Origin of the sequence: Bartonella sp. CL63NXGY (genome assembly GCF_042194905.1) — a bacterium.
Classification (GTDB): Bacteria; Pseudomonadota; Alphaproteobacteria; order Rhizobiales; family Rhizobiaceae; genus Bartonella.
Genome location: NZ_JBHINK010000001.1, coordinates 230,687 through 288,357, shown reverse-complemented (window position 1 = coordinate 288,357; position 57,671 = coordinate 230,687). Strand labels below are relative to the sequence as shown.

The window sequence follows — 57,671 nt, the reverse complement described above, 5'->3', positions numbered from 1 at the left end:
CTCGTTTTACTTTTGCAGCAGGATTGATTTCTCAACTTCAAAATATTGGCTTTCAAACCTAAAGCAAATACAAAACGACCCACTCAATCTCCCGTTCTATCCCACCACCACGACAAACCAACTAAGACAGAGCAGAAGTTTGCATTTTAGACATAACACCAACAATAAAAATCTCGCTATTTATCACAATAGAATTGTTTGCAACAATTTCAAAAAAACAGTAGGATTGATTTCTCACCCTAAAAACATAAACTTTCAGACTTAAAAGCAGTACAAAACAGCTAAGCTTTTGCTCCGTTCTATCCCCCCATGACTAATCAGCAAGGGAAGAACGAAAGCCCTATCCTGCATTTTTAGACAGAGCACTCAAAATAAAAAATAAATTCAGATTTTACTGTCAAATATCCTTCATCATAAAAATATAATATATTGATTTACAATCATAATTTTATCATTTTTATGATAACTGATAACCCGATATTCTAAATTTGTCTCATTTAAAATCTGTTTATATTCAATCAATTAACCCCATTTCCCCTTGCATATTGCAAATGGGAAAGCCGAATAGATAAAAACAGTAAAGAAAAGACTAAAAATGCCCCTCATAAACCGCCTCAAATGCCAAAATCCGCAGTAACATTTGGAGTTAGCAAATATAATATGATGGTGTTGCCCCAGCTTATTACTCCATAACCGAAAAGATGGTAGCCCTTAATGGCTCTATCGTTATACCATTCATAGGCGACATCGTAAAATAAGAAGCACTGAGAAATATTTTTTTTAACAAATGCGTAAATATGCAATACAAATATATTCTGTTTTACGTGGAAGACATATAGCTTCATTAAAAAACATCAGAAATAAAAGGATAAGCTTAATCTATCATTTAAAATGATATAACTGTAACTGCTTTTGAAATGCGTAAAATCGAATAAAAAATGACAGTAAAGATGGATGTTGATTTTCCCTTTACAACTTCATATTCTCCTCCAACTAGGCTATTTACTTGTTTTAAGAGATTACTCCCAAACAGATATATGCAATATGCTCATTCCATATATAAAGAAAAAGGTTCCTAACAAGCACCACACCACCTGTATAAAAAGACAATTCAGCATACTTTAAAATGCCACTTTTTCCATACAAACACTGTTACTATATGTAGTTTGATATAAGATTTTGTACTAAGTGAAAAGAGGTTGGACGAATTAGGAGTAGGTGGTAATTTTTTATTTTTATAGCTATTTTTTTTACCATTAAATACGCATTTTGTTAAAATAGATTTTGACACTCTAAAATTGCAAAAAAGTATGAAAATCAGAAAAAATCGAAATTTTGTGGTAAAAATTAAAAAAGGCTTTGGTACAACACCTAAAGCGGAGCAAGACGACCAAGTTTTAAAAAGCCTAATTTTACCCACCCATTGTTAATGAGCAAGGAAAGAACGGGAGCGCCGTCCGCATTTTTAGGCAAAGCACCTAAAATAAAAAATAACGCTTGAAGATTATTGGTTTGCGTGGGAAATAAGCGCTGCAGAGTGTCAAGAAGCTTCATAGACTGAATAAGGACAAGTTCAAATTTTGCTGTCAAATATCCTTCATCATCAAAAGAAAAAGGTCCACTAATACGCACTGCACCACCTGTATGAAAAGTCAATTCACCTTGCTTTAAAAGTCCACTTTTTCCATACAATCGCTGTTGCCAATTTTTTCCTTCATTTTCAAACAGAAGAGAGGCATCATTTAAAATCCATTTCAAATTGCCATCAATTTTAGGAATATCAACAAAAGAAGATTTTAAAAAGGGAGAAGCATCAAAACCGTCAAAAGTTATATGTCCCGATAAATCATTCTTTTCATGTTTAAGATCAAGTCGAAAAAATTCTGCCGTTATTTTTGGGAAAGCTTCTTTTGGCTCTAACGGCTGAATAATCACGTTATGCGTATTTTGCAAAGATGCCTGATCTTCAATATTTTCTTGTGTCGTTTTTTTATCTGTCGTTTGTGCTCTTAATGCTTCTTGAAGCTTTTGATCTTCAGGGGAAGAGGAAAAAGGTGAAATCTCAAGCCCTTCAGCTATAAACTTCAATGTCTTACCCGTTTTCCAATAAGGTTCTGTTTCAATCATCAAATTGCGCCAACTGGATACTATGGAAGTTTTTCCAGAAAAAACAATTAATGCAGGGGAATGAACATTAAACTCGACCAAATGAGGTGCATAAATTGGTGCACCAGCTGTCAAACGCCCCGTCGATAAAGAAACCCCATGTAAAGGCCAAGAAAATTGAAACTTGTCACAAACAACACCGACACGTAAAGGATAACCATCCTTGTGCACATTCTCACATACCGCCACCATATTATGGGAAGATATTTTTGTGAATATATCAGAAACATAGTCTTCTATTTTACGTGAAAAAAAAACCAGAGCGCGCTATAAATAAATACCAAAGCAAGACAAAAGAGCCCACAAATTAAATAACTCAAAGAAAAACTTTTTTGTGATGATGGTATTTGAAAGGATTTAGACAATATTCAAACTTTCTTTATCTCTTAACTTCCTCCCCACCCTAAAAAGGATAAAGATTCCCAACCACGGTCAGTTTATACACAATCCAACTTCTTAATCGACCGGATTTTATATACTAATCACTTCAAGAAGTCCCTATACATCGTTCTAAAGTACAGTATCTCATAAGCTCAACAAACAAGATTTTCTTAAAAAACCCTTTACACCCTTTAACAAAAAACACCTCATGTGTAAAGTTTTACATAGATTTTCTACCTCTGCCCTAAACCATACTGTTTTACAGCACAAAAAAAATGATAATGAATAGTGTTTCTTAACGATAAAACCATTGAGCACCCCCATCTTTACGCTTATTGAGGAGCAAAGCCAGCACCATCATTATATTTGGCTACCCCCACAATTTTGCGATAGCCCTTGGCACTTAAGACAGTTCATAAGAAGCATTTTTAGTCTTTTCTTATACAGTTTTTGCCCACACGCCAGCCCTACTTGTGACAGCAAGCAAGAGGTTTTTATTGAGTCAACATACACAGGTTTGGAATGAGAAAACCTTACGATATTCGGGGTTCTCATTCAATATGCAAAACAGTAAATTATCTATATAAATCAATGCGTTGTCAATAATCACACAAGTACGGGCGGTGTACAAAAAATCTGGTGTAATGCGCTTTCAAACCATTGGCTCAAAGCTCGATCATAGATTAAACGACCTTTCAAATGTGCACAAGCAGGTTGAGCACCTTTTTCAGTCAATTTATGTGCCGAACGCACGACCAAACGCCGCATCATAGCGCGTGTAAACTCAGCATGAAACTGCAAGCCCCATGCATTGTTTCCATAACGAAAAGCTTGTGTAGGATATGTATTCCCTGTTGCCAAAAGCATTGCCTCTTTCGGTAAATCATAAATACCTTCATCATGGAAATGGTAGACCATTTCTGGCCAATTCATCAATTCCTTCCCTTGTGGGGTTGCTTCTAGTGGATACCAGCCGACTTCAACAGTCCCATCACTTCTTGTACCAACGCGCCCCCCTAGATTTCGCGCTAACATTTGTGCTCCAAGACAAATACCCAAAAAAGGCTTATTTTCCTTTAGTGATAACGAAATCCAATCAATTTCCTCACCAATATAAGCTTCGCTGTCATTCACACTCATCGGCCCCCCTAAAATAACAACGCCGGCATAATGCTCTAATGTATCAGGGAGTTTTTGTCCAAAAATAGGACGATAAATATCAAGAACAAAACCTTTTTGTTGTAAAAATTTTCCCAAACGACCAGTATAGGTAGACCGCCGATGAATAACGACAGCAATCCTTGGTTTGTTATTTTTTTGTTTTTTATCAAGACATCTCTGATTTAAAAACATTTTTTAACCAATCACCTCTGCTACCAAGCAAAACTTTATTTTTAAAGCATAAGAGAATAATTTTATTGGAAAAGACTAACGATATTTTTTCTTCTAGGTCAATTGTTTCTTCTGAGAAAACATTCGTATTATCACATTGGTGCAATTTAAAATAAACGAAACTTTTTCCTCGATAAAGATGTTTCTTCTTCTATTTTAACCCCTGGATCATCAACATTTAAATGAATTTGACTGAACATTTTTACATCTTGTTCTTTTATATCTTGTTTCTCCACCTGCGCATTATGCAAAAGAGAATTATCTATAGGTGTTAATTTTTCCAGCTTCTTATCTTCAACATCATCACTTTTTCCCATAACATACTCTTTGTCTTGCTTTTTCGGCACAATATTGTCCGCCTCTAATGTGAGAGAAGGCATACAGGGAGGCGCCTTCCATTCAAAACAGCCCAAACGTCCACTGATTGGAGAAACCGCTGACCAAGAAGAAAAAATGGACCCATCACACATCCATACTGGATCACGTTCAGCACGAAGTGCTAAAGAAAGCCATTGACGCACAGCACCTTGATTGTTTCCCTGTGCCTCTTCAATATCTGCCAACAATAAATAAACACTTTCCCGTGGATGACATTGTAATGCTTTTTGTGCCTTCTCTCTTGCTAATGCTGTTTCACCAGCATCCAAAGCTGCTTTAGCAATAAGGAAAGCCGACTCAAATGCATCTTTATTATAAGAAGCAAGTGTCTTAGCCCTTTTCAATCGCCCAATGGCTCCTTCTTCTCTTTCAAGATAAAGCGTCCCCAAATCAGGATGAGGATTCTTTTGCCAAGCCGCTATAATCATTTTATCCGCTTTACGCGTTTCATTTAACTTATAAAGAATATCAGCAGCAATAACTATTATTGGAACAAAATCAGGCGCCAATTTATGGGCTTTCAAAATAGCTTCACGTGCTTGTACAGGATGTGTATCAAACAAAGAAAGTGCCTGCCCACTTAGTAGTAAAACCTGTATATGCTGCCGCTCTGGAGTCGCGCGAGCAGAACGCGGGAGAGCTTTTTGCGTTCTTTCAAAAACAGTAAGTGCCTTATCCCATTTACCTTCAGCACTTAACCGATCAAGCACCGCCTTATGCGCCCATAAAAGTGCTGGCGATAAGGTCAGTGCCTCTTCGGCATATTGTTGCGCTGCCTCATAAGCTTTACTCTTCATTGCTTCACGAAACAAACCATAAAGTCCAACCAGTTTTGTCGGATCTTCCTTTCTCATCTCCTCATAAAGACCGATGGCGCGAACAGAGTCATTTTGTAAAGACAAGGTTTGCGCCTGTAAGAGTTTTACCAATGGCTCTTGTTTTCCTGCAAGATATTTAGCAACCCGTGCTTCCATTTTTTGCGCAACCATACTATCACCAGCAAAAGTTGCAAGAATCCCCTTTGAAAGAGCTTCGTAACCACGCTTTTGGTGGCGTTTATAAAAATAATTGGAAAGAGCACTCGGTATGGAAAAAAAGAAAGATAATAACCACCATAAAAGCACCAGCGTTATAAAAAACAAAATAAGCACACTTAACACTGTAAGAAATGAAGCAGAAAATCTGAAATGCAAAAATGTGAGAACAAAAATACCATTGTGATTAGCAACCCACGTGAAAGCTAAACCGAGGATACAAACAACAAAAATATAAATAAAAACACGTATCATCTTGGGCCTATTTACATCTTTGTTGCTTTAAAAGATCCTTGTTGCACAGACAATAACAATTGCTGCAACAACTGTTGAATAGCAATATGTCTTTCAAGCTGCTTAACAAAATCCATTGAAACATCTTTTGCACTTTGAGGCAATGATTGCCATTCGCTCAAAGCCTTTTCGTAATCACCAGCTTGAATGGCAACTTCCATGCGTGCCGCAATAGCCTCCAGCGTTGTCCCTTCAACATTTCCAATCGGTCGCGAAACAATGAGCCCTTTTATCCACGCTAAAATTCGGTCAAAAAAACCAGCATCTGACGCAACAAGATTTTGCGTACCAACAATTGCATCGGCAACATGAGCAAAATCAACTGAAAGTTGTGCTGAACTTGGAAGACCCACAGTAGCTGTTTTTTGCAACACATCAAGTCCATTAATTGAAGGCGATAATTGTTGTAATAGCTTTAATTCATTATTATAAGATCCACCACGCTCTACAGCATTTTTTAATGAACTAATTGCAGTAAAGAGCGCGGTATCTATTTCTTTTTTCTTACTATTTTTAACAGCAGTTTCTTCCTGTAGTGCTTCTAACTGTTGTTTTAACGCAGCAAGATCATTTGCATTGCTCTGCCCAACAGACAAAGCCGTCTCTATCTCTTTCGACTTTCTAACAAAAGTTTGTACAATTTCTTCAAGAGCTTTTACTTTTTCCTCTAAAATCGCAAAAGCTTTTTTGCTTTCTTCTTTCGATAGTTCATCATTTTTCGTTGTTTTAAACTGTTGTGATGAAAAAGAAGACAACTCTGTTTTTAACGCATCGATTTCTTGAAAGACCCGCCTCAATTGTTCCTTTGTGTCTTCACCTTGACTTTTTGCGGCTTCAGCAATCTGCAAAGCTTTTTCTCCTCCAGCAGAATTTTCCACAAAAGGAGAAGGAAAAAAACCAGCCCATTGAAGCCCCATAAAAATTCCCAAAGCAATGAATCCTCCCAAAATCCCAGAAAGGGATAAGAAAAGCCAAGTTGTACTAGAGGGACTTTTATCCTGACCTTGCATATTCTGTTTTTCTCGCGCATGAGATTCTACAGAATTGTGGATTTTTTCCTCTGAATCATGGGGAACAGCTTCATGTTCAATAACTGGTTTCTTACGGCGCGTACCAGCATAATGTGGTTTAACTTTTGGTTTTGAAGAATCGACCATCTCTGTCACTTTTCGTGCACACTTTTTTTAATGATAAAATAATAAAATGAAAAAAGTTTTAAAAACGCAGCTTTTCTCAATAATATTTACAAGTATCGCCTTTAATAGACAAGTTTTTAAAAAAACATTTGCATTTTATACTCGAAAATACAGCTTTATTTTTTAATCAACGATATCATAAAATTCAAAGAAATAGAAAAAACAATTCTAAGAGAAATACTTTCCATCTTTTTCTGTTCATGGTACGCACGCAAGAAAGAAGCTTCAATATAAGGTTTTGTTTAAAATGCGTCTGCTGGGAATAGAAACAAGTTGTGATGAAACGGCAGCGGCTGTCATTGAATATAACAATGAATCAAACAGCCGAATTCTTTCCAATGTTGTTTGGAGTCAAATTGATCACCATGCACCTTACGGCGGTGTTGTTCCTGAAATTGCTGCTCGTGCCCATGTTGAAGTTCTTGATCATTTAATTCTGCAAGCACTAACAGAAGCAAATACAAAATTAAAAGATATTGATGGCATTGCAGCCACCAGTGGTCCTGGTTTGATAGGAGGATTGTTGGTAGGTGTTATGAGCGCAAAAGCACTCTCTCTTGCCACTGGCAAACCATTTATTGCGGTAAATCACTTAGAGGGACATGCTTTAACAGCTGTGTTAACGCACAACGTCAGCTTTCCTTATTTATTACTTTTAGTTTCAGGAGGTCATACACAAACAATCATTGTTCATGGAGTAGGCAACTACCAACGTTTAGGAACCACCATTGATGATGCATTAGGAGAAGCCTTTGATAAAACTGCAAAACTTTTAGGTCTTCCCTATCCTGGTGGACCAGCACTTGAAAAAGCAGCTTTATTTGGTGATAAAAATCGCATTCCCCTTCCACGACCTTTAAAAGGTGAAAAACGGTTAGATTTTTCTTTTTCCGGACTAAAAACTGCTGTTCGACAAGCCGCAACAGCCATAGCTCCCCTTACAGAAAATGATATTGCAGACATTGCTGCAAGTTTTCAAGCCGCCGTGACCGATACAGTACATGATCGTATTCACCTAGCCCTACAACACTTTGCCCACCAATATCCTCTCTCTCATGATCAAGAAAAGCGTTCTCCTGCTTTGGTTGTCGCAGGCGGTGTTGCCGCAAACCAAGCCATTCGCTCTACGTTGCAAGACCTTGCCCATCAACATGGTTTTGAATTTATAGCCCCTCCTCTTTCCTTGTGTACCGATAATGCTGCAATGATTGCTTTTGCCGGTGCACAAAAACTCGCACGAGGAGAAACAAGCTCTCTTGACATTGCACCCCGCTCACGCTGGCCATTAGATGAAAAAGCCGCACCCTTGATCGGGATGGGACGCCGTGGAACAAAAGCATAATAAAATTGACGTCCCACACACACCTTAAAGAACGAAGATTTCTACTCAATCCGGTTTATAGATAGCCCGAATTCTCTATCGAGCAGATTCCAACCTGCTTCCCATTCACACAATTCACTTAACCCAAAGCTCGACACGTAAACCTAAATATTCACCACATATTCTGAAAACCTTCATGTTTCAAAAAACTGCCTTATATCATTACATTTCAAATGACGGTATTTTACAGCATAATAAGCTCTACTCTCTCCCACGAAGCATAGATATGAATGCCATTCGTTGACCTCTTCATCTTTGACCATTCATTCGTTTCATTATCATTGTAATCTTAAAGCTTTTTAGAACCAATTTTCTTCATTTTTTCCCAAAAACTCTTATAGTGACCGCATTTCAAACCATAGCTGAAAAGATAAGAAAAGAGCAAAATACCTTTATACAACATGAAATATCAATGGAGCGCGTCTCTCTATTTTGAAACAAGAAAAAACAGATAATAGCCGTTCTTTACCCCATTTTAAAAATCATCGTTGATGGTATTACAAAGATACTTATAAAAATACATAACAGTCTATGAAAAAGGAGAACTCATGGCTTATTGGCTTTTTAAATCTGAACCCCATAAATGGTCATGGGAGATGCAAAAGAAAAAAGGAGTTAATGGCGAACAATGGGATGGTGTACGCAATTATCAAGCCCGTAATAATATGCGCGCTATGAAATATGGCGATAAAGGTTTTTTTTATCATTCAAATAAAGGTTTAGAAATTGTAGGAATTGTAGAAATATGTGCTGAAGCGCACCCTGATTCTACAAGCTCTGATCCACGCTGGGAATGTGTGGACATCCGTGCACTTTGTGACATGCCAACACCTGTTTCATTAAAACAAATTAAAGCCAATCCCAAACTAGCAAATATGGTGCTGGTCAAAGCCAGCCGCTTATCAGTGCAACCCGTAACAGAAGATGAATGGAAAGAAGTCTGTTTGATGGGCAACCTTAAGGAGGAAATGCTTTTATCTTAAAACAATAATTTTTTATTCATTAACTCATATAAAAAGATGCTTCATAGCGCAGAAGAATAAGCTCAACACATCCTTCTGTTGAGGTATTCTTATGCTAAATGCATAAATATGATATTTTTTATCCTGCACTCTTTCTCAATACAGTCTCCTTCCAAATTACACAAAAAGCCTCTTTATGATGCATCTTTTCGGCATTGCTAAAGGCAAAGCTTGCTCAACGATTATAATAAGCACCACCACGAACATAACACACAGCCCCCTTCACACACAAATGCAACAAAAAAACAAAACTGAACGTGGATAAAAACAATAAAAACGATCGTGAAGTTCTCCTAAACAGTGCATATGTGCTAGGTGTTGCACAATTCTCTTCACGCTTAAAAAACGCATCATATTGCGTGTTCATTGTTTTGCATGTTGGACGAGTGCGCCTCATGCCGCAGGATTCTCTCATTCCCAACCTGTTTATATTGAATCAATCAAAAGCTATTTGCTTGCACATTACAAGCGGAGAAAGTCCCATATGGATAAAAACCGTGAAAGAAAGGACTAAAAATTCCTCCTATGAATCGTCTCAAGTGCCAAGGACTATCCGCAACACCCACGAGCTGGCAAAGTGAATGATAGTGCTAGCTTGTTTCTCCATAAAGCGTAAAGATGATGACACTCAATAGCTAAAACACGTTCTAGAACATAAAAAACGCTTCCAACCAATACGTAAAATACTCTGCAGACGGAATACCTTCTTTTCAGCAAGCAACCATTAGAAATTATAAAAGTTTATTTTTTAGAAACGCTCTTTTTTAATTTTTCTCTTTTAATTTTTCTTGCATGAAATCTCATTTTTCATGAAACTATACCAATCAGTGCATCAACATGCCTATAAGGAACAACATGAACCACTATACTCTTTTAATCGTTGAAGATGATGATCTACGCCCCATTTTAGTAGAACAATTGCAAATGCATCAAGAGTTTAAAATTTTCCAAGCAAAAACAGCAGAAGCGGGAATGAAAATAATCCAAGAAGAAAATATTGATCTCACTATTTTGGGACTTCAACTTCCTGATCTTGATGGTTGCAAAGCAGTTAAACAATTACGCTCCCAAGGATTTCGTGCCCCCATTATCATGATAACGAATTATGATACAGACTGCGATAATATTTTAGATCTTGAAACAGGCGCCAATGATTATGTGACAAAACCCTTTCGCTTTGCGGTGTTATTAGCGAGAATTCGAGCACAGTTGCGCCAATATGAACAAAATGAAGACGCAACCTTTCATATTGGTCCCTATACTTTTAAACTAAGACAAAAACTTCTTCTTGATCAATGCAACAATAAAATCTGTCTCACAGAAAAAGAAGCAGCGATCCTTAAATGTCTCTATTATGCCAATGATAAAATTGTCAGCCGTGAAACATTGTTAGAACAAGTTTGGGGATATAATGAAAATATTGTCACCCATACTTTAGAAACCCACATCTATCGTTTGCGACAAAAAATCGAAAACGATCCCTCCAATGCACAAATTCTCATGACAGATCAAAATGGTTACCGTTTAAATCTTTAATTCGAGATTTACTGTTTCAAAAATAATTTTAATATCCTAAATGAAAACAGAAACGAGATGAAAAAAACTTCGCGTATAATTCAAATGCTATTACATAAAACTTACTCTTATCTGTACTCTTATAACAAAATATATAACATTATGAATAAAAAACGAAATATTCAACATGATAACCAGAAACAAAAATGCTTTCAAACCTCACGATATACTTTGTAACTTCTGTTTCACATACTTTTGTTCTTTCTAAAATTTTTAATATGTTCCGCATATAAATAATCGTGATATCTTTTAGCAACATTCTTGATCATAACTATCATCTTTAGATGAGTGCTATTTATGATTATTTTTTTCAGAAAAACCGCTCCACGCAATGCTTTATCTCATATTCACTAGCCTAAATTGAGAGATGTTTTTTATCTTTATAGTTTTCCTCCATTCTTTATGATTTTATCTCCTCTTAAGAGGTTGTATAATTAATGATATAACGCTAAATGTTTATCCTAACGATAAAGCCACTGAGCACCACCATCTTTACCCTTATAAAAGAACAAGCCGGCACCATCACACACTTTGTTAGATTTCAATGTTGCAGAGGAGCCCTTGACACTTGAGAGATGGTTCATAAGAAGCATTTTAATCCTTCCTTGTACAGTTTTTAACCACCATGAACCATATTATGCAAGATCCCTTGGACTCTGCTATTTTTATGCTTACGAAGATACCAGCATTTTTTCTCTTAAAATGTTTCCACTATTCATGAAATATGGTTCAGTATATAGATACTTGAGATTTTTTATTCACATGCCAATTCCACATATAATGTACAAAAGAATATTTTTTAATTGTAAATGCAAAAAATTGAAATAAGAGAATCCTTCTATATTTGCGGTTCTTATGCCAAAGGCAAAATGATTAATTATCTTTATAAATTAAAATATTTCGCACTTGTGGTGATAACGCAGGAATAAAAATACGTCGCGACTGACGACGCTGTACGAGCAAACCCTGATAAACACGTTTTTGTGCCTGACACATTAAGAGTCCACCAAAATAAGGCAAAAGATAGCGTGCAAATGGCTCATAAAAAAATGAGAACAACCGCGAAACATAACCCGTAGAGGGCATATAATGTACAATTTCTTGTATTGGCCCAGAAACAAAATTTGTTTTTTCGAACAAACGAGTAATTTGTTGCCGACTATAGGGTTCGCCATAACCAAAGGGCGTAGTAATATTGCGCGCCCAAAAGCCAGAGCGATTAGGTACAATAACGATCAAGTGGCCATTGGGTGCTAAAACACGCCATATTTCATTCAACGTTTCAAACGAATTTTCTGTATATTCTAATGCATGTACCAATAAAATACAGTCAACTGACGCATCAGGAAGTGGCAAATCTTCTTCAAAAACAAGCGCTGTAGCAACTTGCTCAGCACAAGGCCAAGGCGAAGCACCCTGAGAAGCTGGCATAAAAGCAAAACATTGTTGGGCACGTTCACGCAATGTAGAAAGATAAGGAAGCGCATAACCCAACCCCATAATCCGTTTATCCGTAAGATCAGGCCACCATAAATTCAATTGGTCACACAGCGTCTTTTGCACACGCAGCCCAAGTGCAGAAGCATAAAAATCTTTCAGCGTAACGATATCCAACTCAACATACCATGTAGAAACAAATTTCAAACATTACAGATTTTCATATACCAAACTTATATGGACTTCTGCTCTTTTTCCGCAATAGCGAACATTTTAATATTTCATATTTTAAACTTAAATGATCAAAAAATCAGTACAGCAGGATAATTATTGCCTTACAAGCACTTTAATCATTTTTTGGGAGATGAACTCCATAGAGGTTCTTCATACACTGTTTTTGACATCAATTAAGAAAAAAGCCAACATTGGTTAATTAAAATGAAGCAATCTTTCAAGATAGTTTTTTTCTTCTTCTGAAAGATGCTCTTTACCAAGACGTTTGCGAATTTCATCCAAAATCTGCCGCGTACGCATTTGATCACTTTCTTGTGGTAGTGCCTCACCTTCTTGTTCTTCATCTGTTTTTGAAGAAAGTGGACGTCCTAACGGATCTTTAGGACCAGAATCAGCATTTTGATCATCTCCCGTTTCTTTAAGTGTTTCGCGCATTTTTTTCAAAACATTTTGTGCACCTTGCCTCAAAGATTCCAAAGCATCAGACTGATTTTGTATAGATACCTGATGATTTCCATTATCAAGAGCATTTTCCGCAGAATTCATTTTTTCTTCTGCCCTTTTCAACGCGCCCCCTGTTTCAAATCCTTGTTCTGATAATTCTTTTTCTAATGTTGATAATTCAGACTGCAATTCAGCTTGACGTTTTTTTAAAGATTTTTTTTGTGTTTCTGGCACATCTTCTCCGCGTTTTTGTTCCATCTCTAACTGATGTGTTTCATTGAGAATTTCTTGCTGACGACGCATTAAATCTCCAAGCTGGTCCATCTTTTCTTTCATTTGTGCAGATTGGCTTTTTTCTCCCTCATTTTGATTGCCTTTTTGCACATGCAAATGATCAAGCGTCTGTTCAACTTCCGCCAAGAGTTGTTCAGCTGCTAAAGAAGAGCCCGTTTTAGCCATTTCCTCAATTAAATTTAGTTTTTCTTGTAATGTAGATTCAGAAAGATTAGGACTTTTTGAGCTTTTAGAATTTTTAGAAACTTGACTATCCGGTGCTTTTTCAGCCAAAGCATGAATATACTCATCCATAGCTTGACGTAAATCTGCCATAAGCCGTTCAATTTCTGCCGCTGAAGCACCATAACGCAGTGCATCACGTAAAGCAGCTTGTGCTTGTTTTAACTTTTTTTGCACGGATTCAAGCTGATTATCTTCAATACCCAAAGCAATTTGCCATAAATAATCCACCACATCGCGCAAATCCTCGTCTGTTTGTGCTAAAGAAAGTCTTGTCCACGCACTTTGTAGAACAATAAAATGCGATGCATTTTGCAACCCCTTTTCTGGACGCACAAGCAAAGCAGAAAGCATATCCAATACACGCTCTTTCACAGAAGCATCAAGAGCTAATAGACGACGCAATTCAACCACTGCGCGTGCAACAGGATTCGAAAAAACACGCTGTGGTAATATCATAACAAAAGTTTTGCTACGCCCTTTCTGCCCCGCACCATCTTCTGCCACCAAAGTAATTTTGACTTGCGAACCTGCCCATGGATGCGCTGATATATCTTGCACCATTCGCATTTTCCCCTTTCCACCACGCGGAAGAAGAAGCTCTATTTCCGGAGCATTATAAAGAGAAGAAGCACTTTTATTCTGAGGAAGAAAAGGCTCTATTTCAACAAAAGCCTTTGTCACACCATAATCATCATCCACCACATATCGTAACTCCAACGATCCCGTTAAAATCCTCCCTGGTTTTTCCAGCCAATGAATTGTCGGAAGCTTGTCCTTAATTATCTGCAAATGCCACTGCTGTTTTTTACGACGTGATGATACAAATAAATTTATTGAATGCTTTAAATGTGTTTCAAAATGAACGATTGGATCATTCAAAGCTGTTTGTTCCGTTTTCTCTAAAAACGAAACTTCCCTCCCATCTTCTACAGACTTTGCTTTTACTGTAATACCAGCTCCATTGACAACACGCACAACAACATTACTCCCTTCAGGGATTTCTAGTTGTGTTTTCTCATCTTTTGTCAAATAAATCGGTGCCACACCGGTATAAGCTGGGGGTGTTACCCAAGCATCAATCCGCATGAGTTTTTCATCAACGACAGGACGAAAATCAAAGGCATCAGCCAAACGCCCCCCTTGTGAACCAAAAGAAAAACTAAAAGCGCACACAAAAAGAAGAGCACACAAAGCCCTCAAAGCCAAAGGATCATAATCCGCACTATTAAGAGAGATAAATCCAGTTTTTAAATGGTATAATTGCTTTGCCATTCGGCGTTGATGTTCACGCCAAATAACAGCACTAAAATCTTCATCATTTTCAGAACATAAACGATCTGTCTGAATATTCAAAGGCTGGTGTCTAAGATCATTGACGCGTTCAAGGCGGCAATTTACTTCCCGCATTGTGGGAAACCGAAAACGAATAAGAAAAAACAAACTTGCCCCAGCACAAACAAGTATAACCCCAAGTAAGAGCAAATGTGACCAATAGCCCAAAATGCCAAAAAGTCCCAACCAGCTAAACGAACAAAAGAGACTAAGAACGAGGAAAAATGGCAACAACCGTACCCACATCCGTTCAAATGAAAGGATCCCCCACATCAAAATGCGCACACACAAAAGCTTCATTGCAAAACCTTTGATGTTTTTATTTTTCATAAACAAGCATTTATCCCCTTTTATCGTGGTGCATTAAGATCATAAACCCCATACAAAACAATTTCTAGAAAATAAATTGTTTCATCAAAGTTTAGTAAAAATAAGACCCAAAATATTTAATAATGCTCAATCTAATTTGGGCTCAATCCAATCTGGAATATGATCACAGCCTATCAATTGTGCATAATCAAGGCGTGGACGAATGACTGCATAACGTGTATCCTGAACCAAAACTTCCGGCACCAAAAGTCGACTATTATAAGTGCTTGCCATCACTGCGCCATAAGCCCCTGCTCCTGTTAACATCAAAACATCACCCGCTTTCAACACTGGTAAAGAACGTTCCAAGCCTAAATAATCACCAGTTTCACAAATGGGACCAACAATATCAGCATTAATCAGAGGGGCATCTACTGGTGTTTTTTTCACTGGCATTACATTTTGCCACGCATCATAAAGCGTTGGACGCATGAAGTCATTCATCGCCGCATCAACAATAACAAAATTTCGTCCTTCCCCCTTTTTTAAATACACAACCGATGTCACCAACACACCAGCCTCACCAACAATACTACGCCCAGGTTCTAAGATAATATTGATCCCTAAAGGCGCAATATGTTTCTTTACCAGTGCTGCATACTCAAAAGGAGAAGGTACTGGATGTTGCTCATAACCATAAGAAATACCAAGCCCGCCCCCAATATCGATATGGGTTATCGCATAACCATTATTCCATAATTGACGCACAAAATCTGCAACAATAACAAATGCATCTTCAAACGGTTTTAAATCACAAATTTGACTGCCAATATGGAGATCAACACCACACACATGAAGACCGGGCAATTGGGCTGCTTTTTTATATGCATCACCCGCCAAAGACAGTGGAATACCAAATTTATTCTCAGACTTACCTGTTGTAATTTTCTTGTGAGTCTTAGCATCCACATCAGGATTAATACGTAAAGAAATACGAGCCGTTTTTGAAAGCGCAGCAGCCCGCGCCGATAATTGTTCAAGTTCTGGCTCTGATTCAACGTTAAAACAATAAATATCTTGTGCAAGAGCAAAATCTATTTCTTTCACTGTTTTACCAACACCAGAATAAACAATATTCTGCGCAGGAATACCAACAGCAAGTGCACGCCGTAATTCCCCTTCTGAGACCACATCAGCTCCCGCTCCATTGTTAGCTAAAAGTTGTAAAACCGCTTGATTGGAATTCGCTTTAACCGCATAAGCAATTAAACTCGGCATATCATGAAATGCATTCTGATAATCTTTAAAATGTGCAACGATTGCGCTAGCTGAATAACAATAAAAAGGTGTTTCAACTTTCCGCGCAAGTTCCAAAAGCGAAAGACCTTCAGCGTGGAGCACACCTTGATGATAAGAAAAAAAACGCATAAAAATCCCTATTGTATTAACCGATCAAGAATAAAAGGTTTATCTGTTTTGCCTTGAGGAACAAAAGTTCCTTGTGAAGAATTCACTCCTGTTGAAGGAGGTAACTCTAATGACCCTTTACGCCCACACCCAACGATACCCAAGCCCCCCAAAAGGACAATCATCACCCCCTTTAATATAATTTTCATCTGTCCTCTTTCCTCATCTCGATCTCTTTTTTACCTTTAAAATACAATCACTCAAGCGTTCACGAGACGCTTTTTCCAATACGCAATTTGCCGAAAAACCTCTGAAGGCGCTGTTCCCCCAAAGCTTTTGCGACTTTCAACAGATTTTTCAACGGTCAAAACATCAAAAAGTGTCGCATTGATATCAGGACAAATTGCTTGAAGTTCATCTAATGATAAATCATGGAGGCGACACTGTTTTTTTTCTGCCAATGCCACAGCACACCCTGTGATGTGATGTGCTTCGCGAAAAGGAATCTCTGATTCGCGTACAAGCCAATCAGCAAAATCTGTAGCTGTTGCATACCCTAAATTCGCTGCTTGTTTCATGGCTTTTTTATTCACTTTCAAATCAGCAATCATCCCTGTCATTGCTGCTAGTGATAATTCCAAACTCAAAGCCCCATCAAACACATATTCTTTATCTTCTTGCATATCCTTTGAATAAGCAAGCGGTAATCCTTTCATCACCGTTAACAATCCCATAAGCGCACCATTCAATCGACCTGCTTTCGCTCGTACTAACTCTGCCGCATCAGGATTTCTCTTTTGTGGCATAATAGACGAACCCGTTGAAAAAGCATCTGATAAATGAATAAAACAAAACTGTTCACTTGACCAAAGAATTATTTCTTCTGCTAAACGTGAAAGATGTGTTGCACAAAGAGCGCCAGCGCTTAAAAATTCCAATGCAAAGTCACGATCTGAAACACTATCAATTGAATTGCGTGTAGGTTCGCGAAAGCCTAGCGCTTTTGCTGTCATAAAACGGTCAATTGGAAAGCCTGTCCCCGCTAAAGCAGCCGCTCCTAAAGGCGATTCATTCATTCGCTCAAGAGCATCACGCATCCGCGATAAATCTCGACCAAACATTTCAACATAAGCCATCATATAATGACCCAATGTTACGGGTTGAGCCAATTGTAAATGCGTAAAGCCTGGCATAAAGGTATCAACATGTTGTTCTGCGCGAATAAGTAATTGCTCTATCAATCCTTTTAAAGCTTGTGCTATCTTTTGCGTTGCTTCACGTACCCACAAGCGAAAATCAACAGCAACTTGATCATTGCGTGAACGCGCCGTATGCAAACGCCCAGCTACAGGACCTATCAATTCGCTCAGCCGCGCTTCAATATTCATATGAATATCTTCAAGCTTTCGTGAAAAAACAAATTTACCGTCTTCAATTTCTTGGCGAATAAGTTTCAAACCATGAACAATTTTTTCATAATCTGATTGTGAAATGATTTTCGTTTGCGCTAACATAGCTGCATGAGAAAGAGAACCTTCAATATCTTGTCGATAAAGTTTTTGATCAAAATCAATAGAAGCATTAATTTCTTCCATAATTGCAGCAGGGCCTGCCGCAAACCGACCACCCCACATTTGGTTCTTTAACTTCTCATCTGTCATATTCTGAAAACACCCATCCAAAGGACAAAATTATGATTTTTCAAATTTTCATCAGCAAAAAAAACAATAAAAAAAGGCAACTTTCCCTTGCATTCTTTATCATTGCATTGAGTTTATACGCAACCATAAACTACGATACCAAAAGAGAGTTTTTTCTTTTCAATTTCATTTCAGCAGCACAAGCACAAGAAATAAACATTAATAAAGCACGAGCAGAAAAAATGATGGCGATACGAAAAGCAGCAAAAGGCTTTTTTAGCCACATACGATTTGCTGATACGCCCTCAGATATGAATAAACTCTCTTTCAAGGATATTCTAGGAAAAGAGCACACACTCAGCGAATTTACTGGAAAACCAATGCTGGTCAATCTATGGGCTATTTGGTGTGCACCTTGCCGCACAGAAATGCCTGAACTTGCGCAATTAAAACGTGAATTAGGTGGAGAAAACTTTGATGTCATAGCTATTAATATCGATAAAACTGCTTCTCCTGAAAAAATTCAGCAATTTTTACAGAATATTCATTCAGATAATTTGCTTTACTATCGCGATGAAACAATGGATATTTTCAACAATGTTAGAAAACAGGGGCTCGCTTTAGGACTCCCCATTACATTGCTCATTGATAAAGAGGGATATCTCATTGCTTCTTTCAATGGTGCAGCTCCATGGGCCAATGACGATGCCAAAGCACTTATAAAAGCAGTCATTAAAGAAGCCCTATAACTTTAATAACCGCGTCTTTTTAAACGTTGTATAACAAGATCCAGTGCTGACAAAAAAGCAGAACGGTCTTTACGAGAAAAAGGACGGGGACCACCTATTATACTGCCCTGTCCACGCAAATCTTCCATCAAATTGCGCATCGCCAAAGCCTGACCAATTGAATTTACATCAAAAATACGCCCCGTTGGCGAAAGACAAAAACCCCCAGCTTGCACAACCCGTGCTGCTAAAGGAATATCACTGGTAATAACGATACTTGCCTCATGCACATGTTCTACAATCCAATCATCAGCACCATTGAATTCACCAGCAACGACCACTCTTTCAATGAGTGCTTCATCTGGAAGGGACAAAGAACGATTTGCCACAACAAATGTCTTAAGCTGATAACGATTCATCACACGATAAACTTCATCTTTTACAGGACAAGCATCCGCATCAATCAACAAAGTGATAGCAGGCTTTATTGGGATATTCATACCTTGGCTTTCAAGCAATAATAAGCTCTTTCATTCATCTGAATGTTGCAAATCCTTGCGATAAAACATTATCGCCGCGTTTATTTCTCCTCCCAAAATAAAAATTGCACTCAATATGTAGAGAAAAATAATAGCAACCATAATAGATGCCAACCCTGCATAGGTAGAAATATAATCAAACATCGTTAAATATTGCGCAAAAGCGATAGAAGCCATAAACCATATAAACATTGTCACCACTATTCCTGGTAAAATATCTATAATTTTCCGCCGCCCTGCTGGAAGCCATTTATGAACAATCAAAAGACTGATAAACAAAATAACGATTGCAACTGTATAACGCCATACACGAATAACAGCAATATATTCAGTCATAAAAAAAGAATGATTTTGCATAATTTTGATCAACAAAGGCGCCAGAATCAATAAAAAACTAATCACAACAAGACCAACAGCTCCAAGGATTACAAAAAACAGACTTTGAAAACGACAAAATAACAAACTCCGTCGATCAGTAACACGGTAAGCTTTATTTAAAGCCGTACGCAAAGCCTCTATCCCATTAGAAGCAAAATAAGCCGCTCCAATGACAGAAAGCGTCAGCACACCTCCTCGATGAATAGTTAAAACATTGACAATTTCCTGAGATAAAGGCTCTGCAATAACATCAGGCAATAACTGCACCAGTGCTTTAATTTTTTGCGGTGTATAGGTAAAAGCCCCTAGAAAACGAGCAAACGATGTTCCAAAAATAAAAAAAGGGAAAAATGCTAAAAGCCCCGATAGCGCAACATGGCTTGCAAAAGCACTCCCATTATCACGCCAATAATGACTTACTGCGTCACCCAAAATACGATAGCTATACCAAAAGATATTTTTTAACAAAACTCAATACTTTCTGGTAAAACTCTTCCTCAGTCTATTTCAAGTTTTATAAAAATCATCAAAACTCTGCAAATAAACATTTTGCAATGTTGCAATATAAAGGTCAATAATCAATACGGTCAAGCCCGACTTTATACCAAAACAAAAACAATAACCCACTCTATGAAGTTCTACAACGACCTCATTTTTTTGTTACTTCTACAGATCAGTAACCTCTTCTGTACATCATATGCCCTATAGAGAGCTAAGCAAGATGATCGTGCACACATAAAACCTTTTGAAGTCATGATTATCTGTATCGGAGCAATCGCCCCTCCTTTTTATTGCAATCTATGACTGAATAAAGAAAAAACTTCTTATCGATTTCTAGAAAAAACCAACGAAATTCAACAAAACCCCCTTGCTTTTATTCACCCTTTTTTAGAAACACTCTGACGTCCAAAATCAGGAGCATCAATTTCCTGTCCAGCATCAATAATATTGCGACGTACAGCACGCGTACGTGTAAAAAAGTTAAACAGTGTCTCACCATCTCCTAAATGAATTGCCCGTTCTAAAAAAGCAAGCCCCTCACTAAAACGGCTCAACATTTCTAAAATAGCATCCTTATTATGCAAACAAATATCTCGCCACATAACGGGATCAGAAGATGCTAAACGCGTAAAATCACGAAAACCAGAAGCGGAATAAGCAATCACTTCCGAATTTGTTACTTTTTCTAAATCACTCGCTGTCCCAACAGTATTATACGCAATCAAATGGGGTAAATGTGAAACAATAGCCAAAACAAGATCATGATGCTTAGGTTCCATCTTTTCGACACGCGCACCACAAGCTTCCCAAAACGCTGTTAATTGTGCGACAGCAGCAGCATCGCTATCCGCAAAAGGCGTTAAAATACACCAACGATTCATAAATAAATCAGCAAAACCAGCATCCGGTCCTGAATATTCCGTTCCAGCAATTGGATGCCCTGGAATAAAATGAACCGTTTTTGGCAATAAAGGTGCCATTTCCGCAATAACCAACGCTTTCGTAGAACCAACATCACTCACAATCGCTCCAAGTTTTAAATGATCACGAATAGTTTTTGCCACTTCTGCACTAGCTCCAACAGGAACAGAAAGAATAACCAAATCTGCTCCTTCAACAGCTTTTGCATTATCTGTCGTATAAAAATCCCCAAGCTCCAATTCACGCGCTCTTTTCAGGGTTTCTGGACGACGTGTTGCAATAGAAATCTGAGCCGCAAGATTTTTCTTTTTAATCACTCTTGCTAAAGAAGACCCAATCAGACCGATCCCAATGAGTGCTATTTTTTCAAACTGAATATGGAGCATCTTTCACCTTCAAAGATTCTTTGCAAATGGCAATAAAGACAATTGTAAAATCACAATTTTCTTGTTTGTTTGTTCAAGAGTTATGCGTAAAACATTAAAAAATGACAACTAGGGAATAAAGAATAACGCAGTTTACCAATTATCACCTGCGCAAGCTGACAACAGATCAATTTACCTAGAAAACACATAAAAAATAAATGACGAGAAATCTAACATCACGCTCTAAAACTCCCTCTTAATTACTGATCAAAGCGCATCACCGAAACAAAATAAAATGCACTCTCAATTAGGATAACAACGACTCTACATAAAATCCCATCAGTTTACTTTATCTTACTAATTTACTCACAAAAAAACACATCAAAAGCGTAAGCGGACACTAACTCTTCTCCAATTATCCCGATACGTTCATTAATTTGTACATTAGACCTATATAAAAACGTATTACGCCTCCACCTACAACATCAACATAAGTTTCGCGAATATTGAAAACACCGTAAAACAACGCATACCAAAAGATACCATTTAAAACATTTTTCTCTCCCGATTCCGGATACCATAAATCAAATAAATATGAGAAAAACACGCCCTCTCAATAAAGAAAAAGTTTGGATAACAAAAACACTGAACATCCCTTTAATGGAATCACAACCCTCGCGTAAAATAGAACGCCCTAAATAGAATAGATTTGGATTACAAATTCATGCGTTTGTTTTAAAAAGGCATCTCGCTCCTCAGCCTATCTCACGACAATGTTCGTAAATATTATAACTATAAATCCATTAAGCACGACCCTCTTTACACTTAATAAAACACTATTATTATATTTTCCTACCCCCAATGTTGCAAAAAACCTTGGAATTTTAGAGCATTCATAAGAGGCATTTTTAGTGCTTTCTTGCACAGTTTTTATCCACACGCCCCCACTTATGACGTGTAAAAGACATTGTTCTGATTGATTCAATATAAAAAATAATAAATTATTAATAATAAACAATGGCTAGCTTTGTTTATGAGACACATTCATTGCTAAGATAATCATCTCTGTATCAAACATAAAAGTTTCCCCATAGGTGCTGTCGTTTTCATCATAATCTATTTTGACCTTCTCCTCATCCCACGAAGATTCTTAATTCATACAGATCTGCACACCGTTCATTTTCTTGTCTAAAAGATTCCTCTGGCTCACTATTTTATGTGATTCAATTAATCTATAGTATATTGATTTATAAAAATAATAATTTTTTTCAATTTGAATCATAACTTCGAATACTGTAAAATTCTTCCATCACAAACCCTCTTATCAATTAAAATCTCTTTTCTACACGTCACAAGAAGACATGTGAGCAAAATGATGAAAAACGCTCTCTAATGCTAAAAACTGTAGCAACATTAGAGGCTAGCAAAGTATATAATGAGTGTCGACTTGCACTTTTATTAAGCGTAAAGATAGAGTTGCTCTATGGGTTTTATATTCTTCACAAGGAACTTTACTTCTACACCATTCATAAACACCGCCGCGAAATAGATATGACGCGCATTAAAAAATATTTCTAAGAAAGCGTATGAATCTACCATACAAGTGTCTTCTGTTGTTTGAGATACTCTGTTTTACATGGGGGTGTTACTCCATTAAGACTCTATGAACCAACCTAATATTCACCAAATATCCACACAAAAAAACATCGAATACATAAAATTTGATATGAGCCTCGTATCACTACTCTAAAAAACAGTACTTTACGATACAACAAAATAATAAAACTGTTTCAAAATGGCCTTTTGAAAATAAACTATTTCTTTTGAAGAAAAATTTCTATCAAGCTTTCAAGCTCCTAAAATGCATCCTCAAAAATACAAGTTCCACCAACCTCTACTTGATAGCATAACAGTTTTAATTGCTGAAAATGCCTCTGTGGTATACCAAAAATAAAAAATCATTATATTTCTAGTCTGTTAAGCTGCCATCTGGCGTCGTGCAATAATTGTAAGCCCTAACAAAACTTGACGAATGATAGCTTCGCCCAAAAGTGGATTTTTACGACTGTCTAAAACAGCACTCTGAATTCTTTCCATTGCATAAGAAATTTGTTCTAATTTCCAATATTTTAAAGCTTGTTCAACGATCTTTTTCCGTTGAAAAAAAATGGGAGGACGAGCTTCAGAAACCACCGTAAAAGGCGATTTTCCTTCAACCTCTACCTGATAACGCAATAGCTGTAATTGCTGAAAATGCCTTTGAGCTGTACTCAAAATTAAAAAAAGTGCCCCATGCACTGCTGCATGTCGATTAAAATGCACTTCAAAGCCTGATATATCGCCCAATAAAAGAGCATCAATGACTTCATCTTGAGAAAGAGCACTGACATCGCTTACAACAGCTTTCACATCTTCAAGAGTAACGTGAGCATTTGCAGCGTAAAGACAAAGCTTTTCTAATTCACCTCGTGATACAAGGCGATCCGCCCCTAAACATTCATGCAACCATCTACGTGCATCTAAAGAAAGAGTCTTCTTAAACTGTCCTAAAACCTCATCAATCAAACCGTCAAGAGAACGCATATCATCGGCAAAACAGGGCAAAGCCATCGCTTTTGATGCCGTTTCAACAGCATTGCGCAACCCTGTTCCTTTTTTTAAATCCCCTGCCTCAATGAGAATAAAACAAGCTTCTGGTGGCTTCTCAATTAAAAGTTTTAAAGCAGCAAGAAAACCTTTTTGGTTAGCAGCATTAGAGATCCATATCAAACGATCTCCCCCAAAAAGCGATAACGTACGCGCTTCATTTTCCAAACGTGCAGGATCTTTATCAATTTCAGCAGCATCCAAACGAATTGTCGAAAATGGATCTTCTATTGCTACCCGTGTAAGTTTTGCAAAACATTGTGCACGCTCACAAATAAGACCACGATCTGGCCCATAAATGAGAACAATAGGAAAAGCACGTGAAAAACGCATTAGAAACTGATCAACTTCATGTGCTTTTTTCTGAGCCACACTATTAATCCATTAACAGTTCATCATCATCAAGAACTTCCCCGCGAACTTTCTGAAACATGCCAATTAAATCATTGACATTCAAGCCCTTACGCTCTTCATGACAGACATCCAAAATCACTTTTCCACCATGCAACATCAAGGTGCGATCGCCATAATCAAGAGCCTGACGCATAGAATGAGTCACCATGATAGTCGTTAATTTTTTCTCTTCAACGATTTTTTCAGTCAACCGCATCACAAAATCAGCCATTCCAGGATCAAGTGCTGAGGTATGTTCATCAAGCAATAAAACATCCGCATGTGCTAATGTTGCCATCACAAGACAAACTGCTTGGCGTTGCCCACCTGATAAACTATCCATAGGATTATGAATATATGCTTCAAGACCAATGCCTAATTGAGCAATTTTCTCTCGAAAAAATTGCCGTTTCTCATAATTTAACGCCGCACGCAAACCACGACGACTTCCTCGAAGAGCAGCAAGAGCCAAATTTTCTTCAATTGTTAAAGAACCACAACTTCCCTCTAACGAATCTTGAAAAACACAAGCAATTTTTCCAGCGCGTTCACTGACTGATTGCCTAGAAACATTTTGTCCATTGATAACCACTTTCCCTGTTGAAGGAAGCGTTGCACCCGCTAAAACACTGAGCAAAGTTGATTTACCAGCACCATTTGAACCAATAACCGTAACAAAACTACCCTGATCAATTTTCAGGTTAATATCAATTAAAGCCTGTTTTTCCAAAGGTGTTTGCGGTTTAAATGTGACCCCAACATGAAAAAATTCAATCACGTTTACGCCTCCTCCAATAGCGTGGCACAATAAGGGTTAAAATAACCAACAGTGAAGTAATCAACTGAAGATCTGTCGACGTATCAATACCAATTCCATTTGCTTCAAATGCAAATTGCACCGCCACACGATAAAGCACAGACCCTACAATACAGCTGATTATAATCCAAAAAATATTGCGCGTACGAAAGAGAGTTTCACCGATAATCACGGCTGCCAATCCAAAAACAATTGTTCCAATTCCACCGGTAATATCTGTTGCAATCGCAGTTTGAATATAAAGAGAACCACCAAGTGCCACACACGCATTGGAAAGCCCCATTCCAAAATATATCAATGCTGATGTATGAACACCTTGCGCCGTCGCCATGCGTGGATTAGCTCCCATTGCACGCATAGCAAGACCAATTTCACTTTCCAAAAAGCGCCAAATCAAAAACGCCATAACGAGCAACACAATACCAACGAAAAGAGGACGCACAAAAATATCAGACAAACCAAACAGATTATAAAAGGGCGTTAACGCAGTATCAGCAAGAGCTAAATTAACATTAGACCCTCCCATAATTCCCATAATACGAAGATTAACCGTATAAAGTGCCGACATTGTTAAAATAGAAGCTAAAAGATTCAAAATGCCAAAACGCAAATTCAACATAGCCGTTAATAAACCAGCCACCATACCTGCACAAAAAGCACATGCCATAGCTGTCCATGCATTGAAACCCAAGAGAATCAAAACACCACAGACACAGGAACCAAGAAGAAACGATCCATCAACTGTTAAATCAGGAAAATCTAAAACCCGAAATGAAAGATAAACCCCTATAGCAACAAACGCATAAATAAGGCCTAATTCCACAGCACCAGAAAACGCAAATATATTCATGTAAAAACAATCTCCATGAAAACTTAACGTATTTTTATAGGATCAACACTTTGATCAATAAAAGTTATTGAATCACTTTTGTTGCACGGTCAATAACTGCCTGCGGAATAACAATCCCTGCTTTTTGGGCTGCTTTCAAATCAATTCGAATGTCATTATTAGCTGCCTGTACAACATCAATATCACCAGGTTTTTCACCCTTTAGAATACGCACGACCAATTTTCCAGCATCAACCCCTACATCATAGAAATTCACACCTTGCGTCATAAAAGGCCCGCGCCCGATAGTATTAGCATCAACAGTAAATACAGGCATATTGGCTTCCTCTGAGACCTTTATTGCACCTTCTAAAACAGATAAAATCGTATTATCAGCAGGAACAAAAATAATATCGACCTTACCGATTAAAGCGCGTGTTGCTGCCTGCACATCTGAAGGCTTTGGTGCCGATGAGGGAATAATTTCAATTCCAGCTTTTTTTGCTACATCCTTTAACGTTTTAAGTGTCGAAACAGAATTTGCCTCAGAAGCATTATAAAGATAACCAATTTTTTTCAAATCTGGTTTTACTTCTTGTAAAAGTCTAACACTTTCTGCAACATCTATACGATCAGAACTCCCCGTCATATTACCGCCAGGTTTGGTAAGTGAAGAAACGATTTTAGCTCCGATAGGATCAGAAATCGCTGCAAAGACGATAGGAATTGTTTTTGTTGCCGCAAGCATCGTTTGTGCTGAAGGCGTGGTAATTGCTACAATAACATCTGGTTTATCACCAACAAATTTACGTGCAATTTGCGTTGCTGTTGAAATATTACCCTGCGCTGATAAAAAGGTAAGTTGAAAATTTTCACCTTGCTTATAACCATTTGCTGCAAGCACATCTTCTACACCTTTACGAACAGCATCCGCAGCAGGATGAACCATAATTTGCGTTATTGCAACTTTAACGTGTTTAACTTGGTCATCGGCCTTTGCAACACTGTTCATCATAAAAACAGTTGCAATGATAATCCCTAATATATTTATTCTCTTCAACATTATATTCCACCCCTCTCCATGCAAAAATTAAAAAAGGAATAATTTATTACTGAAGAATTTTCTAAAATCAATCTTTATTTCATTTTATTTAAACATGGACAAAATAAATCAAACTAAAATGATATTTTTTTGTTGCAATTCGTAGAAGCCTACGCCATACAGACAAGACATATATCGAATCGGTAAGCGGGTGTAGCTCAGGGGTAGAGCACAACCTTGCCAAGGTTGGGGTCGTGGGTTCGAATCCCATCGCCCGCTCCATTGAATTTTGTATTTGTTCGTTCTTGTATGGAGTTATAGCTTGTCATCGGTTGTTGTAGCTGTATGTAGCTTGCCAGCAGGTTTTGTATATTTTTCCACTCGGTTCTGTATCAATTTACTTTTTTCAAAGTTTTTCTAAGAGTCGTAATTTCTTGTGAAGCATCTATTGGATTGGGGCTTAGATCTAAGATAATAATTTTTAACTTAGACGGATTTTTTTACAGCCCCCGTATAAAAGATTAATTAGAAATGATGAACAATAACAAGAAAAACAAATGTTAAACAAATCAAAAATTGACTTATCATTAGAGAATAATTTTTGTTCAAAAGTACATTTTTTACCAAAATTGTGCCCTAAAATGAAGGTTGTTGATTTTTCAAATGGCGTGTCTTCTATTAATTCAACATTTGCTTCAGATACATTCAATATTATCTCTGCTAAAAATTTACAAGAAACTATACCGGTAGAGCAGGCAAAATCTATAATCGCTTCCTTGTAATGCGCAGAAACTACCTTTAGCTTGGTGGGGTGGACCTCATTCGTCTCATTATAAAGTGAATGAAGTTCTCTTATCTATTGGCTTAGAGCATGTTGAAACAGAGGTAGGCATGGCAGCTTTAGCGCAAAATATAGACTCACATGTTACTTCTATGCCGGATAACTTCAAAATCAAGGAAGTTGAATCACTTCAAGATTTTAGAGATTATGGAAATGTTATGGCATCAGTCTTCGAACCTTTTGTTGAAGAAGCAGTTATATTTTATGAAACAATAGGCCGTTGTTATAAATAAAGACTCTGATGTAGAGATGTTCGTTGGTTATATAAATAATAATCCTGTAGCAATATGTTTTTGTATTAAAGCAGATGGAGTTGGTGGAGTGTATGATATTGTCACCAATCCAGATTTTCAGAAAAGAGGTGTCGGGATATTCATGACAAAAATTGCTATTGAACATTTAAAAAGAAAGAAATGTCATGTTATTGGTATACAAGCCTCTCACGAGGGAATTGGCATTTATAAAAAATTGGGTTTTACAAACTTTGGTGAATTTAAAATTTATTCCAATAAACACATGATCATTGAGTGATGAATTCTTTTTTGCTCATCAACTAAAAGAATTTATTATTTTCAGCAGAGCTCAAATATGATCAAGCAATCGATAAAACCAAGGAAGCTTGGCCAATCCCCTTTACTACTGATAGTTGAAAAGCTAAAATCATTACAAATATAATTGTTTTAAATGACTCACTCAAATTTTCTTATTTTCTTACTTTGTCTTAAATAAAGATATCTATCACAAATCTAAGTTGAATAAGTGTAAATTTTTTATATGATCAATAATCTACTGTTTGTTACTGATAATTATGAAGAACTCAAAAGCAAATATTTAGAACGACAGTTGCATCATAGTTTGTTAGATGGTTGGTCTGTTAGTTAATTAATAGAAAAAATTTTTGCTTTATAAAATAACCAAAGGAGCTTAAAAAAACTTTCAAAGATCATTTAAAGATCCTTTATGTGTATTGTTTCTTTTTTATATCACAGTTGATGATGAGAAATCTCTCACGCTAATTGTATTATTTTTACACGAAATAAACTATTTTCACCTATTATGTAGAGTGAATTAAGTTTTTGGGATTTCTAGCACATCATTTGAAAGACAAAAGAAATTTTCCCTTGTACTTGTGCAAACAGCGTGGACATCATTTGGTAATCCTCTTGCTTGAACAAATTCTTATCCAGAATAATCTTCAACACAAAAATAAATTAATAACTTGATTTATAAAGATAATTTATCATTATTCATATTGAGCAAGCGTCTCAAATATCATAGGATTATCTCATTTCAAATCTCTATACATTAAAATCACTCACAATCATCTGCTCACGCATAACAGGCAAAATTGACGTATCGATAAAATTCACTTGAAGAAAGGAATAAAAACTCTTCTTCTGAACGCTCTGAAATACCAAAGATTATCGCAACATTGGGAGCTAAAATAGTATAGGGGGGGACCCCTTTCACCTTGAAAACGTAAAAATGGGAAGCATAATAGTTTTATACACTTCATAGAGGCTTTAGACCATTCACGAACATTATTATAAAATGGATGTGACACACCTTGAGAGAAATCTCTTTAAAATAAACATGTGAATTAACAATATAAGTGCATTCTATTTTACATGAGGAACATAACTTTAATCAAGATAAGGTAACATAAGGTGTTGAAACCGTCATAGCGCACAATAAAATCAGACCATTTTAAATGTTTAATGGTAACATCTGCTAAACAACAGAATAAAAATTCAATTTTGAAAAGATTAAACCATACGCTACAGGTCTATTGAAACTCCGATTGTACGATCGACTATCTTCTCGCTAAAATTTAATCACTATAAATATAAAAACCTTAAAACCCGCTCTAAATGCGTGAAAGTTTCTAGATCTTGCTGTATTAAATATTGAAACTCCTCATGGCTACTCATCTGAAACGCCAATAATTCCATAAAGCAGTTCCATAAAAAGGATAATGACGTTGTAATATCCGAAAAAAATTTACCACATCACCTGAAAGATCATTGATAATTCCATCAGAAAGTATCAATTTCTATTTAGAAAACCCTATCCATGCCGACAAAAAACTCTGTAAATGTTAGATATCTTCAATAATTTTGATAACGATTTTGGCTCATCCTGTTTTGCCACCAATATAAGAAACAGCAAATATAGTGGGATCAGACAGCTTTAATATTGGTCTTTCCCTCTATCCTTTTTTCTATCAAATCCTGATTTTACAATTCCTTTCTCTCTCTTTTTTTATACTCAAAATTGCCTCTGAAACAGGATAGATTAATCGTAAAAAATATATAAAAGAAACAAATTATAACATTTTTTTCTCATCCTTCTTAATACAAAATAACTGTTAAGCTACAATGCGCTAACACTTATAGTCATAAGTCCAAAACAGCATATAATGACGAAACAAATTCATAGAGTGAAGATTTTTCACTATCAATTGTTGTATTAATCTTTCCATAATGCATAAAAATGATGAAGCGGCCCTCGCCCTTTCCCTACTTTTAAAGCATTTGAAGCAGTTAAAGCGCCATGCAAATAATCTTTTGCTTGTTTAACAGCGCAATCCAAAGGTTGGGTAGGTAACAGAGCTGCAATGGCAGCAGAAATGGTACACCCTGTCCCATGATCATGAGTGGTTGAAAGACGAGAGGCTTCAAGTATAACAAGGTTTTCACAATCACAATAAAGATCTGGACTAGAACAATCGTAATTTTCTGTACTATTTCTGGTAAGCGTATTCAAATGTCCCCCTTTTAACAAAACTGCATGACACCCTAGCGCCAAAAGTCGTGGAGCATATTGATACATAGTCTCTAAAGACCATTGCACTTCACCTCCCAATAACAGTGCAGCTTCAGGCAAATTTGGCGTGATCAAAGTTGACATCGGCACAAGAACATCACGCATAATTTCAATTGCATCAGACTTTAAAAGAACATCACCACTTTTTGCAACCATAACCGGATCAAAAACAATGAAACGCGCTTTATGATAAGCAAGACGTTCTGCAATAACCTGTGCAATCTGAGCATTTGCAACCATACCAATTTTAACGGCATCAACATGGATATCCTCAAAAACAGAATCAATTTGATCTGCAACAAAAGAAGCATCTAATGCCTGAAAAGAACGCACACCCTGAGTATTTTGTGCAACAACAGCTGTAACCACACTCATACCATAAGTTTTCATAGCTGAAAAAACCTTCAAATCCGCCTGCATTCCAGCGCCACCAGAAGGATCTGTTCCCGCAATAGATAAAATCCGTGGAATAAAAAGTTTATCTTTTTGTAATTCCATCAACCTCTTTCCTTCTGTTTTTAAATATCGGAAAATGAGTTACCGAAAAATAGATGCTTGAAAAAATATAAAGAAGATGTTTTCTCATGTGAATTATATTATATACGAAGTCTTCTTATAGATATAAAATGGAAAATGTAGTGCTTATCCTTCGTTCTATTCTTTTTACGTTCGCTTTTTATACAACAACTTTCATACAAATGATTCTTTACGCTCCCGTTTATTTTTTAATGCCCCGCAAAAAGGCATGGATTGTCCCTAAAACATGGGCGCGCGTTACTCTCTTTTTGCAAAAATACATCGCAGGCACAAGTTATGAGATTGAAGGTTTAGAAAATCTTCCCAAAGGACCCTACATCATTGCTCCAAAGCATCAATCGGCTTGGGAAACTTTCAGTCTTGTTCCCTATTTTGATGATCCCACTCTCATTTTAAAACGTGAATTGATGTGGATTCCATTGTTTGGCTGGTATATGGCAAAAACGCAAATTATCCCCATTAACCGCACAACACCCATCAAAGCCTTAAAAATGATTATACAAAAAGCAAAAGAGAAAGTAAAACAAGGGCGCCAAATCTTGATTTTTCCCGAAGGAACACGCCGACAACCCGGTCAAGAACCAGATTATAAGTCAGGAATTGTCGCGCTCTATAATGAATTAGGACTTCAAGTTGTTCCTATTGCACATAATGCGGGTTTATATTGGCCACGCAATAATTTTCGCCGCTATCCTGGAACAATTCGTGTCCGTATTCTTCCCCCGATAGAGGCTGGTTTAAGCAAACGTGATTTTCTAGATCAACTTGTCCAAAAAACTGAAAAAGCGTGTGATGAACTGCTTCTCTTAGCAGCTCAAGATCCTACCCCTCCTCCTATGCCACCATACGCTGTTCAGAAACTTCAAAAACTAAATCATCATGAAACAATGCACTGATTGATAAGAATAATGCATCACTTTGTATATTGAGCGGAGTATAGGGAACAAAAATATAAGAAAGATACTTCAAACTTTCTAATTCAAAATTATAAAACACATGTACATGATAAGAAATAATCAATGTGTAAATTTTTTTGAAAAAGAATTCTTCCTCTCTTTAAAATCATTTAAATAACATACATCTCATTGATTTATAAGGATATTTTAGCGTTATTCAACTTGAATGAGAACCCTGAATACCGTAAGATTTTCTCATTTCAAATCTACTCTAGGTTGAATCAATTAGAATTATTTTCTTGCACATTACAAACGGGGATACCTCGTGTGAATAAAACGATACAAGAAAAGATTAAAATACTTTTTACGAACCGTCTCAAATACCAAGGGCTGTCCTAATAGGAAAGCAAGAAAAATGTATGATTATGCAGATTCGTTCCTTCCTAAGAAACATCAATCCCCCAAGAATCTGAAATCTTGTACAATCTTCATTATTTAAAAAGTATTTCTTGAGATACTTAAGTCATCAAACCAAATTCAAGGGGAAAATAAAAATGAGTGTTGTTTTTTATCCCACATACACAACGGATACAGCAATTAACCATCTTTCCTCCCTATCCTAGACTTAAAAGCTTTGTGTGCTACATTAAAACAATTCTAAATAACGAATAAGAGGGAACTAGATTTAAATTAATGCAACGTCTCTTCTATAATTTATTTTTTTCTGTGATTTTGAGTTTATCCAGCGCTGTTGCTCTAGCGCAGCCTTTTATTTCTGTTGATGTTACAACGAGGCGTATCTTAAAACATAATCAAGCTTTTGAGCGTTGGTATCCTGCTTCCTTGACAAAATTAATGACCGCTTATGTTATTTTTCGTGCCATGAGCCGAGGGGAAGTTTCACCAAACAAACATATCACCATCAGCGAATACGCCGCAAAAGCTCCCTCATATCGTTCAGGCTATAAAGCTGGTTCTGTACTCACACTTGATACAGCCTTAAGTATTACCATGGTTAAATCTACCAATGATTTAGCCATTGCCATGAGTGAAGCTATTGCGGGTTCACAGAAAGATTTTGTACGTAAAATGAATAGCGAAGCTAAACGTTTAGGCATGTTTGGCACCCATTTTGCGAACGCAAGTGGTTTACCAGATCCTCAAAACTACTCCACGGCACGCGATATTGCTCTTTTAGCCGTTCAAATACGTCGAGAATTTCCACAATATGCTCATTATTTTTCTATTCCAGCCATTGATTTTGGTAATAATCGAAAAATCCAACATAATTCAAACAACCTCATTGGCCGTTTTTATGGGATAGACGGTATGAAAACAGGCTTTATTTGTGCCTCTGGTTTTAATCTTGTTGCCTCAGCCACCCGCAATAAACGTACAATTATTGCTGTCATTCTAGGTGCTAACAACATAAGTGAAAGAGAAGAAAAAGCTGCACAACTTCTTGAAACAGGATTTTTGCACCAAGGAACCCCCCAATTAACACTAGCAACATTAAAACCTTATGGGAGCAACATAACACAAGCCAACAATATGAGACAACAAACATGCACACCTGAAGCCATAAAAATGCATGCAAATTCATATGATGATCAAGGAAATATTATTCTCACCTCACCTTTTATCACTGCTCCACCTTCTTTTTCTCATCCTTTATCAGTACATCTCATTCGTACGCCACAAACACCTAAAATGACAGTAAAACCACTAAGAAAACCCTATATTCCGTATAAAAGGCACGCAAACCATTCTATAAAAAGTCATAAATCATAATCTAAAATTAATTATAATACTTTGATTTATAATGATAATTAATTATTTTGTACCTTATGTCAGAACCACAAGTATTGTAAGATTCTCTCATTTCAAATCTGTATTTGTTGAAGCAATAAAAACCAGTTTCTTGCCACCACAAGGTGGATGAACATGTAGATAAAATAATTAAAACAAAGAATAAAAATTCTTCCTATAAGTCCTTTCAATAACTAAGAATTATCGTAACATTGACGCTAAAAAGTGTATGATATACCCACGTGCACCTACCTTTATAAGCGTAAAGATAGTGGTACAATGGATTTCATGGGGGATTAACCATTATATCCCTCACGGACACCATTATAAATTGGTTAGACATACTGAGATATATTTTTTAAAAACAAAACTATGATTGATGATTAACATGAAAATAAAGCGCATCCCCCTCACGCTTATTACAGGTTTTTTAGGCTCTGGCAAAACAACTTTGCTCAACCGTATGCTACAAGACCCTCTTTTAACAGAATGTGCTGTTATCATCAATGAATTCGGCGAAATCAGTATTGACCACCTTCTGGTTGAAAAAACGACAGAAGGAATTATTGAGCTTGCCAATGGCTGCTTATGCTGCAATTTACGCAGTGATCTCATCGACACATTAATTGATTTAATAAATCGCGTTCAGACAGGACAGATCAAACAACTCCATCATATTATCATTGAAACCACAGGGATGGCTGATCCCGCCCCTATTTTACAAATACTTTTAAGCCACCCGTTGTTTATTCAAACATTGTCCATAAATGCTGTTCTTGCAACATTTGATACATTAAGCCCGCTTTCCATATGTGAGCGCTATCCTGAAATATATAAACAATTAATATTTGCTGATAAAATCATTCTCACCAAAACAGATCTTAGAGACCCACAAACGCTTTCAGATACACTCCTTAGCACACTTAAAACAATGAATCCTACAGCACAAATCATTGACGCCCATTCTGAAGATTTCTGTTCAAATCTATTAATAAATAACACATTATGGGATGAAAAAGTAGAAAATACAAAACTTAAACAAAATCTTACGACTACCCCGCATGATCATACCCCCCATAAAACCATTCGTACCTTTTCACTAAACTGTGAGGGTCCTGTTGATTACGGCACAATTGAAGCCTTTTTAGATCTCCTACAAGAGCGTTATGGTACAAAATTATTACGTATTAAAGCAATTATCGCATTGCGTGATGACCCTTATCGCCCACTCGTATTACATGGCGTACAAACATTTTTTCACCCTCCCATAAGATTGCCAGCATGGCCAAAAGGAATAAAACAAACACGTTTCGTCATCATTGCCGATGGTGTTGAAAAAGAAGCTATACAAAAACTCCTCAATGCTTTTTTTAATAAACCAGCAATAGATACTGCAGACAAAACAGCTCTCTTAGAAAATCCTCTGGTCATTCCAGGAATAAAATTTTAATTTTTTCTCCTCTTCAATGATATAGCATTAAATTCATTGACACCACCATCTTTATGTTTTTAAAGGAGCAAACCGGCACATCATTACACACTTTGCTAATTCCCAATGTTGAAATAGCTCTTGGCACTTGAGACGGTTTGTAAAAAGCATTTTAGTCTTTCTTGTACAATTTCACCCACGCAGCAATCCTCGCTTGTAATGTGCAAGCAAATGGTTTTAATTTATTCAACATGCAACAGCTTTGAAATGTGGAATCTTACGGTATTCAGGGTTCTAATTCAAGTTGAATAACACTAAATTATCTTTATAATCAATATGTTATAAATTTATAAAAAACTTTCATAAATATTTCTATTCAAGTTTATTAACATAATGGAATAAAAAATAAGAAAATACACATTTTTAACAATGCTTTCTGCACAATAATGCCTCTCATAAAATTATTCGTACCTTTTCACTGAGCGGCAAAATCCCCATAGACTACCACAATTGAAACTTTTTAGCTCTCTTACAAAATCACATGCCGGAAAATGACTATCTATTAAAACACTCCAGCGCTAACATATTACCCTTATCTGTAAAATCGTCGCCCTCACACAAAATAGAATACCATTGTATCACGAATTCACGCACTCGTTTAAAAACATCGTCTCTCAATACGCATTATTCCTATTTCAAGACGCTACCCATAAATAATATAATACAAAATTCTCCATGAAATGTATAAGGCCCATTCTCCATCTTTACTCTATAAATATGTAAACTGATCGCCTCATACTTTTGCCAGTTAAAAATGTTTTGAAAAAACTTGGCACTTTAGAGTACTCATGAGAACTATCTGTACTCCTTTCTTTAAAAATTTTATTCACATGCCAATCCAATTTTATGGCGTGCAAAAAATGGTTTCGATTGATTCACCATAAACAAATTTTAAGATAAAAGGATCTTATGATATTTAGTCCCTAATTCAAACTGAAAAATTATAAACTATCATTATAAATCAAATTGTTATGATAAAAATTTTCAATATCCATCAATCTGTAAACAGATTGTTTTCTCTCTAAATGCGCTTCATCTGCAAACCACTTCATGTGATTCATTTCACAGACAGATTGGCCAAATTCTTGGTTCTAAAATATTCTGCTCAACTCTATATTTATTCAAGCTAATTGAAATCAAAATCCCTGTTAAGAAAAAACCAAAATCAGACAGAGGCAATATCGCATTTTAAAATATGTGAATGTATCTTATATAACAGCACGACAAGACAATATTTTACAGCATAAAAGAATAAAACTCTTTGAAAGAAATAAAAAGAGAGGCACATTCCATGTTAACTTACTCTTCACTAAAAACGAAGATTGACACCAGTGCCGATGTGCAAACAATCCAACTTCTTTGAGAAAATTCCTCTTGGCTTCCCACTTCATCTGATTTACTTACATAAGGCTCTATGAAAAAACTCTGCGCTTTAAAATATTGACTACTCACTTAAACACCTTATGTGCAAAGTTTTTGCATATCCTGTATCGCCATTATTAAGTGATAGTGTTACAGTGCAATAGAATACAATAACACTCACGGCATTCGAGAAACTGAAGTTTTATCAATATCGCGATTAAAAACGTAACGTTTTCCATAAACCTCAACAGTTGGAGGTTGACGATTTTTTTCAAAAAAATCATAACCTTTCTTAAGCATAACCCAGAATTGATAATGAGGATCCTTGCTATGACGTGACATATTATCCTCGGTCATGCGGAAAGGAAAAGCCTGTAACTGAAACTCTCTTTGTCCTCCTTTAAAAGCATCCCGTGCAAACGCATAAATCTGAGCCATGTTCTTATCACTCATAGAATAACAACCTGCGGAAAAGCAAGAACCATGCACCATAAGATTGCTTCCTGTGCGACCATTTTCTTGATCATAAAGGTTAGGAAATCCTATATTAAAAGAAAGATAATATTTTGAATAAGGATTCATTTGGTTTGCGCTAATAGTATAAAAACCCTCTGGTGTCTGAAGATCCCCTTCTTTATATTTAGGTCCAAGCTTACCAGACCATTTGCAAATGCCATAGCGAGCAACCAAGATAAAAGGTCCTGAACGAGATTGCTTCCAAACTTCAGCAAGATTTTCTTCCTTGAAAAATCGCATTACAATTGGTGCATAAGGATCAATATCGTACAAAGCCATTCTATTCTGGATTTCTTGCGGCAACGGCTGCTCAACCTTAGCACGAATAGAAGCTGGTAATCTTCCTTCACACGCCGTCAATATTCCCATTACAAACAACATGCACACAGCGAGGAATCTGCTAAATGTCATCGAATAAAACTCCAATCCAACACCCCTCACAAAAATAACCTATGTTAGAGATCGACCAATTTGAAGATATTTTTCCCTTCGCTCTTGTTTAAGGGCTTCCCCATCTTTTCCAGCCATAGCTTTTAAAGCCTCTGAAATAACATCACCCGTTGCATCAATGGCAATCTCTTTGCCACGATGTGCTCCCCCTAAAGGTTCCGAAATAATGCCATCAATAATCTTTAAGCGATACAAATCTTGAGCGGTAATACGCATATTCATTGCAGCATCTTTCGCACGAGCTGGATCACGCCATAAAATAGAAGCTGCTCCTTCTGGTGAAATAACAGAGTAAATTGCGTGCTCCAACATATAAACTTTATTGGCAGCCGCGATTGCTATCGCCCCTCCAGAACCGCCTTCTCCAATAACAACGGAAACTACAGGAACTTTCAAACGCAAAGTTGTAGCTGTTGATTGGGCAATTGCTTCTGCCTGCCCCCGTTCTTCAGCACTCACACCAGGATAAGCGCCTGCCGTATCAACAAAAGTGAGAAGTGGCAAACCAAAACGATCAGCCATTTCCATAATACGTACAGCTTTACGATAGCCTTCTGGACGTGCAGAACCAAAATTATAGCGCAAACGTGTTTGCGTGTCATAACCTTTCTCTTGACCGATATAAGCAACGGCCTCACCTTTAAAGCGTGCAAACCCCGCTTGAATAGCCTCATCTTCAGCAAACTTGCGATCTCCGGCCAAAGGCGTAACGTCACTCAATAGGCGTTTAGAATAGTCCATAAAATGGGGACGATCAGGATGACGAGCGACTTGTGTTTTTTGCCACGGCGATAATTTTTTATAAATATCGCGCAACGCTGTTTGGGAACGCGTTTCAAGGCGAGCAATCTCATCGCTCATATTAAGACTGCCTTTTTCCTGAGAAATTTTTTTTAATTCAAGAATTTTCCCATCAAGATCAGCAACTGGTTTTTCAAAATCAAGATAATTATACATTTGTGTCAACTCATTCAGTGTCACTTATACACTTATAATTTGCTTTATAAAGTCTTTTTCAAAAACATCACCTTTTCTTTAACGAGCCTTTTGCTCATCGGCAAGTGGATGATGCTCATTGACTAAACGATAAAGTCCCTCTTCCAACACATGGGTATAAATCTGAGTAGTAGCAATATCAGAGTGACCTAACAAATGTTGAACGGCACGCAAATCAGCACCATTTTGCAAAAGATGACTAGCAAAAGCATGACGCAACACATGGGGAGAAAAGCTATCACTTTCTATTCCTGCTCTTCTAGCGAGATTTTTCAACTCCCGCGCAACGACTTGACGAGCAATATATCCTGTCTCGGAATGCGCGGGAAAAAGATAAGAACTCGTAGCACCCTTTCCCTGATCACGCAAGTTTAACCACTGTGAAAGAACTTGGCATGCTTTTTTTGATAACAGCACCATTCGTTCTTTTTTGCCCTTACCACGAACCAAAACGCTGTACTCCTTCCTTCGAACAGACTGAACCGGCAGACTCACCAACTCACTGATGCGTAATCCCGTTGCATACAGCATTTCAATCAATAGCTGAAGACGCAGTGCACGGAAATACTCTTTGGACCCATAATCTGCTTGATTGACTTCTAACTGTGCCAAATCAAGCAATTTTATCACTGCATCTTCACTCATGATTTTGGGCAAAGGACGCCCCTGACGAGGTGCATCAATATCATGAGAGGGATCATCTGCTCTCAACCCTTCAGCATAAAGAAATTGATAAAACTGTCGCAAAGTCGATAAACGGCGCGCTTGCGACGATGCCGCAAAACCAAAAGTATGCATAAGCGACAAAAGGGTAATTAAATCTTCTTTTTGTGCTGAAAAAAGCGAAACAGAGTGTGAAGACAATTCGTCTTGTGCCCACTGCAAATCATGCTGATAAGCCGCAAGTGTATGAGGTGAAGCCCCTCTCTCCGCGCTCATCATCTCAAGAAAATGATCTATCACAGCACCACTTTTCATTTCATTGATTCACTTCCGTAGAAAGATTCCATGAATCCAAGGGAACATCAATGTACATATCCACAGTTACTGGTTCAACCCAAACCACAAGAGCACCCATTATAATGAAAAAAACAGAAAACAAAATGAAAAGAATCATCAAAAATCTAGTCAATGTTGGCATAAGACAATAACCTACCCAAAAATATTCTATCTCGTATAATGCCTCACAAAGATTAACAGGAATTGACTTTAAGATGGATAAATGCCGAAATAAAGTTATGAAAAGCAATCGACCAAAACGAATCCCCATAACACAAATAAAGAATCAGCTCTTATCGTCCCTTGATAAAAGAGCACTTGTCCTTGTTGGCCTTATGGGGGCAGGCAAATCAGTGATCGGAAAACGCGTCGCCACCATGCTTCGTTTACCCTTTTATGATTCTGACCAAGAAATTGAAAAAGCTGCACAAATGACAATCACGGAACTCTTTGAAATTTATGGTGAATCCGAATTTCGTGCTCTTGAACAGCGTGTTATTCTAAACCTCATGAAAAAAAGTCCCCTTATTTTAGCAACAGGTGGTGGTGCCTACATAAATGAAAATATCCGAAAAGCCATTCAAAAAAATGGTATATCTATATGGCTAAAAGTCGATCTTGATATCCTCATGCAACGTGTCTCAAAGCACCCGACACGTCCCCTGCTTAAAACAGCCAATCCTAAAGAAACCATGCAAAAACTCATGGAACAGCGTTATCCTATCTATGAAAAGGCAAACTTAACAATTAACAGTCATAAAGAAAGCCGTCATACCGTAGCACAAAATGTTATACGATCCGTACAGCACTACCTATACACAGAAATTAACAATAGGGATAACCAGCATGCAAACCAAAACCGTCACTGTTAAACTGGACAAACACTGTTACGATATCATCATTGGTCCGGGTCTGATTACACAAGCTGCTTCACAGATTAAACATGCTCTTAACAAAAAAGATCCTTATCCAACGCGCTTTGCACTTGTTACAGATACAAATGTTGCTTCCCTTCATTTGGAGATATTGCAAGCAGAATTAACAAAAAATAAAATTCATACTGTCCCTATTATTGTAGAAGCGGGAGAACAATCAAAATCATTTTCAACCCTGCAAGTTGTCATCGATCAAATTCTTGCTGCGCGTTTAGAAAGAGGCGACTGTGTTATTGCTTTTGGCGGTGGTGTCATTGGCGATCTAGCAGGATTTGCGGCAAGTATAATCCGCCGTGGTATGAACTTCATTCAAATGCCCACAACGCTTCTTGCACAAATTGATTCCTCTGTTGGTGGAAAAACGGGCATCAACAGCCGATATGGCAAAAATCTTATTGGTGCTTTTTTTCAACCGCAATGCGTTATTGCTGACACCTGTGTCCTTGATACCCTATCACTGCGTGAATTTCGTGCTGGTTACGCGGAAATGGTCAAATATGGACTCATTAACCAGCCTGATTTTTTTGAATGGCTTGAAAAAAATGGACAAGAAGTCTTTTCTAATGGCCCTATGCGAACAGAAGCCATTGTCCGCTCATGCCAATTTAAAGCTGCCATTGTAGCACGTGACGAACACGAAACAGGAGAGCGCGCACTCTTAAATCTCGGCCATACATTTGGACACATGCTTGAAACAGCAACCGCTTATGACTCAAAGCGTTTAATTCACGGTGAAGCTGTAGCAATTGGAATGATTCTAGCGCATCAATTTTCTGCTCAATTAAATTTAATAAGCCCCACGCTTACACAACGCATTGAAGCACACCTTAAAGCAATAGGATTACCTACACAATTAAAGGATATCCCAGGGTGTCTACCAGATGCTGAAACTTTAATGACTCTCATTGCCCAAGATAAAAAAGTTTTACAAAATAATTTGACCTTCATCTTAACGCGCGGACTTGGCCAATCATTTATTGCAAAAAATGTTTCACCAGATGCAGTTTTATCCTTTTTGGAACAAAAATTAACAGAAATTCGTTAATTCATATTGAATATAATTGATTCGTTTTTATACTTCTATTAAAGATTAAATATGATGATGTCTGCGTAGCTCAGTAGGATAGAGCACAGGATTCCTAAAGAAATTGGGCACTTTGAGGAGAAATCCTCAAAGTGAATCTGCTCAAATTCGGGGAAAGCTTCATGGGCGACTATATGCCAATCCCGAGCCAAGTCTCTCTTCAAATGAGAGAAAGGTGTAGAGACTGAACGGGCAGCACCTAAAGAGCAAAAGCTTCAAGGTGAAGAGACAGTCCAGACCACAAACAGCCGATAAGGCTGGCGGTGAAAATCGAAGTGGTATGAATCCTGGGGTCGCAGGTTCGAATCCTGCCGTAGACACCATCGTATCAGTCAAATTATTCTTTGTGCACAATATTAGGAATATAGGGAAGCATCATGAAAAAAACTTTGCACATTTTAGGATTTTTCACCGCTTTAAGTTTATCACTCTTCAGCTCAAACAATAGCTTAGCTGGTTCTTTAATCATTGAAGTACCAGACAATCCAGAGCCCAAAACAGAGATCATTACCTATCAGTGTGATACTGAAACAGGTAAAGAGCGCGTTGAGGCAGTCTATCTTAATGCTGACAATATTTCGTTGGTTGATTTCAAATGGAACGGTGATCGTGTCATTGCTGCTAATGTCATCGCTGCGACAGGAGCAAAATTTGCAGGAGCTCAGTATATCTGGTGGGAGAAGAACAAAGAAGTCACGCTTTATGACCTTGCTCAGGATCCAGAAGAAAAAAAACCTATCCTCTGTAAAGATGAGTCAACATTATTATTTTAAATAACACGGGAAATATTATGAAAAAAATTTCTTTTACTAAACAATTTTTCATTACTTTAAGTGTGTTCCTCCTCGGTTCAATTAATGCATTAGCAAGTTCTTTAGTCATTAAAGTACCAGATGATCCAGAACCAACAACAGAGACCGTCTCCTATCAATGCGATATGGGAACAAGCAAAGAGCATGTTGAAGCAACTTATCATAATGCTGGCAATATTGCGCTTGTTGATTTAAAATGGAACGGTAAGCGCATCGTTGGTTCTAATGTAATTGCCGCTTCTGGAGGAAAATATGTGGGTGGTCAATACATTTGGTGGATAACTAAAAATGAAGCCATATTTTACGATCTTATTAATGATCCAAAAGAAGAAAAGCCCATCCACTGTGTAGAAGAAAAAAGCACAGAATAAGGAAGGTTCTTACATTTCAAGAACCGCGCTGGCTCTCATCTCTTGATGTTCCTTCTGATGTGGGTAACTTTTCCTCCGTCTGGTGTAATAAAAGAGCCAGCGGTTTTTCTGACTGTTCTTCTGAATGATGTCGATAAGCTGCTGTATGTGAAAGCAACATAGAAGCTATCGGCGCTGTTAAAAACAAAAAAAACATCAGCAACGCTTCATGAAAAACAAAATAATGGTCCACAAATATTGAATAAAGAAATGAAGAAATAAGAATACTACCAACGCCCCAACTCGTACATACTGAAAGCATATGCAAACGCTTATAAAAATTGGAAAAACGCACCAAACCTATTGTTGCGATCAATGTCAGTCCCGACCCTAATATTAAGAAAATCGTGATAGCAATAGCAACCACAAGCGATACATCATCTTTCATTCAATAATCTCCCCTCGCATGAGAAATTTCGCCAAAGCAATACTCGAGACTGGACCCAACAACCCAATAATGAGAGCTGCGACAAAATAAATGGTTGTTCCAGAACGAATATCGAATGTAAGAAACAAAAGAATAGTGGTTATATAAAGGGCATCCAAACCAACAATTCTATCCTGTGCCCGTGGACCACGAATCAACCGAAACAGCGCGAAAATCACCGCTAAACTTAAAAAAAACTGTGAAAAGAAAAGCCCCCAATAAAGAATCACCATACTCATAAAAAAATCTCCAAAAGCAATTGCTCATACCGTTGTTTGATCAACTGTTTGTAATCATATCCATTTTTTAAATTTAAGACATGAAGCAAAAGTTCACCCTTTTTACTATTATAGGCAACCCAAGCAGTTCCAGGGGTTGCCGAAAGGATGCATGCTAAAATAGCCAAAGCAGTGCGATTATGAAGCAGAAGAGGTACTACAATAAAACCAGATTTCTGCTCTCGAGACCTTTTTGTTAAAACAAACCAAGCCACCGAAACATTTGAGAATATAGAATCTATAAATACTCGAAAAACGAGACGAAAAACCGCACTCCAGCTTTTAATAACAGCCTTCTCTGGCTCCAGAAGCCGTATCATCCAACCACAAAACAAAGCGGTTAAAATCCCTAAAAGCAATTGCCCTAAACTAAAACCATTTAAAATAAGCCACATAAGGACAATGCCACCACTGAAAAAAGGGGAAGTATAAAAACGATTCATTTACTCATCTCCCTATTTTCGAGAGAAAAATCCGTTAAAACGCTCCCAATATAGTTTTGAGGTTCATACAAAGTCTTAGCGGTTTCAGACATATAATGACTAACAGGACTGGCTACAATTGTTATAAGAAAACACAAGGCAAGAAGAACGGCAATAGGTGCAAATTCTATCACCTGCACACGGGGAACGCGACCTTCAAGAGAAATCCAAAAAGTTCGGATACCCGTTCGTGTCAGTGCAATCAAAGCTGCAAATCCAGAGAGGGTGACAAAAACTACAAAAAGCCAATCTTGGTAAACCGGAAGAGAGGCAAAAAAATCCTCTCTACTATGGTTTAAAATTGCCATGAACATCATAAGTTTAGCAACAAAACCAGAAAAAGGTGGCAATCCAATAATCAAAATGGCACAGATACCAAAACAAGCCCCAAGAATTGCCAAGGTTACAGGGAAATATGTGCCAACTTCATCTTCTTCCTCCTCTTCATCGTCGCCATAAACCTCCATTGTGACAGCAAGAACATTAGCAGCCACATCTTGACAGCGCTCAACCAACTCTACCAAAAGAAAAAAAGCTCCCAGTGCTAAAGTTGAAGAAACAATATAAAAAAGTGCACCTGCTGTCAGTGCTGCATTGCCGATGCCGATCGCGGCCAACAATGTACCAGAAGAGACAAGGACACTATAAGCTGCCAAACGCACCAAAACTTGACTCGCCAATACCCCAATAAAACCAACAATCATAGTGGCAAGCCCACCATAAAACAAAACCGTATGACCAAAATGGTTAAAATATTCACTTTCAGGACTAAACCATAGCAACGTTAAACGTAAAATAATATAAATACCCACCTTGCTCAAAAGTGCAAAAGAAGCTCCAACGGGTGCTGCTACTGCACTGTAAGTTGGCACCAACCAAAAATTAAGCGGCCACATACCCGCTTTAAGCAAAAAAGCAATACCTAAAAGTGCAACACCTATTTCGAACAAAACAATATCTGTAGAAGATATATATTTTATTTTAACAGCCAAATCGGCCATATTAAGAGTACCAACGACTCCATAAATGAGCGCTATACCCACTAAAAAAAATAATGAAGCAACAAGATTAACCACGACATAATGCAACCCTGCGCGCACGCGTGTCTGACCAGAACCATGCAAAGCAAGCCCATAGGAAGCCGTTAACATAACTTCAAAAAACACAAATAAATTAAATAAATCGCCGGTCAAAAAAGCACCATTTATTCCCACCATAAAAAATTGCATTAGTGACTGAAAATGAGAACCAGCTTTGTACCAATGAGCCCGCGCAAAAACCAACACGCTAGTCACCAACAAGCTGGAAAGTAAAAGCATCATAGCGCTTAAGCGATCAAGGACTAAAACAATTCCAAAAGAAGACGGCCAATTACCAAGTCGATAAACATCGCAAGCCGGTGCTATTTCAAGAGTACGTATAATCAATAAAATGGCAGTAACGACCAACAGTCCCGCAGAAGAAAGACTGATGAATGATTTAAGTTTTGCACGACGTTCATCATAAAAAAGAAGAAGTGCTCCAGTGATTAACGGCAAAAGAATAGGCAAAATAAGGAGATGATGCACCCCTACTTCCATTATTGCACCTCACGTCCATCAACGTGATCAGAACCCGTTAAACCACGTGAAACCAACAAGATAACTAAAAATAAAGCTGTTGTTGCAAAACCAATCACAATCGCAGTTAACACCAAGGCTTGTGGGAGAGGATCGACATAATTAGCTGGATTAATAACAGTGGTAGGATCAACAATTGGAGCAGCATTACTACGCGGTCTACTCATTGAAAATATAAAAAGATTAACACCATAGGAGATCAAGGACAAACCAAGAATGACTTGAAAAGTACGTGGACGCAAAACAAGCCAAATACCTGATCCGACAAAAACACCAATACCCAAAGAAAGAACAATTTCCATTAATTTTCCTTCTCTTTTAAAATAGGTTTCTTACCGATTCGGTAACTCCGAATTGACTGGTGTGCAAGTGCAATTAAAATGAGAACAGTTGCTCCCAACACAAGAGAAAGTACACCAAAATCAAACAAAAAAGCAGATGTCATGGGAACTTTCCCAATTAACGGAAGATGAATATATCGAAAAAAGGATGTTAAAAAAGGATATCCAAAAAACCAAGAGCCCATCCCCGTTACAACTGACAACAATAAGCCAAAGCCTATCCAACGCAAAGGTAAAACTCTCAAATGCGTTTCCACCCACCGAATATCGCGTGCAAGATATTGTAAAATAAACCCTATCGCCAAAGTAATACCACCGACAAATCCACCTCCTGGCAGATCATGCCCTCGCATGAATAAATAAATAGCAAAAGCAATAATAATCGGAAAGAGCCAACCCATAATAACAGCAGGAACAGCTAAATAATTTAATACTGTATCTCCCACATTTCGATTAGGCTGTGCTATATCAAAGGCTTTCTGGATACGTTGTTGAAAAGGCGCATCAATACTCTCAGGCGCAGGACGAAAACGTCGTAAGAGGGCAAAAACAGTAAGGGAAACAACACCCAAAACCACAATTTCTCCCATGGTATCAAAACCACGGAAATCAACCAACAACACATTCACAACATTGCGACCACCAGCATCTGAGTAAGCATGCGTTAGAAAAAAATCAGAAATCGTTGTACCTTGAGGACGTGTCATCACTGCAAAAGAAAGCCATGCTACACCAGCACCTCCTACAAGGGATATGATGAAATCACGGAAACGACGCAAACGAATCCAAAAATGAACAGCAGCTGGCCCAGGATCATGCAAACGTTTAGGCAACCACCGTAAACCAAGCAATAATAAAACGACTGTAACAACCTCAACAACCAATTGTGTTATTGCTAAATCAGGAGCAGAAAGCCATAAAAAGGTTGCACAAGTCATCAAACCAGCTCCCCCTAAAAGCATAAGTGAAGCAAGACGATGAAACTTTGCTCGCCAAGCAACTAAAAGCGCACATAATCCGCCAACCAGCCAAAGAGCGAGAAAAGGAATATCAAGTGGAAAAAGCGGTAATGTCCCCACTGGAATGAAACCATCGCACCAAAGTAAAAGACCAACAAATGCAAAACAGACCCAAAAAATCCAATGCAACTGGATCTGCAAACGGCGTGTTGACAAAGCAGATTCCACCGCACGGGCCCATTTCCAAGAAATAATTACGAGAATGCGTTCAAAAATACGCGGTCCTTTTAAGTGACGGAAAAAAGGAGCCCCATCATCACAGGATAAAAAATAACGATGCCCGACAGCATAGAGCAATCCGCCCCCTAATAATGCAACAAAACTCATCACTAATGGAGTGTTAAACCCATGCCAAACAGCCAAACTATAAGGAATTGTCATTGGTCCTAAAACAGACACGACCGCATTATCTAAAATAGGTCCTATTGTTAAATTAGGGAAAATACCAACCGCTAAACAAATAAACACCAAAAGCTCCATTGGTAAACGCATAAAATGCGGTGGTTCATGGGGAGTCTTGGGTAAATTGTCAGGCTTTGGTCCTAAAAAAACACCGTGAATAAAGCGTATAGAATAAGTCACACTAAACAGACTAGCTAGCGTTGCCACATAAGGCGCAATCCAATCGAGCCATGATTCCATATGCGTTTCAACAGCTTCAGCAAAAAACATCTCTTTCGATAAAAAACCATTCAACAAAGGAACCCCAGCCATCGCTGCACTCGCAACTAAAGCAAGAGTTGCTGTAATAGGCATAGAACGATAAAGCCCTGACAGTTTACGCATATCACGTGTTCCTGTCTCATGATCAATAATGCCAGCAGCCATAAATAAAGAGGCCTTAAAAGTAGCATGATTGGCCATATGAAAGATCGCCGCAACACATGCAAGTGGACTACCAAGACTTAAAAGCGTTGTAATTAATCCAAGATGACTAATAGTCGAGTAAGCAAGCAGTCCTTTTAAGTCTTGCTGAAACATGGAAAAATAGGCACCTAGCAGCAATGTCGAGAGTCCTGAAAAGCCAACCAACCAAAACCAAGATTCTGTTCCAGAGAGCACAGGCCATAAACGAACAAGCAAAAACAATCCCGCTTTTACCATTGTTGCCGAATGCAAATAAGCCGATACGGGGGTTGGAGCAGCCATCGCGTTGGGTAGCCAAAAATGAAAGGGAAATTGCGCGCTTTTTGTTAACCCTCCCAATAAAATACAAATAAGGATAGGACTATAAAGAGAACTTGACCGGATCATATCTCCAGACTGTAGCACCTTATCCAAATCAAAACTGCCAACAGTATACCCAATCAATAAAACTCCAATAAAAAGGGCAAAGCCGCCAAAACCTGTGATCGTTAGAGCCATACGCGCACCCTCACGCGCACTTGCATTATGGTACCAATAGCCGATCAACAAAAAAGAAAAAATACTAGTGAGTTCCCAGAAAACAACCAAAAAGACGAGATTACCTGATAAAACTATTCCTATCATTGATCCCATAAAAGCCAAAAAAAAGGAAAAAAAACGAGGTACAGAATCCGCTGGATCCATGTAATAACGTGAATAAATGACAACAAGCAGCCCAATCCCTGTAATGAGCAAGCAAAAAAGCCACGATAAACCATCTATACGAAGAATCAAATCGCTTCCCCATTCTGGAAGCCAAGAAATATCTAAACGCACTATGTGGTTTCCGCGAACTTCCGGATAAAGCATTATTGTAAAAATAAGACAGAAAAGCGCGACAATCCCAGCAAACCAGGCTTCATTATTTTTTGCTGTCGAACGAAAAAAGCCAATGACAGCACTTCCACCAAAGGGAAGCAAGACGAGCAATACCAACATTGCTTCCCGTGTTGTCATTCTTTAAACTCCATTTTGCCTTAATATTTTGTCATCGACAAAAACTTATATTCTCACCCCCCATTCCACACTTAATGATAATAAGATTTAATAAAACTTAAAAGCATTTAAAATTTTAAAAAAAACAATGCTGGCATGAAAATACTGCGCACCACACAAGTCTTCTCTTTATTTTAAGAACAATAACGCCCACGACAAGAAGCAATTAAAATTTTATTTAATAATTTCTATCCTTTAAAAAAGCGTGATAAACACTGCTTACGCCCCCCATGAAAAGGCTGAAAACTATTATCATTTTTATTATAAGAGCGATAACGCGCAAGGCAAGATTCAATATGTTGTTTAAGCATCCATGGCTCTTTTTTTTCTAATTTTTCCGAAGAAGAAGTTAAAAACACTTTTTTAGCATCTGGTACAACTTTTAATGATGCGCCTTTTGTGCTTAAGTGCGGTGATGTAATAAATGCCACTTCAGGATACCACCAATTATCACTGTATTTACGATAACCACGCCGATAATGACGATAACCTTTAAAACCATTAAGTTCTCTACGCCCCGTAAAAATCAAAGGCACCGAACTATCTTGGAGAGAGGTCTGAGTAACCAGTTTGGCTTTAGCATCACTCCTATTTTGCCCCCAATTAACAAGAGTGGTTATTATAATGAAAAAACTGCTAACAAATACAAAAGCTAAAGCATAATATAATTTTTTTTTCATACTCATAACAAAAAACTCAACATAATAAACAACAGTAATTACAGAAAGCCTTTCTCTTGCTGGACAGAAACAGATTCTTTTCTTAAGATTCTTTTTTCTTGAGACATTCTGTTACTCTTTGTACTAAACGTTGATCTTGGCAATAAGATCCTACAAAAAAGAATGAATAAATAATGATAAAAACCCCCTACTATCTTATAGACAAATCGAAACTCATCAAAAACATGCAAACAATTTCTCGTTTACGGGAAATGTCCGGAGCTAAAATTTTACTTGCTTTGAAATGTTTTGCCACATGGAGTGTTTTTGATTTAATGTCTGAGTTCATGGATGGAACCACATCATCATCCCTTTATGAACTGCGTTTAGGAAGAGAAAAATTTGGCAAAGAAACCCATGCTTATTCAGTGGCTTGGGCAGATGATGAAATTGATGAAGCCTGTGGTTATGCAGATAAAATCATCTTTAATTCCATCCAACAGCTTCAACGCTTTTCTGATGCAACAAAAACCATTCAAAGAGGTTTAAGGTTAAACCCAGGAATGAGCGCATCAAATTTTGATCTTGCCAACCCCTCTCGCCCTTTTAGCCGCTTAGGAGAAACAAACCAAAGCGCTATCAAAGAAGTTCTGCCTCTTATCAACGGATTGATGATCCATAACAATTGTGAAAATGCTGACTTTAATCTTTTTAACCAAATGCTTGGGTATATGGAAGAAAAATTTGCAGAACTTTTTTCTGCTGTTGACTGGATAAGCCTTGGCGGCGGAATCCATTTTACGGCTGAAAATTATCCTCTAGAAGCTTTCGCAAAACGCTTAAAACAATTTTCTAAAACTCATGGTGTCACTCTTTTTCTAGAACCAGGAGAAGCTGCTATTACCAAAAGCACCACACTGGAAGTAAGCGTTCTTGACACATTGTATAATGAAAAAAAACTTGCCATCGTTGATAGCTCCATTGAAGCTCATATGCTTGATCTTTTAATTTATCGTGAGAATGCCAAATTAGAACCCAATCAAGGTCCACACGAAATTATGATTTGTGGAAAGTCTTGTCTTGCCGGCGATATTTTTGGAACATTTCAATTTCAAAAACCTCTTAAAATAGGCGATAGACTGTCTTTTCAGGATGCAGCAGGTTATACAATGGTCAAAAAAAACTGGTTTAATGGCGTTACAATGCCTGCTATTGTTCTCAAAGAGTGCGATGGTACATTAACACTTCAACGCCAATTCAGCTATAACGACTATCAGGAAAGCCTTTCATAAAGATAAACCATAAAAAACGTCATACAACAGTATTAAAAAGGAGATGGACCTACAATGAAAAAAAATGTTCTCATTATTGGTGCCGGAGGTGTTGCACAAGTTGTTGCGCATAAATGCGCTCAAAACAACGATATTCTTGGTGAAATTCATATTGCTTCACGAACACTCAAAAAATGTGAGGCCATCATTGCTTCTATTAAAGAAAAAAACACAATGAAAGAACAGGGTGTTCTCAAAAGCCATTCGCTCAATGCCATGAATGTAGAAGAAACTATAAAGCTCATCCAAAAGACCAAATGCGAAATTGTCATTAATGTTGGTTCTGCCTTTCTTAATATGTCTGTTCTTTCAGCTTGTATTGAAACCAAATGCGCTTATATCGATACCGCAATTCATGAAGACCCATTGAAAATTTGTGAAACACCTCCTTGGTATGGCAATTATGAATGGCCTCGACGTCAAGAATGTGAAAAAGCTGGTATAACCGCTATTTTAGGAGCAGGTTTTGACCCAGGTGTAGTGAATGCTTATGCTGCATTAGCGCGCGATGATTATTTTGATAAAATCACAGATATTGATATTATTGATATTAATGCCGGAAATCATGGGCGTTGGTTTGCTACAAATTTTGATCCAGAAATTAACTTCCGTGAATTTACAGGACAAGTATGGTCATGGCAAAATAAAAAATGGACTTCCAATAAAATGTTTGAAATCAGCCATGAATGGGATCTTCCCGTTGTGGGAAAACAAAAAGCCTATATGACAGGACATGATGAAATTCATTCACTTTCCAAAAATCTTGATGTAGAGAATGTCCGTTTCTGGATGGGATTTAGTGATCGTTATATCACTGTTTTTACGGTTCTAAAAAACCTCGGACTCTTATCCGAACAACCAATTAAAACGGCAGAAGGTCAAGAAGTCGTGCCCTTGAAAGTCGTGAAGGCCGTCTTACCCGACCCTTCCTCTCTCGCCCCAGACTACACAGGAAAAACCTGTATCGGAGATCTTATTAAAGGCGAAAAAGATGGAAACTCGAGAGAAATTTTTATCTATAATATAGCCGATCACAAACAAGCTTTTCATGAAACTGGGGCACAAGGCATTTCCTATACAGCTGGCGTACCAGCAGCCGCAACAGCTCTTCTTATTGCCACAGGCGAATGGGATGTTAAAACTATGGTCAATGTAGAAGAATTACCACCCCACCCTTTCCTTAAATATCTTGATCATATGGGGCTTCCCACTTTTATAAGAGAACAACAAGAGGATAAAAAATTACAATTTTAATACCTATAGAAAGCATATGCTTGATTTTTTAAGTTATCACAAAACTGCCCAATGAAAACAAACTTAATATTCTCGTGTAATTATGGTTTTCAAAAAAATTTTAGCTATTCGTTATATTTTGGCAACATTACGATTTCTTAACAACCTTAAAGAAGAGACATATCATCTTTTTAAGACATAGCAAGCAATGATCAAGAAAAGCAGAGAAGAAAAAACTAACTTAATCACACTGTATGACTTGTCATTATCATCAAAAAGATAGTGTCATAAACAAAAGATATAAAAATACCGCTTTTTTAAAGAAGAGCGGTATTTTGTAGAATATCCAATCCCTCCCCTCTTCATCTTAAATGACAAAGATCCTTAACCCACACCAATCATTAAACAATTCAATTTCTTTGGGTGAATTCCTCTTGGCTTCTCTCTTCATATGATTCATCATCATATATAAAACATTGATTTATAACAATAAAATATCATTTTCAACTTGATTTATAACGCTGAATACTGTAAGATTTTCTTATCACAAGCTCTCTCACATTGAAGCAATTAAAATCTTTTGTCTGCACATCACAAACAAAGCGAGCGTGTGAGGTAAAATGATAAAAGAACAGAATAAAAATTCTCTTATGAAAACTCTCAAATAATAAAGAGCTTTAGCAATATTGAGAACTGAAAAAGTGTATTATCAATGTCAGCGTGTACTTTTACTAAACATAAAGATGATGGTGCACAATAGGTCGTATAACAGTTTGAATGAATTTCATATATTTCAAGAGAAACTTTACAGCTATACCATTCACGAGCACCATTGCGAAGTAGATTTGGGCATTTTGAGAGATGTTTTCTTAACACAAAGCACGCAGATGGGCTCAGAATCCTATCTTAAATATTTTATAACAGTATAAAAACTACCCCATATATAAAACTTTACATAGACTAAACACCACCGCTCTAAACGATAGTGCACAACAGAATAATCAATCAAAACTGCACAACAGATATCTAAAACAGTAATTATCGAAAAGCATACAACAAATGGAACATTTTAATACAATTGGTTATATTCCTTTTTAAAGTTTTAAAATGTTGTTGCATGCTTCACTAATATTTTCCGCCTCATGTGCCTTTTTAAATGTACTTTTTAAAAGCTTTTTAAATATGAAGTGGTTTAGCAAATGTTGCCAAAGCTGCCTCACGCACGGCTTCTGATAAGGTAGGATGTGCATGGCAACAACGTCCCAGATCTTCTGATGAACCACCAAATTCCATTAAAACTGCAATTTCATGGATCATTTCACCAGCACCAAATCCAAGAATATGCCCCCCTAATACCCGATCTGTTTTTTTATCAGAAAGGATTTTAACGAACCCATCACTCTTTTGCATTGCACGTGCACGACCATTAGCCATAAAAGGAAATTTGCCAACATTATATTCAATACCAGCAGTTTTTAGCTCTTCTTCTGTCCTTCCTACACTCGCAATTTCCGGCTGTGTATAAACAACACTAGGAATAACATCAAAATTAACATGTCCTTTTTGACCTGCCAAAATTTCTGCCACAGCAACGCCTTCTTCCTCTGCTTTATGTGCTAACATTGGTCCTTTTACGACATCACCAATTGCATAAATTCCTGGAACATTCGTCTGCCAATGAGCATCAATTGCAATAAATCCGCGTTCATCTAACTGAACACCAGCCTCTTGTAAGCCAAGCCCCTCTGTATAGGGAGAACGTCCAGTAGCAATAAGCACAACATCAGCCTCTAAAGTTTCAGATTCACCACCTTTGACAGATTCAAAGCTCACCTGAGCAGTTGAGCCAGATTGTGTAACAGCTGTCACCTTTGCACCCGTTTTATATTCAATCCCCTGTTTTTCCATTAATTTCTGAAATTGCCGTGAAACTTCACCATCCATTGAGCCCAAAACTTTATTAAGATACTCAATAATGGTCACCTTAGCACCTAAACGGCTCCAAACTGATCCAAGTTCTGAACCAATGACACCAGCACCCACTACAATCATATGCGCTGGTACTTTTTCAAGTGAAAGAGCTCCCGTAGAAGAAACAATAGTCTTTTCATCAATTTCAACATTCACCCCTGGAATGCCTGAACTCTCTGAACCGGTAGCAATAATAATATTTTTTGTTTCAATTGTTTGTTTATTACCATCTCTGGCAATAACTTCCACATGACCCGCACTCAAAATTTTGGCTGTCCCAAAAAAAGTATCAACTTTATTTTTTTTCATCAAAAAAGAAACACCACTCGTATTGGCTGTTACCACAGCTTTCTTATGAACCATCATTTGTTCAAGGTTAAGCTTAGATTTACCAATAGAAATACCAAGCGTTTCAAAACCATGCTGGGTTTCAGAAAACACTTCTGAAGCATGCAACAACGCTTTAGAAGGAATACAACCAACGTTGAGACATGTTCCTCCTAATGTTGTACGCTTTTCAATAATCGCTACTTTAAGTCCCAGTTGTGCCGCCTTTATTGCTGCTACATAACCACCTGGACCCGCTCCGATCACAGCCACATCATAAGACATCCGTTTCTCCTTTCATCCTGAAAACTGTATTTTACAAATCAAGAACAAGGCGTTCCGGATCTTCTAAGCTTTCCTTAACACGCACAAGGAAAGTCACAGCTTCTTGCCCATCCACAATACGGTGATCATAAGAAAGCGCTAAATACATCATGGGACGAATCACAACTTGGCCCTCAACAACCATTGCTCGCTCTTTAATCGCATGCATTCCCAAAATACCAGATTGTGGTGCATTCAAAATCGGTGTTGACATCAACGATCCATACACACCACCATTGGTAATGGTAAAAGTTCCGCCCTGCATATCAGAAACGGCTAATTTTCCATCACGCGCAAGACGTCCCAAACGACCAATCTCTTTTTCAATCTCTGCCAATGACATTTGATCTGCATCTCGCACTACTGGAACAACAAGCCCTTTATCCGTTCCAACAGCAATTCCAACATTGACATAGTTTTTGTAAACAATATCTGTCCCATCAATCTCGGCATTAACAGCAGGAAGTTCTTTTAATGCATGACAAACAGCCTTGGTAAAAAACCCCATAAAACCAAGTTTAACACCATGTTTCTTTTCAAAAAGATCCTTATAACGCTTGCGCAAATCCATCACAGCTGACATATCAACCTCATTAAATGTGGTTAACATCGCTGCTACATTTTGTGCATCTTTAAGACGGCGAGCAATTGTTTGACGCAATTTCGTCATACGAACCCGCTCTTCACGTGTTTCTTGGACAGGAATTGCCGAAGAACTCGTCGCAGAAGAAGAGGGTGTAGGGGCATTTGTACTTTGTTTTAATCCACCAAGAACATCTTCTTTAAGAATTTGTCCACGTTTTCCAGAACCTGAAATATCGCTTTTTGCAACATTATTTTCAGCCATCAATTTTGCTGCTGAAGGAGAAGGAGGCATTGCACTGCTCAAAGCAGGCTTCTCCGATTCAGATGAAGCCGCTGGAACAAGCGTAGCAGAAGGTGAAAATGATTGGGAGACACCAGCTTCTCCAGCTTTCACCACTCCTAAAAGAGCATTTACTTCAACCGTATCGCCTTCTTTTGCAATGATTTCAGATAATTTCCCAGCAACAGGAGAAGGAACTTCAACGGTTACCTTATCAGTTTCTAATTCAACCAAAGGCTCATCCATAGCGACAGCTTCGCCAAGTTTTTTAAACCATTTGCCAACCGTTGCTTCGGTAACCGATTCGCCCAAAGTAGGAACACGAATTTCAGTAGTCATAATATTTTTCCATACATCAGAGTAGTAATAAATTAAGAACCTAACGCGTCTTTAAGAAACGCAGCCAGTTGTTCAAGGTGTTTCACCATTAACCCAGAGGCCGGTGACGCACTCGCAGGACGTCCTGCATAACGAGCACGTGAATATTGCGCATTAATATGCGTCAAAACCCATTCCAAATAAGGCTCAATAAATGACCAAGCCCCCATGTTTTTTGGTTCCTCTTGGCACCAAAAAACTTCCGCCTGCAAAAAGCGCGATAACACATTCACCAAAACTTTTGCAGGGAAAGGATAAAGCTGTTCAATACGAAGAAGATAAACATCATCAATACCCTTTTTTTCACGTTCTTCATAAAGGTCGTAATAAACCTTACCAGTACAAAGAACGACACGGCGAATTTTATTATCTTTTTGCAACTTAATGACAGAATCTTTGAGACATTCTGCATCATCAAGCAACACACGACAGAAACTTGTTTCTGGCCCCATTTCATTGAGAAGAGAAACCGCTCGCTTATGACGTAAGAGTGATTTCGGTGTCATCAAAATCAATGGCTTACGGAAATCACGCTTAATTTGTCGACGCAAAATATGAAAATAATTTGCAGGGGTTGTACAATTAGCAACCTGCATATTATCTTCCGCACAAAGTTGAAGAAATCGTTCTAAACGTGCAGAAGAATGCTCCGGCCCTTGCCCTTCAAAACCATGAGGCAATAAACACACAAGACCAGACATACGAAGCCACTTACGCTCCGCGGATGAAATAAATTGATCAAAAATGACCTGTGCACCATTAGAGAAATCACCAAATTGTGCTTCCCAAAGTGTTAATCCTCGTGGTTCAGCAAGAGAATATCCATATTCAAAACCAAGAACAGCTTCTTCAGAAAGCATAGAATTAACAACGTCATAAAGCGCTTGCCCCTTTTGTAAATGATTCAAAGGAATATAACGCGCCTCATTTTCTTGGTCATAAAGAACGGAATGACGTTGTGAAAAAGTTCCCCGCTCAACATCTTCACCGGAAAGACGAACCGGTGCACCTTCCAAACAAAGTGAACCAAAAGCTAAAGCTTCAGCGGTTGCCCAGTCAACACCCTCACCGGTTTCAAAAATTTTAGCACGATTATTTAAAAAACGTTGAATGGTTTTGTGAACGTGAAAATTCGCCGGAATTTCAACAATTTTCTGACCAATTTCCTTTAAAGTTTTTAATTCAACACCGGTTGCTCTAGAATGCTGCTCATCAGAACTACTAAAAGCTTTGAGTCCCGTCCAGCTTCCATC

48 protein-coding genes and 1 tRNA gene (2 of these 49 running past the window's edge) are annotated in these 57,671 nt (G+C 37.6%); 18 read left to right on the top strand and 31 right to left on the bottom strand.

The window, feature by feature from the left end:
* Positions 1 to 62, top strand: partial view of an NAD-glutamate dehydrogenase gene (locus tag ACFIK0_RS01075; RefSeq protein WP_375663354.1) — the 3' portion only. Its footprint begins 4,648 nt before the window's first position; the window shows 62 of its 4,710 coding nt (coding positions 4,649-4,710); its start codon lies off the left edge, out of view; the stop codon is at positions 60 to 62.
* 1,309 nt (positions 63 to 1,371) lie between these two features.
* Here ACFIK0_RS01075 and ACFIK0_RS01070 read toward each other — a convergent pair.
* From ACFIK0_RS01070 to ACFIK0_RS01055, 4 genes are all read right to left on the bottom strand, one after another.
* Complete coding sequence (locus ACFIK0_RS01070) at positions 1,372 to 2,358, bottom strand: DUF2125 domain-containing protein (RefSeq protein ID WP_375663353.1); 987 nt, start codon at positions 2,356 to 2,358, stop codon at positions 1,372 to 1,374.
* A 795-nt stretch (positions 2,359 to 3,153) separates the two neighbouring features.
* Entirely contained in the window at positions 3,154 to 3,900 is a 747-nt protein-coding gene (locus tag ACFIK0_RS01065) for a glutamine amidotransferase (RefSeq protein WP_273790078.1), read from the bottom strand.
* Between the two features lie 146 nt (positions 3,901 to 4,046).
* The gene (locus tag ACFIK0_RS01060; RefSeq protein ID WP_375663352.1) at positions 4,047 to 5,606 is read right to left on the bottom strand and encodes a heme biosynthesis protein HemY; all 1,560 of its coding nucleotides are present in this window, start codon (positions 5,604 to 5,606) and stop codon (positions 4,047 to 4,049) included.
* Between the two features lie 11 nt (positions 5,607 to 5,617).
* Positions 5,618 to 6,802, bottom strand: coding sequence for a COG4223 family protein (locus ACFIK0_RS01055; protein WP_375663351.1), 1,185 nt, complete (start codon positions 6,800 to 6,802; stop codon positions 5,618 to 5,620).
* 286 nt (positions 6,803 to 7,088) lie between these two features.
* On the opposite strand from ACFIK0_RS01055, the gene tsaD reads away from it, so the two are divergent.
* From tsaD to ACFIK0_RS01040, 3 genes are all read left to right on the top strand, one after another.
* Positions 7,089 to 8,183 (top strand): tRNA (adenosine(37)-N6)-threonylcarbamoyltransferase complex transferase subunit TsaD, encoded by a 1,095-nt coding sequence (gene tsaD, locus ACFIK0_RS01050; RefSeq protein ID WP_375663350.1) that lies wholly within the window; start codon positions 7,089 to 7,091, stop codon positions 8,181 to 8,183.
* A 587-nt stretch (positions 8,184 to 8,770) separates the two neighbouring features.
* Complete coding sequence (locus ACFIK0_RS01045; RefSeq protein ID WP_273790082.1) at positions 8,771 to 9,205, top strand: EVE domain-containing protein; 435 nt, start codon at positions 8,771 to 8,773, stop codon at positions 9,203 to 9,205.
* Positions 9,206 to 10,099: 894 nt separating this feature from the next.
* Entirely contained in the window at positions 10,100 to 10,780 is a 681-nt protein-coding gene (locus tag ACFIK0_RS01040) for a response regulator transcription factor (RefSeq protein WP_375630684.1), read from the top strand.
* Between the two features lie 500 nt (positions 10,781 to 11,280).
* Here the strand turns inward: ACFIK0_RS01040 and ACFIK0_RS01035 are convergent, their stop codons facing one another.
* The 6 genes from ACFIK0_RS01035 to argH form a co-directional block, all read right to left on the bottom strand.
* Positions 11,281 to 11,412, bottom strand: coding sequence for a DUF4102 domain-containing protein (locus ACFIK0_RS01035; protein WP_375630682.1), 132 nt, complete (start codon positions 11,410 to 11,412; stop codon positions 11,281 to 11,283).
* Between the two features lie 280 nt (positions 11,413 to 11,692).
* Positions 11,693 to 12,463 (bottom strand): class I SAM-dependent methyltransferase, encoded by a 771-nt coding sequence (locus ACFIK0_RS01030; protein WP_273790085.1) that lies wholly within the window; start codon positions 12,461 to 12,463, stop codon positions 11,693 to 11,695.
* Positions 12,464 to 12,685: 222 nt separating this feature from the next.
* Complete coding sequence (locus ACFIK0_RS01025) at positions 12,686 to 15,115, bottom strand: TIGR02302 family protein (RefSeq protein WP_375663349.1); 2,430 nt, start codon at positions 15,113 to 15,115, stop codon at positions 12,686 to 12,688.
* 126 nt (positions 15,116 to 15,241) lie between these two features.
* On the bottom strand, positions 15,242 to 16,522 hold the full coding sequence (gene lysA, locus ACFIK0_RS01020) for a diaminopimelate decarboxylase (protein WP_375659812.1): 1,281 nt from the start codon (positions 16,520 to 16,522) through the stop codon (positions 15,242 to 15,244).
* An 8-nt stretch (positions 16,523 to 16,530) separates the two neighbouring features.
* Positions 16,531 to 16,710, bottom strand: coding sequence for an LPS translocon maturation chaperone LptM (locus ACFIK0_RS01015; protein WP_273790088.1), 180 nt, complete (start codon positions 16,708 to 16,710; stop codon positions 16,531 to 16,533).
* A gap of 51 nt (positions 16,711 to 16,761) precedes the next feature.
* Entirely contained in the window at positions 16,762 to 18,162 is a 1,401-nt protein-coding gene (gene argH / locus ACFIK0_RS01010; protein ID WP_375663348.1) for an argininosuccinate lyase, read from the bottom strand.
* Between the two features lie 32 nt (positions 18,163 to 18,194).
* On the opposite strand from argH, the gene ACFIK0_RS01005 reads away from it, so the two are divergent.
* On the top strand, positions 18,195 to 18,890 hold the full coding sequence (locus ACFIK0_RS01005) for a TlpA disulfide reductase family protein (protein ID WP_273790090.1): 696 nt from the start codon (positions 18,195 to 18,197) through the stop codon (positions 18,888 to 18,890).
* Between the two features lie 2 nt (positions 18,891 to 18,892).
* Here the strand turns inward: ACFIK0_RS01005 and ACFIK0_RS01000 are convergent, their stop codons facing one another.
* The 7 genes from ACFIK0_RS01000 to ACFIK0_RS00970 all read right to left on the bottom strand — a co-directional run bounded on the left by ACFIK0_RS01000 (position 18,893) and on the right by ACFIK0_RS00970 (position 27,321).
* Entirely contained in the window at positions 18,893 to 19,369 is a 477-nt protein-coding gene (locus ACFIK0_RS01000; protein WP_273790302.1) for a YaiI/YqxD family protein, read from the bottom strand.
* Between the two features lie 30 nt (positions 19,370 to 19,399).
* Positions 19,400 to 20,254 (bottom strand): YihY/virulence factor BrkB family protein, encoded by an 855-nt coding sequence (locus ACFIK0_RS00995; protein ID WP_273790091.1) that lies wholly within the window; start codon positions 20,252 to 20,254, stop codon positions 19,400 to 19,402.
* A gap of 410 nt (positions 20,255 to 20,664) precedes the next feature.
* Positions 20,665 to 21,594: a prephenate/arogenate dehydrogenase family protein gene (locus tag ACFIK0_RS00990; RefSeq protein WP_375618338.1), complete on the bottom strand. Its 930-nt coding sequence runs from the start codon at positions 21,592 to 21,594 to the stop codon at positions 20,665 to 20,667.
* A 1,956-nt stretch (positions 21,595 to 23,550) separates the two neighbouring features.
* Positions 23,551 to 24,591 carry a DNA polymerase III subunit delta gene (gene holA / locus ACFIK0_RS00985; RefSeq protein ID WP_375663347.1) on the bottom strand — a complete coding sequence of 347 codons (1,041 nt, stop codon included), beginning with the start codon at positions 24,589 to 24,591 and terminating at the stop codon, positions 23,551 to 23,553.
* Between the two features lie 4 nt (positions 24,592 to 24,595).
* Positions 24,596 to 25,390 (bottom strand): ABC transporter ATP-binding protein, encoded by a 795-nt coding sequence (locus ACFIK0_RS00980; RefSeq protein WP_273790094.1) that lies wholly within the window; start codon positions 25,388 to 25,390, stop codon positions 24,596 to 24,598.
* Complete coding sequence (locus ACFIK0_RS00975; RefSeq protein WP_273790095.1) at positions 25,383 to 26,279, bottom strand: ABC transporter permease; 897 nt, start codon at positions 26,277 to 26,279, stop codon at positions 25,383 to 25,385. Before ACFIK0_RS00975 ends, ACFIK0_RS00980 begins: the two co-directional genes overlap by 8 nt.
* 64 nt (positions 26,280 to 26,343) lie before the next feature.
* Positions 26,344 to 27,321, bottom strand: a complete 978-nt coding sequence (locus ACFIK0_RS00970) for an ABC transporter substrate-binding protein (protein ID WP_273790096.1) — start codon at positions 27,319 to 27,321, stop codon at positions 26,344 to 26,346.
* A 186-nt stretch (positions 27,322 to 27,507) separates the two neighbouring features.
* On the opposite strand from ACFIK0_RS00970, the gene ACFIK0_RS00965 reads away from it, so the two are divergent.
* From ACFIK0_RS00965 to ACFIK0_RS00950, 4 genes are all read left to right on the top strand, one after another.
* A tRNA-Gly gene (locus ACFIK0_RS00965) sits at positions 27,508 to 27,582 on the top strand.
* A 275-nt stretch (positions 27,583 to 27,857) separates the two neighbouring features.
* Entirely contained in the window at positions 27,858 to 28,082 is a 225-nt protein-coding gene (locus tag ACFIK0_RS00960) for a hypothetical protein (RefSeq protein ID WP_375663346.1), read from the top strand.
* 109 nt (positions 28,083 to 28,191) lie between these two features.
* Positions 28,192 to 28,374 (top strand): hypothetical protein, encoded by a 183-nt coding sequence (locus ACFIK0_RS00955; protein ID WP_375663345.1) that lies wholly within the window; start codon positions 28,192 to 28,194, stop codon positions 28,372 to 28,374.
* Between the two features lie 16 nt (positions 28,375 to 28,390).
* Positions 28,391 to 28,672, top strand: a complete 282-nt coding sequence (locus tag ACFIK0_RS00950; RefSeq protein WP_375663344.1) for a GNAT family N-acetyltransferase — start codon at positions 28,391 to 28,393, stop codon at positions 28,670 to 28,672.
* A gap of 1,938 nt (positions 28,673 to 30,610) precedes the next feature.
* Here ACFIK0_RS00950 and thiD read toward each other — a convergent pair.
* Positions 30,611 to 31,465 (bottom strand): bifunctional hydroxymethylpyrimidine kinase/phosphomethylpyrimidine kinase, encoded by an 855-nt coding sequence (gene thiD / locus ACFIK0_RS00945; protein ID WP_375663343.1) that lies wholly within the window; start codon positions 31,463 to 31,465, stop codon positions 30,611 to 30,613.
* 128 nt (positions 31,466 to 31,593) lie between these two features.
* On the opposite strand from thiD, the gene ACFIK0_RS00940 reads away from it, so the two are divergent.
* The 3 genes from ACFIK0_RS00940 (at position 31,594) to ACFIK0_RS00930 (ending at position 35,659) form a co-directional block, all read left to right on the top strand.
* On the top strand, positions 31,594 to 32,400 hold the full coding sequence (locus tag ACFIK0_RS00940; RefSeq protein ID WP_273790137.1) for a 1-acyl-sn-glycerol-3-phosphate acyltransferase: 807 nt from the start codon (positions 31,594 to 31,596) through the stop codon (positions 32,398 to 32,400).
* Between the two features lie 693 nt (positions 32,401 to 33,093).
* Positions 33,094 to 34,191 carry a D-alanyl-D-alanine carboxypeptidase family protein gene (locus tag ACFIK0_RS00935; protein WP_375654300.1) on the top strand — a complete coding sequence of 366 codons (1,098 nt, stop codon included), beginning with the start codon at positions 33,094 to 33,096 and terminating at the stop codon, positions 34,189 to 34,191.
* 406 nt (positions 34,192 to 34,597) lie between these two features.
* The gene (locus ACFIK0_RS00930) at positions 34,598 to 35,659 is read left to right on the top strand and encodes a CobW family GTP-binding protein (RefSeq protein WP_375663342.1); all 1,062 of its coding nucleotides are present in this window, start codon (positions 34,598 to 34,600) and stop codon (positions 35,657 to 35,659) included.
* A gap of 1,578 nt (positions 35,660 to 37,237) precedes the next feature.
* On the opposite strand, the gene ACFIK0_RS00925 is transcribed toward ACFIK0_RS00930, so the two are convergent.
* The 3 genes from ACFIK0_RS00925 to ACFIK0_RS00915 all read right to left on the bottom strand — a co-directional run bounded on the left by ACFIK0_RS00925 (position 37,238) and on the right by ACFIK0_RS00915 (position 40,000).
* Positions 37,238 to 37,987, bottom strand: a complete 750-nt coding sequence (locus ACFIK0_RS00925; protein WP_273790140.1) for a murein L,D-transpeptidase family protein — start codon at positions 37,985 to 37,987, stop codon at positions 37,238 to 37,240.
* A gap of 39 nt (positions 37,988 to 38,026) precedes the next feature.
* Positions 38,027 to 38,983, bottom strand: coding sequence for an acetyl-CoA carboxylase carboxyltransferase subunit alpha (locus tag ACFIK0_RS00920; RefSeq protein ID WP_375663356.1), 957 nt, complete (start codon positions 38,981 to 38,983; stop codon positions 38,027 to 38,029).
* 78 nt (positions 38,984 to 39,061) lie between these two features.
* Positions 39,062 to 40,000 carry a site-specific tyrosine recombinase XerD gene (locus tag ACFIK0_RS00915; protein WP_273790142.1) on the bottom strand — a complete coding sequence of 313 codons (939 nt, stop codon included), beginning with the start codon at positions 39,998 to 40,000 and terminating at the stop codon, positions 39,062 to 39,064.
* A 260-nt stretch (positions 40,001 to 40,260) separates the two neighbouring features.
* Here ACFIK0_RS00915 and ACFIK0_RS00910 point away from each other — a divergent pair, with 260 nt between their 5' ends.
* The 4 genes from ACFIK0_RS00910 to ACFIK0_RS00895 all read left to right on the top strand — a co-directional run bounded on the left by ACFIK0_RS00910 (position 40,261) and on the right by ACFIK0_RS00895 (position 43,223).
* A complete protein-coding gene (locus ACFIK0_RS00910; protein ID WP_375630735.1) occupies positions 40,261 to 40,893 on the top strand; it encodes a shikimate kinase in 633 nt (210 codons plus the stop codon).
* Positions 40,868 to 42,001, top strand: coding sequence for a 3-dehydroquinate synthase (gene aroB / locus ACFIK0_RS00905; protein ID WP_375663341.1), 1,134 nt, complete (start codon positions 40,868 to 40,870; stop codon positions 41,999 to 42,001). Before ACFIK0_RS00910 ends, aroB begins: the two co-directional genes overlap by 26 nt.
* Before the next feature lie 416 nt (positions 42,002 to 42,417).
* Positions 42,418 to 42,813: an MliC family protein gene (locus ACFIK0_RS00900; RefSeq protein ID WP_273790144.1), complete on the top strand. Its 396-nt coding sequence runs from the start codon at positions 42,418 to 42,420 to the stop codon at positions 42,811 to 42,813.
* A gap of 17 nt (positions 42,814 to 42,830) precedes the next feature.
* Positions 42,831 to 43,223: an MliC family protein gene (locus ACFIK0_RS00895; protein ID WP_273790145.1), complete on the top strand. Its 393-nt coding sequence runs from the start codon at positions 42,831 to 42,833 to the stop codon at positions 43,221 to 43,223.
* A gap of 16 nt (positions 43,224 to 43,239) precedes the next feature.
* On the opposite strand, the gene mnhG is transcribed toward ACFIK0_RS00895, so the two are convergent.
* The 7 genes from mnhG to ACFIK0_RS00860 form a co-directional block, all read right to left on the bottom strand.
* Positions 43,240 to 43,650 (bottom strand): monovalent cation/H(+) antiporter subunit G, encoded by a 411-nt coding sequence (mnhG, locus tag ACFIK0_RS00890; protein ID WP_273790146.1) that lies wholly within the window; start codon positions 43,648 to 43,650, stop codon positions 43,240 to 43,242.
* Positions 43,647 to 43,928, bottom strand: a complete 282-nt coding sequence (locus tag ACFIK0_RS00885; protein WP_273790147.1) for a K+/H+ antiporter subunit F — start codon at positions 43,926 to 43,928, stop codon at positions 43,647 to 43,649. The genes mnhG and ACFIK0_RS00885 overlap by 4 nt, the downstream gene beginning before the upstream one ends.
* Positions 43,925 to 44,410, bottom strand: coding sequence for a Na+/H+ antiporter subunit E (locus ACFIK0_RS00880; RefSeq protein WP_273790148.1), 486 nt, complete (start codon positions 44,408 to 44,410; stop codon positions 43,925 to 43,927). Before ACFIK0_RS00880 ends, ACFIK0_RS00885 begins: the two co-directional genes overlap by 4 nt.
* Entirely contained in the window at positions 44,407 to 46,029 is a 1,623-nt protein-coding gene (locus ACFIK0_RS00875; RefSeq protein WP_273790149.1) for a monovalent cation/H+ antiporter subunit D, read from the bottom strand. Before ACFIK0_RS00875 ends, ACFIK0_RS00880 begins: the two co-directional genes overlap by 4 nt.
* Positions 46,029 to 46,370: a Na+/H+ antiporter subunit C gene (locus ACFIK0_RS00870; protein WP_273790150.1), complete on the bottom strand. Its 342-nt coding sequence runs from the start codon at positions 46,368 to 46,370 to the stop codon at positions 46,029 to 46,031. The genes ACFIK0_RS00875 and ACFIK0_RS00870 overlap by 1 nt, the downstream gene beginning before the upstream one ends.
* A complete protein-coding gene (locus ACFIK0_RS00865) occupies positions 46,370 to 49,291 on the bottom strand; it encodes a monovalent cation/H+ antiporter subunit A (RefSeq protein WP_273790151.1) in 2,922 nt (973 codons plus the stop codon). The genes ACFIK0_RS00870 and ACFIK0_RS00865 overlap by 1 nt, the downstream gene beginning before the upstream one ends.
* A gap of 227 nt (positions 49,292 to 49,518) precedes the next feature.
* Positions 49,519 to 50,016 (bottom strand): BA14K family protein, encoded by a 498-nt coding sequence (locus tag ACFIK0_RS00860; protein WP_273790152.1) that lies wholly within the window; start codon positions 50,014 to 50,016, stop codon positions 49,519 to 49,521.
* A gap of 167 nt (positions 50,017 to 50,183) precedes the next feature.
* On the opposite strand from ACFIK0_RS00860, the gene ACFIK0_RS00855 reads away from it, so the two are divergent.
* Positions 50,184 to 51,281 (top strand): carboxynorspermidine decarboxylase, encoded by a 1,098-nt coding sequence (locus ACFIK0_RS00855; protein ID WP_273790153.1) that lies wholly within the window; start codon positions 50,184 to 50,186, stop codon positions 51,279 to 51,281.
* A 54-nt stretch (positions 51,282 to 51,335) separates the two neighbouring features.
* Positions 51,336 to 52,574: a saccharopine dehydrogenase family protein gene (locus ACFIK0_RS00850; protein ID WP_273790154.1), complete on the top strand. Its 1,239-nt coding sequence runs from the start codon at positions 51,336 to 51,338 to the stop codon at positions 52,572 to 52,574.
* Between the two features lie 1,155 nt (positions 52,575 to 53,729).
* Here ACFIK0_RS00850 and lpdA read toward each other — a convergent pair.
* The 3 genes in view from lpdA to ACFIK0_RS00835 are tightly spaced (at most 32 nt apart) and all read right to left on the bottom strand, a layout consistent with a single transcriptional unit that may run on beyond the window.
* The gene (lpdA, locus tag ACFIK0_RS00845) at positions 53,730 to 55,136 is read right to left on the bottom strand and encodes a dihydrolipoyl dehydrogenase (RefSeq protein ID WP_375663340.1); all 1,407 of its coding nucleotides are present in this window, start codon (positions 55,134 to 55,136) and stop codon (positions 53,730 to 53,732) included.
* A 31-nt stretch (positions 55,137 to 55,167) separates the two neighbouring features.
* Positions 55,168 to 56,379 carry a 2-oxoglutarate dehydrogenase complex dihydrolipoyllysine-residue succinyltransferase gene (odhB, locus tag ACFIK0_RS00840; RefSeq protein WP_375645625.1) on the bottom strand — a complete coding sequence of 404 codons (1,212 nt, stop codon included), beginning with the start codon at positions 56,377 to 56,379 and terminating at the stop codon, positions 55,168 to 55,170.
* Between the two features lie 32 nt (positions 56,380 to 56,411).
* Positions 56,412 to 57,671, bottom strand: partial view of a 2-oxoglutarate dehydrogenase E1 component gene (locus ACFIK0_RS00835; RefSeq protein ID WP_375654298.1) — the end only. Its footprint extends 1,740 nt past the window's final position; only the last 1,260 of its 3,000 coding nucleotides appear in the window; its start codon lies off the right edge, out of view; the stop codon is at positions 56,412 to 56,414.

What these genes read in the sequence shown, in the direction of transcription:
- ACFIK0_RS01070 (WP_375663353.1), bottom strand. Translation starts at nt 2,358, where the DNA reads ATGGTGGCGGTATGTGAGAATGTGCACAAGGATGGTTATCCTTTACGT.
- ACFIK0_RS01065 (WP_273790078.1), bottom strand. Translation starts at nt 3,900, where the DNA reads ATGTTTTTAAATCAGAGATGTCTTGATAAAAAACAAAAAAATAACAAA.
- ACFIK0_RS01060 (WP_375663352.1), bottom strand. Translation starts at nt 5,606, where the DNA reads ATGATACGTGTTTTTATTTATATTTTTGTTGTTTGTATCCTCGGTTTA.
- ACFIK0_RS01055 (WP_375663351.1), bottom strand. Translation starts at nt 6,802, where the DNA reads ATGGTCGATTCTTCAAAACCAAAAGTTAAACCACATTATGCTGGTACG.
- tsaD (WP_375663350.1), top strand. Translation starts at nt 7,089, where the DNA reads ATGCGTCTGCTGGGAATAGAAACAAGTTGTGATGAAACGGCAGCGGCT.
- ACFIK0_RS01045 (WP_273790082.1), top strand. Translation starts at nt 8,771, where the DNA reads ATGGCTTATTGGCTTTTTAAATCTGAACCCCATAAATGGTCATGGGAG.
- ACFIK0_RS01040 (WP_375630684.1), top strand. Translation starts at nt 10,100, where the DNA reads ATGAACCACTATACTCTTTTAATCGTTGAAGATGATGATCTACGCCCC.
- ACFIK0_RS01035 (WP_375630682.1), bottom strand. Translation starts at nt 11,412, where the DNA reads ATGCTTCTTATGAACCATCTCTCAAGTGTCAAGGGCTCCTCTGCAACA.
- ACFIK0_RS01025 (WP_375663349.1), bottom strand. Translation starts at nt 15,115, where the DNA reads ATGAAAAATAAAAACATCAAAGGTTTTGCAATGAAGCTTTTGTGTGTG.
- lysA (WP_375659812.1), bottom strand. Translation starts at nt 16,522, where the DNA reads ATGCGTTTTTTTTCTTATCATCAAGGTGTGCTCCACGCTGAAGGTCTT.
- ACFIK0_RS01015 (WP_273790088.1), bottom strand. Translation starts at nt 16,710, where the DNA reads ATGAAAATTATATTAAAGGGGGTGATGATTGTCCTTTTGGGGGGCTTG.
- argH (WP_375663348.1), bottom strand. Translation starts at nt 18,162, where the DNA reads ATGACAGATGAGAAGTTAAAGAACCAAATGTGGGGTGGTCGGTTTGCG.
- ACFIK0_RS01005 (WP_273790090.1), top strand. Translation starts at nt 18,195, where the DNA reads ATGATTTTTCAAATTTTCATCAGCAAAAAAAACAATAAAAAAAGGCAA.
- ACFIK0_RS01000 (WP_273790302.1), bottom strand. Translation starts at nt 19,369, where the DNA reads ATGAATATCCCAATAAAGCCTGCTATCACTTTGTTGATTGATGCGGAT.
- ACFIK0_RS00990 (WP_375618338.1), bottom strand. Translation starts at nt 21,594, where the DNA reads ATGCTCCATATTCAGTTTGAAAAAATAGCACTCATTGGGATCGGTCTG.
- ACFIK0_RS00975 (WP_273790095.1), bottom strand. Translation starts at nt 26,279, where the DNA reads ATGAATATATTTGCGTTTTCTGGTGCTGTGGAATTAGGCCTTATTTAT.
- ACFIK0_RS00970 (WP_273790096.1), bottom strand. Translation starts at nt 27,321, where the DNA reads ATGTTGAAGAGAATAAATATATTAGGGATTATCATTGCAACTGTTTTT.
- ACFIK0_RS00960 (WP_375663346.1), top strand. Translation starts at nt 27,858, where the DNA reads ATGTTAAACAAATCAAAAATTGACTTATCATTAGAGAATAATTTTTGT.
- ACFIK0_RS00955 (WP_375663345.1), top strand. Translation starts at nt 28,192, where the DNA reads ATGGCAGCTTTAGCGCAAAATATAGACTCACATGTTACTTCTATGCCG.
- ACFIK0_RS00950 (WP_375663344.1), top strand. Translation starts at nt 28,391, where the DNA reads ATGTTCGTTGGTTATATAAATAATAATCCTGTAGCAATATGTTTTTGT.
- thiD (WP_375663343.1), bottom strand. Translation starts at nt 31,465, where the DNA reads ATGGAATTACAAAAAGATAAACTTTTTATTCCACGGATTTTATCTATT.
- ACFIK0_RS00940 (WP_273790137.1), top strand. Translation starts at nt 31,594, where the DNA reads ATGGAAAATGTAGTGCTTATCCTTCGTTCTATTCTTTTTACGTTCGCT.
- ACFIK0_RS00935 (WP_375654300.1), top strand. Translation starts at nt 33,094, where the DNA reads ATGCAACGTCTCTTCTATAATTTATTTTTTTCTGTGATTTTGAGTTTA.
- ACFIK0_RS00930 (WP_375663342.1), top strand. Translation starts at nt 34,598, where the DNA reads ATGAAAATAAAGCGCATCCCCCTCACGCTTATTACAGGTTTTTTAGGC.
- ACFIK0_RS00925 (WP_273790140.1), bottom strand. Translation starts at nt 37,987, where the DNA reads ATGACATTTAGCAGATTCCTCGCTGTGTGCATGTTGTTTGTAATGGGA.
- ACFIK0_RS00920 (WP_375663356.1), bottom strand. Translation starts at nt 38,983, where the DNA reads ATGTATAATTATCTTGATTTTGAAAAACCAGTTGCTGATCTTGATGGG.
- ACFIK0_RS00915 (WP_273790142.1), bottom strand. Translation starts at nt 40,000, where the DNA reads ATGAAAAGTGGTGCTGTGATAGATCATTTTCTTGAGATGATGAGCGCG.
- ACFIK0_RS00910 (WP_375630735.1), top strand. Translation starts at nt 40,261, where the DNA reads ATGAAAAGCAATCGACCAAAACGAATCCCCATAACACAAATAAAGAAT.
- aroB (WP_375663341.1), top strand. Translation starts at nt 40,868, where the DNA reads ATGCAAACCAAAACCGTCACTGTTAAACTGGACAAACACTGTTACGAT.
- ACFIK0_RS00900 (WP_273790144.1), top strand. Translation starts at nt 42,418, where the DNA reads ATGAAAAAAACTTTGCACATTTTAGGATTTTTCACCGCTTTAAGTTTA.
- ACFIK0_RS00895 (WP_273790145.1), top strand. Translation starts at nt 42,831, where the DNA reads ATGAAAAAAATTTCTTTTACTAAACAATTTTTCATTACTTTAAGTGTG.
- mnhG (WP_273790146.1), bottom strand. Translation starts at nt 43,650, where the DNA reads ATGAAAGATGATGTATCGCTTGTGGTTGCTATTGCTATCACGATTTTC.
- ACFIK0_RS00885 (WP_273790147.1), bottom strand. Translation starts at nt 43,928, where the DNA reads ATGAGTATGGTGATTCTTTATTGGGGGCTTTTCTTTTCACAGTTTTTT.
- ACFIK0_RS00880 (WP_273790148.1), bottom strand. Translation starts at nt 44,410, where the DNA reads ATGAATCGTTTTTATACTTCCCCTTTTTTCAGTGGTGGCATTGTCCTT.
- ACFIK0_RS00875 (WP_273790149.1), bottom strand. Translation starts at nt 46,029, where the DNA reads ATGGAAGTAGGGGTGCATCATCTCCTTATTTTGCCTATTCTTTTGCCG.
- ACFIK0_RS00870 (WP_273790150.1), bottom strand. Translation starts at nt 46,370, where the DNA reads ATGGAAATTGTTCTTTCTTTGGGTATTGGTGTTTTTGTCGGATCAGGT.
- ACFIK0_RS00865 (WP_273790151.1), bottom strand. Translation starts at nt 49,291, where the DNA reads ATGACAACACGGGAAGCAATGTTGGTATTGCTCGTCTTGCTTCCCTTT.
- ACFIK0_RS00860 (WP_273790152.1), bottom strand. Translation starts at nt 50,016, where the DNA reads ATGAGTATGAAAAAAAAATTATATTATGCTTTAGCTTTTGTATTTGTT.
- ACFIK0_RS00855 (WP_273790153.1), top strand. Translation starts at nt 50,184, where the DNA reads ATGATAAAAACCCCCTACTATCTTATAGACAAATCGAAACTCATCAAA.
- ACFIK0_RS00850 (WP_273790154.1), top strand. Translation starts at nt 51,336, where the DNA reads ATGAAAAAAAATGTTCTCATTATTGGTGCCGGAGGTGTTGCACAAGTT.
- lpdA (WP_375663340.1), bottom strand. Translation starts at nt 55,136, where the DNA reads ATGTCTTATGATGTGGCTGTGATCGGAGCGGGTCCAGGTGGTTATGTA.
- odhB (WP_375645625.1), bottom strand. Translation starts at nt 56,379, where the DNA reads ATGACTACTGAAATTCGTGTTCCTACTTTGGGCGAATCGGTTACCGAA.